Origin of the sequence: Nocardia otitidiscaviarum NBRC 14405, assembly GCF_000308635.1 — a bacterium.
Lineage (GTDB): Bacteria > Actinomycetota > Actinomycetes > Mycobacteriales > Mycobacteriaceae > Nocardia > Nocardia otitidiscaviarum.
The window spans coordinates 1-48,572 of the sequence record NZ_BAGD01000023.1; the positions used below are offsets into that span (position 1 = coordinate 1).

Genomic DNA, 48,572 nt, shown 5'->3' on the forward strand with positions numbered 1-48,572 from the left:
GGCGGATACCGAGGGGGTGAACCCGCTGCACCTGACCCTGTGGATGGCGGTGGTCCCGCCGCTGCCGATGTTCGCGCTCTCGGCGCTGACCGAGGGCCCCACCACGGGCTGGCGGGATTTGGCCGAATCCTGCACCGCGACCGGCTGGCCCGCCCTGGCGGCCCTGGCCTACATCGTCCTGCTCGGCACCATCGCGGGCTCGGGCCTGTGGACCCTGCTCATGAGCCGCTACCCGGCGGGCACCGTCGCCCCGCTGTCCCTGCTGGTGCCGGTGGTCGGCATCGCCGCCGCCTGGGCCTTCCTGCACGAAACCCCGACCGCCCTGTCCCTGCTGGGCGCGGCCGTCGTCATCATCGGAGCCTTCACCGCCACCTCCACCGGCCGCCCCGCACCCGCGCGGTTCGCACATTCGCTGGCTCTCGGAGAGAAGTCCCGCACCCCAACCGACCACAGGGCGGAATCCGCTGCCTAGGATCGGTCCCGGCTGGGAGGTAAGGGAATGGCAGGACAGCGCATGTCCGTGTCGCGGCGGTCGGTGCTGCGCGGCACGGTCGCGGCGGGCGCGGTGACCGCGGGGGCGGTGACGACCGGGCTGCGGTCCGCCCCCGCGCGGGCGGCGGCGGGCCGTCGGGTGGCGGTGCTGGGCGGCGGCGTGGCGGGAATGACCGCCGCGCACGAACTCGCCGAGCGCGGCTTCGAGGTCACCGTGTACGAGCGGCGGGCACTGGGCGGCAAGGCGCGCAGCATGCGGGTGCCGGGCAGCGGCCGGGGCGGTCGCCCCGATCTGTGGGGCGAGCACGGCTTCCGCTTCTTCCCCGGCTTCTACCACCACATTCCGGATACCATGCGGCGAATCCCGTTCGCGGGCAACGCCAATGGTGTGTGGGACAACCTGATCGCCGCACCCGAGGCGCGTTTCTCCCGTCGCGACAATGACGACGTGATCATGCCGCTGGGCAAGGCGGGCCGGGTCTGGGCGACACCGGAGGACTTCCGCGAGACGGTCAGCTCCGCCATCTCCACCACGGCGAAGATGCCCTATCAGGACGCCCTCTACTTCGCCAACCGGCTGCTGGTCTTCAACACCAGTTGCGACGCCCGCCGATATGGCCAGTGGGACAAGGTGTCCTGGCGCGACTACGTGGGCGCGCGCAACCGGTCGAGCGAATTCCGCATGCTCATGTCCCGCACCCTCACCACCCTGCTGGTGGCGGCACGGGACGATCTGGCCAGCACCCGCACCATCGGCAATATGGGCGAGCAGTTCCTCGGCAATCCGCTCGAGATCGGCAATGACGGTGCGCTGGACCGGATTCTGGACGGCCCCACCAATGAGGCGTGGATCGACCCGTGGGCGGCGCGGCTGCGTGAACTCGGCGTGCGCTTCGTCGCGGCGGAGGTGCGCGGACTCGAGGTGAGCGGCAACCGCATCGGCTCGGCCCGAGTGGTGACCGCCGCCGGCGCGGCCGAAACGGTGGCGGCCGACCACTTCGTGTGCGCCCTGCCCGTGGAGGCGGCGCGCACCCTGCTCACTCCCGAAATCCTGGCGCTGCGACCGGAATTGGCGGGCATGCACCAGCTGATGGTGGACTGGATGACCGGCCTGCAGTTCTTCCTGCGCCGACCGACCGCCATCGCGCGCGGCCACGTGGCCTACGTGGACTCCCCGTGGTCGTTGACCTCCATCTCCCAGGATCAGTTCTGGCCGCGCGTGCGACTGTCCGAGCACGGGGACGGCACCGTCGTCGACTGCCTGTCGGTGGACATCTCCGACTGGAACACCCCCGGACCGCTCTACGGCAAGACGGCCAAGGAGTGCACCCACGACGAGATCGTCCGCGAGGTGTGGGCGCAGCTGAAGGCCCACCTCAACGACCGCTCCGAACTGCTGCGCGACGAGGATCTGCACTCCTGGTTCCTCGACACCGGCATCACCTGGAATGCCGCCACCCGCCGCAACGAGAACGCCGACCCGCTGCTGATCAATACGGCCGGCTCGTGGGCGCTCCGCCCGGAGTGCCACGGTGCCATCGAAAATCTGTATCTGGCAGGCGATTACGTGCGGACGAACGTGGATCTCGCCACCATGGAGGGAGCGTCGGAGTCGGCGCGCACGGCGGTGAACGCCATCCTGGACGTCACGGGTGCCACCGCCCCGCGCTGTCGCCTGTTCACCCTGTACCGGGCGGCGGAGCTGGAGCCCTTCCGGCAGTTGGATGTCGCGCGCTACGCCAGCGGCCAGCCGAACCTCTTCGACGGCCCGGTCTGATTGTTCACAAACCCCTGGTGCCGCAGCCGGATCGAGGCGTTCAATCGAATCCATGAGCGAGATCACCGACCCCGAGGAACTGCGAGAACTGTTGGGCGCGGTGAATCCTCGCGCCGCCGCCAAGGAGCGCGTCCAACTGCACCCGCGCGACCGCGAGTGGATCGCGGCGTCCCCGTTCGTGGTGCTGGCGACCAGCGACGCCGCGGGCAATTGCGACGCCTCCCCGAAGGGTGACCCCGCCGGATTCGTTCGGGTCCTCGACGATCGGACCATCGCGATTCCGGAGCGTCCCGGCAACCGTCGCGCCGACGGCTACCTCAATATCCTGGACAACCCGCACATCGGCGTACTGTTCGTGATCCCCGGCCGCACCGAAACCCTGCGCGTCAACGGCCGCGCCCGCCTGGTCCGCGACGCCCCGTACTTCGACGACATGATCGTGCGCGGCCACCGCCCCATCCTCGCCGTGGAGGTCGACATCGACCAGATCTTCTTCCACTGCGGCAAGGCGTTCCTGCGCTCCAACCTCTGGCACCCCGACCGCTGGCCCGCCGACACCCTCCCCACCCAAGCCCACCTGGTCAAAGAACTACAACCAGACACCCCCCAATCCCTCGAGGAACTGACCCACTACTACTCCGAACCCAACTACGCCCAGTCCCTCTACAAGTCCTGACCCGCCGAGGGGGAACTGGTGGCGGGGGTCTCCCGCGCGATACCGCCACGGATTCCCCCTGACCGTTCGGTCTGTGCGAGAGGGATCACGCGGACCGCGTGTGGCGGGGTGCGGTGGCGGCAATAGACTCGCGGCGTGGCAGACATTTCGGTGCGCGGGCGGGTGGCGCTGCGGGCGGCGACCGCGGCCTCGTGGGCCTCGCAGAAGGCCGGGCGCGGTAAGGGGTCGATGATCGGCGGGCTGATCGCGCTGAAGATCGACCCGTCACTCATGACGCAGCTCGGCCGGGGACGGCGCACGGTGCTGGTGACCGGCACCAATGGCAAGTCCACCACCACCCGGATGACGGCGGCCGCGCTCGGTACCCTGGGCCGGGTCGCCACCCAGGCCGACGGCGCGAATATGGACGCCGGCATCGTGGCCGCGCTGACCGCGAATCGCACCGCGCCGCTGGCCGCGATCGAGGTGGACGAGCTGCATCTGCCCCATGTGTCCGATGCGCTGAATCCCTCGGCGGTGGTGCTGCTCAACCTCAGCCGCGACCAGCTGGACCGGGTCGGCGAGATCAATATGATCGAGCGCCGCCTGCGCGCGGGCATGGCCCGGCACCAGCACGCCGTGCTCATCGCCAACTGTGACGACGTGCTGGTCACCTCCATCGCCTACGACCACCCGAATGTGGTGTGGGTGGCGGCCGGCAGCGGCTGGCAGGTCGATGCCACCAGCTGCCCGCGCAGTGGCGAGCCCATTCTGTGGGAGGGCGACCACTGGTACAGCACCGGCACGGATTTCAAACGCCCGCAACCGGATTGGTGGGTGGACGAGCACACGCTGTACGGCCCGGACGGACTGGAGCTGCCGCTGAGCCTGGCGCTGCCCGGACGCGCCAACCGGGGTAATGCCGCGCAGGCGGTGGCGGCGGCCATCGCACTGGGGGCCGATCCGGCGCGGGCCGTCGCGGCGGCGGCGACCGTGAAGGAGATCGCGGGCCGCTACCGCACCGTTCAGGTCGGCGACCACGCGACCCGGCTGCTGCTGGCCAAGAACCCCGCCGGTTGGCAGGAGGCGCTGTCCATGATCGACCCCGCCGCCAAGGGTTTGGTGATCGCGGTCAACGGCCAGGTGCCCGACGGCGAGGACCTGTCCTGGCTGTGGGACGTGCGGTTCGAACACTTCGAGGGCACCCGGGTGGTGGCGGCGGGCGAGCGCGCCACCGACCTCGCGGTCCGCCTCACCTACGCCGGGGTACAGCACACCATCGTCGCGGACCCCGTGCGCGCCATCCGTTCCTGCCCCCCGGGCCAGGTGGAGGTGCTGGCCAACTACACGGCATTCCGCGACCTGAACCGCGATCTGGAGGAGAAGGCGGGGGTGCGCGCATGAGCGAGCGAAGCGATCGACCGGAAGACACGACCGAGCGGCCGAGGGATACCGCCGACCACGCCGGGCCCGCGGACACCGCTGGCTCGAGCGCTGCGGTGGCCCCGTCGGCGGGTACCGGTGAGTTTGCGGCCGCAGATGGTGCCGAGGTGGCGTCGTCGTCGGGCGTCGGTGAGCATGTGGTTGCCGCTGCCTCGTCGCAGGCGGCGGACATCACCGCGGAGCGGATCGCGGCCGCCGCCCGCGTGGAACAGGCTGCGGCGCAAGGGCAGCGGTCGAGTGAGTCCACGGTGCGCATCGGTCTGGTGCTGCCCGATGTCATGGGCACCTACGGTGACGGCGGCAATGCGGTGGTGCTGCGGCAGCGGTTGCGGATGCGCGGCTACGACGCCGAGATCGTCGAGATCTCGCTGAGCGAGCCGGTTCCCGACTCGCTCGACATCTACACCCTGGGCGGTGCGGAGGATTCCGCGCAGCGCCTGGCCACCCGCCACCTGCAGCGCTACCCTGGCCTACAGACCGCCGCCGGGCGCGGGGTGCCGGTGCTGGCCATCTGCGCGGCCATCCAGGTGCTCGGCCACTGGTACGAGACCTCCTCGGGCGAACGCGTGGACGGTGTCGGCCTCATCGACGTCACCACCTCCCCGCAGGCCGAGCGCGCCATCGGCGAGGTGGTCACCAACCCGATCCTCGCGGGTTTGAGCCAGCCCCTCACCGGCTTCGAGAACCACCGTGGCGGAACGAAACTCGGCGGCGCGGCCACCGGTCTGGCCCGCGTCACCCGCGGCGTCGGCAATGGCGTCGGCGACGGCCTGGAGGGCGTGGTGCAGGGCTCGGTCATCGGCACCTACATGCACGGTCCCGCCCTGGCCCGCAACCCGGAACTCGCCGACTACCTGCTCGCCAAGGCCCTCGGCGTCGACTCCCTCCCGCCTCTCGACCTCCCCGAGGTGGAGCAGCTGCGCCGCGAACGCCTGCGCGCCTGAGCGAACGCGCGGCCCGTGCGGGTCGGCCCGACTCCACATAGTGCTCGCGCGGATATTGCGAACGTGTTGAGGTGCGGGCGGCGGCCCGGTAGTGTCGCGCGCGGCCATTGGTTGATGAGGAGGTGGCCGGTTGCGGAGGCGCGCCGTCTTGAAGGCTGCCGGGGTGGCGGCTCTGCTGGCGGGCGTCGGGACGGGGGCCGCCACGCGCGGTGCCGGACCGGCGTCGGCGAATTTCCTGTGGCATGCGCTGTTCGAGGCATGGGTGCCGGAAATCTTTGCGCCGCTACCGGATCCGCCGGAGCACACCGAGGCCATCGTCATCGGCTCGGGGTTCGGCGCGTCGGTCACCGCCCTGCGGTTGGCCGAGGCCGGGGTGCGGAACACGGTGCTGGAGCGCGGATCACGGTGGCCCAACGACCCGTGGCGGGAGATCTTCACCGGTGACGATCTGCCGGACGGACGCGGGTTCTGGCATCGGAACACCTTCACCGGCGTGACCAAGGTGCCGATGTCGTTCGCAAGCTTCGGCGGTGTCCTCGATGTGACCGAGTACCCGGGTATCGACGTGTGGCGGGCCGCGGCGGTCGGCGGCGGCTCGGTGGTCTTCACCGGGGCCATGGTCGCGCCCGAGCGGCATCTGTTCGATGCCGTCTTCCGCGGCGTCGTGAACTACGACGAACTGGACCGCGTCTACTACCCGCGGGTGCGGCAGATGCTGCGGCTGAGCCCCATGCCCGCGGACGTGTACGGCTCCGCGCCGTTCACGCATTCACGCATCTGGGATCAGCAGGTGCGGGCGGCGGGCTACCAGCCCACGGCCAACGATTCCGCCTTCGACTGGAACATCATTCGCGGCGAGCTGGCGGGCACCACCCGCGCCTCCGCCATCGCCGCGCGCAGCAATCTCGGCAATTCCAACGGCGCGAAGTTCGACCTCAACCAGAACTACCTGCGCTACGCCGAGGCCACCGGCAATACCGGCATCTATCCCGGCCACCGGGTGGACGCCATCGCGCAGGACGGCGACCGGTACGCGGTCACGGTGACCAAGCTGGCCCCCACCGGGCAGGTGCTGTCCACCCGCACCCTCACCTGCGACCGCCTGTTCCTGGGCGCGGGTTCGGTGGGCACCTCCGAACTGCTGGTGCGCGCCCAGGCGACCGGTGCGCTGCCACACCTCAACGAGCACGTCGGCGACGGCTGGGGCACCAATGGCGACGCGGTGCTGGCGCGTGGCGCGAACGCCCTCACCGGGGTCGGCAACGGCGTCCCGAGCGCCAGCCGCATCCTGGACGAATCGGGTGTGCCGCTGACCCTGGAGAACTGGTACGTGCCGGGCATTCCGGTGGATACCGGGGCCATCGCGTCACTGGGGATGGTGCTGGACCCGACCCGCGCCCGTTTCGGCTACGACCGCGCCACCGACCGGGTCGGTCTGTCCTGGCCCGCACACGCCCAGGACCAGGTGCTGGCCGCCTGCCGTGCCGTCGACGACCGGATCGCCGAGCGCGGCCGCGCGATTGTGGACTACACGCCCATCGGCTACGACGCCCAGGCATTCTTCACCGCCCACCCGCTCGGCGGCGCGGTGCTGGGCCGCGCCACCGACGCCTACGGCCGCGTGCACGGCCACCCGGGCCTGTACGTGATGGACGGCGCGGCCCTGCCCGGCAGCACCGCCACGGCGAACCCGTCCCTGACGATCACCGCCGTCGCCGAACGCAATATCGAGGCCATCCTCCGCGCCGGACGGTAGCCGCCGGATCGCCCGGCCCGGTTCGGTTCCGCCCGCGGCACCGGCGCGGCAACTACTCTCGGCTTGGCTGTTTCGAGGTGGAAGGGGCCGTCGTGAGCCAGTTCAGCGGCGTGGAGGGTGAGTACCCGCGCAAACCGCCGGTGCTGTGGACAGATTTCGCCATGCTGGCACTGGCCGTCGTCTCGGTGGTGCTGGTCGGCTGGGTGACGTTCTTTCCGGTGGCGGACAACACCTATCGGACGATCGTGGTGGTGGACTGGATCATCTGCGGCGTCTTCGCGATCGAGTTCGTCTGGCGCTGGCGGCGCGAGGGCTGGCCGTGGTCGTTCCCGTTCGTCTACTGGTACGAGGTGCTGGGCATGATCCCGGTGACCAGCCCGTTCTTCCGCGGCTTCCGGCTGTTGCGGATCGTGGTGGTCGTGGTGCGCCTGGCGCGGGTGGCGGACCGGGCGTTCGGCGACCGGGTCACCGCCGCGGTGGTGAACCGCTCGGTCGGGACCATTGTCGAGACCATCAAGCGCCCGGTGACGGTGGCCGTCATGGACGAGGTCGCCCAGGTGCTGCGGACCGCCCATTTCACCCGCAATATCTCGGCGGCGCTGGAGGAGAATCGCGCCGAGCTGGATCAGATGATCCTGGAGACCATCCGCAAGGATCCGCAGTTGGGTCGCGTGCGCTATCTGCCCTTCCACGAGGAGATCATTCGCGGCATAGCCGACGCCAGCTTCCGCGTGGTGCTCGACGTGCTGGCCGACCCGCGCACCGACGAGCTGGTCGCCGATGTGTTGCGGGAGAATGTGGATCAGATGCGCGAAGCGGTGCGCGCGGGCGTGCGGGTGCCGGATTCGTTCGACCATCGGCCGCCGCCCGTCCCGGACCGCTCGGCCGTGCTCGAGCGCTGACCGGTCCGCCGACGGCTGCCTACCCCGCGTGGCCGTGTCGGATCTCGTCGCGGAACCGCGCGTGCCGCACCGTTTCCCAGACGATGAGCACGGCCAGCACGGCACACAGGATGCCGAGCGCCGCCAGGGCGGGCAGCGCGGCGGCGACGGGGATCAGCGCCAGCAGCGCCACCGCGGCCACCAGCCGCTGCGTGCTCACCTGACCCGTCGCGTACTGCTTGAAGCCCACGAGGGCGACCAGGTACAGCACCACGCCGCCGAACAGCCCGTACAGCGGAATGCCGTACAGCTTGTCCTCCAACGTGTGTCCGTCGGCCCCGCCCACGTAGTTCAGCACCTTCTTGAGGCCCACGGAGAGTCCGATGATGCCGACGATCATGGGGAAGTGCCAGTAGGTGTAGCAGGCTCGCGCGATCTTGATCCGCCGTGCCCCGTCGGCCCGGTGCATGGCCTGCTCGACCGTGAGTGCCGCGATATCGAAGTACGCCCACCACAGCAGCCCGGAGATGGCCAGTCCCAGCATGGATCCCAGCGCGATGGGCCAGGAGATGGGCAGCCCGGACACACCGATGCCGATGGACACGATGGATTCGCCGAGCGCCACGATGATGATGAGCCCGTGCCGTTCGGCGAAGTGCTTGACGGAGTTGAGTCGCCAGTCGGTGCCCGCGATCATCGTCCACAGCATGTCTCCGGCCACGGCGAGCATCCACAGCGCGATCTGCCAGGCGCCGTGCGTGAATGCCGCGAGTACCAGCAGTCCGCCGCCGATGGTCAGCGACCCCAGGCCCCAGCGCACCACCTGTCCGCGCAGTTGGGCGTCCTCGGAGCTGGCGACCATGAACACGACGATGTGCACCAGCCGCACCACCAGGTAGCCGATGGCGAACACCAGGGGTGCGTACCAGCCGCCCGGAAGGTCGTGGAATGCCTCGGGAATCGCGAGCGCCATGAGGAAGGTCGCCCCCATGGCCACGAATATGCCGAGGCGGGTCACGCCCTCGTCGGCTCGGACCACGTTCCCCAGCCAGGAGTACGCGACCCACAGCCACCACATGAGGGCCAGCACCACGAGTGCCCGCAACATGTTCACCGCGGTGGTCTCGTGGGCCGCGAGATCGGCGACCATGGTGAAGGCGAAGACCAGCACCAGGTCGAAGAACAGTTCCAGTTGAGTGACGGCGGAGCCCTCGGACACCGCTGTTGTCCGCGATCGGCGCGATTCGCTCATGAAGGACATCGTGGCAGGAATCGCCCGAAAGGCGTGGACCTCCGGCGGATTTCCGCCGCCGGCGTAATGGTCAGGCCAGTCCGGGTTCGAACGATCCGCCGTACAGCGGCCCGGCGTACCCGCGCGGCTCGTACGCGCCCTCGGGGTACGGTTCCGGCTCGGCCTCCGGCTCGATGCCCGCGTAATCCTCGATGTAGGCGATGAAGTTCTCCACCAGCGTCTCGCTCTCGCGATTGGCGGTGCGCTTGAGCAACATGCCGGGCACCGGAATCGGGAGGCGGATCTCGGAGTGGTACCAGACCTCGGTGCCGTCCTCGGTATCGGCGATCTCGAACCAGCCCTTGCCGCCCGCACCGGCGCTGGATTCGGTGACCTTCCACTCGATTCGATCCTGGGTGCAGGTGTATTCGACCACCTGCCGGTCGGGTCGGCCCATGAGATTGGCCGACACGTAGACCCGCTTGGGTCGCCCATAGCTGTCGCGAGTCGCGACACGCACATCCTGGTGGGAAGGCGACCAGTCGGGCAGTCGCTCGACCGTCAGCAGCGCCTCCATCACCTGTTCGGGATCGACGTCGACAACGAATCGGTGATCAGTCTTAGTACGCATTACAACCCTCCAGCTTCAGGGGCCGATTGTGACGAGCGTCGCTCTAGGAGTCAACCTACCGGTCCGATAGCTGGTACCGCCGGGAACTGGTACAGGATCGAATCCTGCTGTCCGGCAAGGGGATCGGGCTGGACCGAAGTATCTTCGAGAAACTTCGGAAGGGTGCGGTGAACCGCCCTCAGTCCGGGGCTTTCACTTCCCAGTCCGGGCCTGGGAACACCAGGCTCTCGTGGCCGTCGTCGAAGCGCACCACGTAGGGCGGCGCGCCGTCGTCGCCGCGCACCTCGACGATCTCGCCGGTGCGTTCCCGTAGCCCGACGGCATGGGTGTGGACAACAAGCTGGTCACCGACATTCGCTCGCATGATGTGCATTATCGGCCGTTCGTGATGCGCGTCACAAGGGGTCGGCGCCCGTCGAAAACCTGCTTGACACCACTTCGGGCGTAGTACTACATTCCTAATCACTACGAACGAAGTACAACAATCGAGGCGGTAAGAGTATGCGAAACCTGGTCTACTACGTGGGCGTCTCCCTGGACGGCTACATCGCCGGACCGGGCGGAGAGGTCGACTTCTACCCCCTCTCCGACGACATGACCGCGTGGATGACGGAGCAGTACCCGGAGTCGCTGCCCACCCACATCCGCGAACAGGTCGGACTGGCGGTGGACACGCCCAACCGGGAATGGGACACCGTGCTGATGGGCCGCGGCACCTACGACCCGGCCTACCTGCACGGCATTACGAACCCGTACGCCCATCTGAAGCAGTACGTCGTCTCGACGACGCTCGGCTCCGTGGACGAACCGAACGTGACCGTGGTCGACAGCGATCCGGTCGAACTCGTACGACGGTTGAAGCAGGAAGAGGGGAAGAAGATTTGGCTGTGCGGCGGCGGCACACTGGCGGGGCAGCTCATCGACGAGATCGACGAGCTGATCATCAAGAGCTATCCGGTGCTCGCGGGGACCGGCATCCCGGCGCTCACCGGCGCATTCACCCCGACCCGGTTCCGGCCCACGCGGCGGCGGGAATTCGACAACGGGGCGCAGGTCACCTGGTTCAGCCGGGCGTGACCCGTGGGGTCACGCCGGGTCGGCAAGGAAGGAGAGCCGTATCTTCCGGTTCGGGTTATCGACGTTGAGGTCCACGAACGCGATGGACTGCCAGGTGCCCAGCGTCATGACGCCGCCGAGCACCGGCACCGTGGCATAGGGCGGGATCAGCGCGGGCATGACGTGCGAGCGGCCGTGCCCGCGCGAGCCGTGGGCGTGCCGCCAGCGGTCGTCGGCGGGCAGCAGATCGCGCAGCGCGGCCAGCAGGTCGTCATCGCTGCCCGCGCCCAGTTCGATGATCGCGATACCGGCCGTGGCATGCGGTACGAAGACGTGCAGCAGCCCGTCGCCGCCGCCCGCCGCCTCGCGCAGGAACTCCTCGCACAGCCCGGTGATGTCGTGCACCACCTCGCTGTGCCCGGTCTTCACCTCGAGCACCGTGCTCTTCATCGTTCACCTCCCGAATTCGCTCCCCGCCATGGTCCCGCCGGGCAGCGCTCTCGCCAATAGAGGTTATGCATGAAACCGCGCCGCCCGTTCGCGACCGCGCCGGTGGCGGGTGGACACCGCCGCACCCGCGTCACCACCGAAGTCAATCTGTTCGTCATATTCGCGCGGCATTACATGGGTCACAGCCGGGAGGTGGGCGCAAAACCCCTGGACGCTCATCGGTAGGCTGGGTGCTCGATAGCAGCAGTTTGTCGATCTTGGAGGATTCCACCGTGGCTCTCGTCGTTCAGAAGTACGGAGGATCTTCGCTCGAATCGGCCGAGCGCATCCGTCGCGTCGCTGAGCGGATCGTCGAGACCAAGAAGCAGGGCCACGACGTGGTGGTCGTCTGCTCCGCCATGGGCGACACCACCGACGAGCTCCTCGATCTCGCCCAGCAGGTGGCCCCCGCGCCGCCCGCCCGCGAGATGGACATGCTCCTCACCGCCGGTGAGCGCATCTCCAACGCGCTGGTGGCCATGGCCATCCATTCACTCGGCGCCGAGGCCCGCTCCTTCACCGGCTCCCAGGCCGGTGTGGTCACCACCGGTGCGCACGGCAACGCGCGCATCATCGACGTGACGCCGGGTCGGCTCCGCGAGGCCCTCGACGAGGGTGTCATCGTGCTGGTGGCCGGATTCCAGGGTGTCTCCCAGGACAGCCGGGATGTGACCACGCTGGGTCGTGGCGGTTCCGACACCACCGCGGTCGCGCTGGCCGCCGCGCTCGAAGCCGATGTCTGCGAGATCTACACCGATGTGGACGGCGTGTTCACCTCGGACCCGCGCATCGTTCCCGATGCGCAGAAGCTCGAACAGGTCTCCTACGAGGAGATGCTGGAACTGGCCGCGACCGGGGCCAAGGTGCTCATGCTGCGGTGTGTGGAGTACGCGCGCCGCTACAACGTGCCCGTGCATGTGCGCTCGTCGTACACCGACAAGGTGGGCACCTACATTTACGGATCGATGGAGGACATCCCCTTGGAGAAAGCAATCCTCACTGGCGTCGCGCACGACCGCAGCGAGGCCAAGGTGACCGTCGTCGGCATTCCGGACGAGCCGGGTTACGCCGCCAAGGTGTTCCGCGCGGTCGCCGATGCCGAGATCAATATCGACATGGTGTTGCAGAACATCTCGAAGGTCGAGACCGGCAAGACCGACATCACCTTCACCCTGCCCAAGAGCGAGGGTCCGCGCGCCGTGGAGCTGCTGACCAAGCGGCAGGGCGAGATCAACTTCTCCCAGGTGGTGTACGACGACCACATCGGCAAGGTGTCCCTGGTCGGTGCGGGCATGAAGTCGCACCCGGGCGTCACCGCCACCTTCTGTGAGGCGCTCGCGGACGCGGGCATCAATATCGACCTCATCTCGACCTCCGAGATCCGCATCTCCGTGCTGGTCAAGGACACCGATCTGGACGAGGCCGTGCAGGTGCTGCACCGCGCCTTCGATCTGGGCGGCGACGAGGTGGCGGTCGTGCACGCCGGAACGGGGCGCTGAGCACAATGGGTGTACGCGTAGGTGTCGTCGGCGCGACCGGGCAGGTCGGCGCCGTCATGCGGAAGCTGCTGGAAGAGCGCGATTTCCCGGCCGACGAGGTGCGTTTCTTCGCGTCGTCGCGGTCGGCGGGCAAGACGCTGCCGTGGCGCGGTAGGGAGATCGTGATCGAGGACGCCGAGACGGCGGACCCGACCGGGCTGGACATCGCGCTGTTCTCGGCCGGTGCCACCATGTCCCGGGTGCAGGCCCCGCGCTTCGCGGCGGCCGGTGTCACGGTCATCGACAACTCCTCGGCCTGGCGCAAGGATCCCGAGGTGCCGCTGGTTGTCTCCGAGGTGAACCCGGAGCAGACCCGGAACCTGCCCAAGGGCATCATCGCCAACCCGAACTGCACCACCATGGCCGCCATGCCGGTGCTGAAGGTGCTGCACGACGAGGCCGGACTCCAGCGCCTCATCGTGTCCAGCTACCAGGCGGTGTCGGGCTCCGGCCTGGCCGGTGTGGAGGAGTTGGCCTCGCAGGTGCGCGCGGTCATCGACGACGCCGAGAAGCTGACCCACGACGGTTCCGCCGTGGAGTTCCCCGCGCCGAACAAGTACGTCGCGCCCATCGCCTTCGACGTGATCCCGCTGGCGGGTGCGCTGGTCGACGACGATTCCGGCGAGACCGACGAGGACCAGAAGCTGCGCAACGAGTCCCGCAAGATTCTGGGCCTGCCGGAGCTCGCGGTGAGCGGCACCTGTGTGCGTGTCCCGGTCTTCACCGGCCACTCGCTGTCCATCAATGCCGAGTTCGCGCAACCGCTCTCGGTCGAGCGCGCCACCAAGCTGCTGGAGAACGCCCCGGGCGTCAAGCTGGTGGACGTCCCCACCCCGCTGCAGGCGGCCGGTATAGACGAATCCCTGGTCGGTCGCATCCGCCAGGATCCGGGTGTCCCCGACGGCCGCGGTCTGGCCCTGTTCATCTCGGGTGACAACCTGCGCAAGGGCGCGGCGCTCAACACGATTCAGATCGCCGAGGTGCTGCTCGAGAACCGCTGACGCGGCGACTCACCGCACGCGGACGATCGCCCCCGATCCCGTTGGGATCGGGGGCGATCTCGTCTCTCACTCCGTCGCCAGTGGGCCGTGCCGGTCCAGGTGCAGGTAGGTGTAGACGGTGGTGATCAGGCAGACGATGGTCGCCAGCAACAGCAGCCCGAGGCCGTCGGTGATCATGTTCATGAGTCCGCCGATGAGCCCGCCGAGCAGGAATGACGACCAGATCAGGAAGTGGCCCAGCCAGGCGGCGGCGGTGGCCGCGCCCGCGAGGTGGCGTTCGAGCCCCTGCCCCATCTTCACCAGGGCTCCGGTGAAGTAGGTGATCGGCACCGACACCTCCCCGTTCTTCACGAACGAGGTGTTCAGCGCCCCGGTGCCGAAGGCCACGAACAGGATCGGCACCAACTCGATGTCCGGAGCTCCGGCGGGTGTCTCCGTGAAGAAGTCGATGACCGTGGCGACGGCGAGGCTCGCCGTGGTGAGCAGCGTCGGCCCGTGCGGATGCTGGGTCCAGAAGTGTCGCCGACACCAGGACGCCACGAATACTCCGGCCACGAAGCTGACGATGAGCAGGATGGCGGCCAGGGCCATGGAGCTGCGCCCGTCGAACCAGTTCACGATGGCGCGCTCGGAGTTGCCGGTCATGAAGGTGACGAAGTAGCCCTCGGTGTGCAGGAGTGCCGCCGCGCCGATGACACCGGCCATGGCGGCGAGCACCCAGGACAGCCGTGCTTCAGCGTCGAACATGCCCGCGTAGGGGCTGCTTTCCGTTTCCGGCACAGGTAGAGCTCCTTCCGGGAGGATGTGAGCGCTACCAGTCTTACCGACGCATCCTGAGAATCAGCTGTCGCCAGGCTGTATTGCTAGCCAGTTGCTATCAATCGATCCACGATTTGCTGCACATGGGGAATCGGAGAATTCAGTCATCTGGACGATGCTCGATGCGCCGGAGAGTTTCCTTTCGTGGTGCGCGCGGAGAGGATTCCCTCGCGCTCCAGGCGGGCGGTGATGTTCTGTACCGTCGGTCCCTCGCCGAAGCTGGAATATCTGGTTGCCGTCACCGCGCAGGCCGCGAACCACATTGCGGCACCACCGATTCCGACTCCGAGTAGGAAGAACCACAGTTCGCCGGGCATGGTCACCTCTTGACGTCCGTATCGTTCGTGTCGATCGACAGCTCCCACCCATGACGGTAAACACAGAAAAATTGCGGTGCAATAAGAAAAATCCATGTTCCATACTGTGCGCCGTAAGCTCGCCCGGTCTGCAATCCTTGTCGGCAGATCCGATCGGAAGGAGTGAGCATGGATTCGTTACGAAGGCGCTGCGGGATCTGCCGGGCGCACACATCGATCCTCTGGCGGTGATCGCCGGCAAAGCCCATCAGGTAGAAGGAGTTTGACCCGGTGGCCGAAAGTACCCTTGGGGCACGGGTAGCGGAGTTGCGCCGGCGTAGAGGGCTATCGCAGAAGGAGCTTGGCGCCGCCATCAGGCGGTCGGAAAGCTGGGTGTCGCAGGTAGAGCGGGATGTACTGCCGGTCGAGAGACTGTCGGTACTGCAACGGCTCGCCGATGTTCTCGGAGTCGCGGTCCGAGATCTGCGGCCGGAAGCGGCCGAACCGATGTCGACCGACCGTGCGGGCGGCGAACGCGTGGGTTCAGCGGTCTTCGAGCAGTTGCGACTCATGCTCACCGGCCATCCGGCGCTGGATCGGCTGTTCGACGACGAGACCGGTCGCGAGCCGGTCGAGGTGCCGCAGCTGGCCGAACGCGTCGATCTGGCTTGGCAGCTGGCACACGAGTCACGGCTCGTCGAAGTGGGCAGCAGCCTGCTGGAGCTCATTCCGGATCTGGAACAGGCGGCACGCGTCGCGGCGACGCGGCGGGAGGTGCTGGGCCTGCTGTCGCGCGCCTATCAGGCGGCGGCAACGGCATTCACCCGGCAGGAGGAGGTCGACGCCGCGTGGGTGGCGGCCGATCGAGCGCTGGCCGCGGCCGAACGCTCCGGCGACGCGCTCGGCGTGGTGGCCGGAACCTACCGCATGGCACAGGCATTCCTGCGGCTACAACGGTTCGAACAAGCCGAACAGGCCGCGCGGACCTGCGTGGCGGCACTGGAACCACTGGTGGACGACGATCGGCGGAGCACGCCGGAAGTCCTGTCGCTCTACGGATCTCTCCAGCTCATGCTGGCGGTGATCGCGGCGACGGAGGGCAACCGCGCACAGTCGCGGGCCGGGCTCGCCGCCGCACGCGGTGCCGCCCTGCGCATCGGAGACGACCGCAACGACTTCGACACCGAATTCGGGCCGACCAGTGTGGCCGTGCACGCGGTGGCGGTGGCCGTCGAACTCGGTGACGCCGGTGAGGCCCTCGATATCGCGCGGGCCGTGAACGCTTCCACGCTCACCCCGGAACGACAGGCGCGCTTCCTGGTGGATGTGGCGCGGGCGCACGCGCAGCGGCGGCAGGCGCATCAGGCGCTGGAAGCCCTGCTGACGGCCGAACGGCTGACGCCGGAGCTCGTACACACCCATCATCGGGCTCGGGAGGTGATGCGCGATCTGCTGCAGTTCGCGGGTCGCCGCCCGTCGGAGGAATTGCGGGAGTTGGCCGGGCGCGCCGCGGTGACACCCTAGTTGCCGGCTCCTAGTTACCGGCTCGGATGCCAGGAGTGCGTGGGTCGGGGCCGAGGCATGCCACGATCAGGCACCCCGGCGGTGCGTCGGCGAACGGCGGCGCGAGCGGAATGTCCAAGCAGGACAGCACATTGCAGCCCGGATAGGCGGCCGGTCCGAGACCGAGGACGGCGAGCGCGATATCGCCGTCGAAGTACCGGCGCGGGTCCAAGCGCAGGGGCGGCTCGACGTAGCGGCCCGGGTCGGGTATCGGGCTGTCCCGGAATGCCCGCAGCAGCCGTCGGAAGAATTCGTGCGGCACTTCCATGCCGTATTGCAGAATCCCGGTGACCCCACGGTCGGTATGGGTGCCGAAGACGCCGGTCCACACCACCATGAGATCCAGGCTGGGCACGATGTACACATGCTGTAGTCCGAGTCCGGACATGGAATACACGTCATCCGGGAGGAATTCCGGATTCTCCGCGCAACCCGGACCGAGCCAGAACAGATAGCCGTAACAGGAACTGGTCGCCGACGGTGTGATCGCCTGTCGCAGGTACGCTTCCGACACGATGCGCCGCCCGCCCCAGTCGCCGCCCGCGGCCACCAGCATGCCGATGCGGGCCAGATCGTTCGGCGGAATCATGAGATGCGCGTATCCGTAGGTGTTTCCGGAACGGTCGCGCGCCCAGTAATAGTCGGTCGGCGGAATGCCGAGCGGATCGAAGAATTCCCGCTGGGCGAAGCGCTGCAATGGTTCGCCGACCGCCCGTTCGATCACATAGGCCAGCAGGTCGACATTGCGCTGGCTGTAGACGAACCGGGTGCCCGGCTCGTAGTCGAACGGGACGCCGAGCGCCTGCACCGCGCTGTTGGGGTCGATCGGGATGACGCCGCTGAACCCCTCGGTGATGACGCCGATGCGCAGCCCGGAGGATTCGGTGAGCAGGTGCTCCACCGTGAGCGAGCGGTGCTTCGCGCTGCCGAGTCCGGGCGGCAGGTAGCGGTCGATGGGCGCACCGATATCGAGTCTGCCCCGATCCCAGGCGATTCCGGCGAGCAGTGCGACCACGCTCTTGGTGATGCTCCAGACGTTCCAGGGGGTGTTGCCGGTCTGTGCGTTGGTGGGGCCCTCGCCGATCAGGCAGTTGTGCCGGAAGACCTGTACGTTGAGCCGATTGCGGGTGGCGGCGAAGGCGAGGGCGTCGGCGAGCAGGGCGGAGTCCAGGCCGGTGGATTCCGGTCGGGCGCGCTCGAATTCGCGTCCCGACGGCGTGGCGCACGTGGTGCTCGCCCGCGGGCCGGGGTCGGCTTCCGCCCGCACGGTGCCGCCGACCAGCGATCCCGCCGTCAGTAGGAGTGCCGTGACCGTTGCGAGCCCCCTGCGCACCATGTGCACAGGCTATCTGTCAAGGCCCCTGGGCAGCGGTAGAAATACCGGTCACCGCCGGGCGAATCGGCGAATCGCGTACACCCCCGCGCCCGCCGCCAGCACGGCCGCGCCGGTGAGCACCGAACTCGTCGGCAGCGACAGCCCGACCACCGCGCAGCCGATCGCGCCCACCACCGGAACCGCCCGGGGCGGACGGTTTTCCGCGGCCGTGAGGGTGGCGGCCGAGACATTGGCGATCAGGTAGTAGACCAGGACCGCGAACGAGGAGAACCCGATGGCGGCCCGGATGTCGAAGCTCACCGCCACCACCGCCACCACCGCGCCGACGGCCAGCTCGGCCCGGTGCGGCACCCCGTAGCGCGGATGCACCGCCGCCAGCACCCCCGGCAACTGCCGGTCGCGGGCCATGGCCAGGGTGGTCCGGGAGACGCCGAGCACCAGCGCGAGCAGCGAACCGGCCGCCGCGACCACCGCGCCCACCCGCACCACCGGGGCGAGCGCCGGCACGCCCGCCGCGTCGACGGCGCGCGCCAGCGGATCGGCGTAGGCCGCCAGTCCTTTCGACCCGAGCACCAGCAGCACCGCCATCGCGACGAGCGCGTACACCGCGAGTGCCAACCCGAGCGCGATGCCGATGGCGCGCGGAATGGTTCGCCGCGGATCCCGCACCTCCTCACCGAGGGTGGCGATGCGCGCGTATCCCGCGAAGGCGAAGAACAGCAGACCCGCGGCCTCGAGCACGCCGCGCACCCCGATCTCGCCGTCGGCTCGGGCCGCTCCGCCGTGCTCGCCGAACAGGCACACCGCGACCACGGTGGCCAGCACCACCAGTACCGCCGCCACGATGAGCCGGGTCGCCAGCGCCGACTTCCGCACGCCCACATAGTTGATCGCGGTGATCACGGCCACGGCCGCCACGGCCACCACCCGCGCGTGCTCCGGCCACGCGTAGGCGCCGACCGTCAGTGCCATGGCCGCACAGGACGCCGTCTTGCCGACCACGAATCCCCACCCGGCCAGATACCCCCAGAACGGTCCCAACCGCTCCCGGCCGTACACATACGTACCGCCCGACACCGGATACAGCGCCGCCAGCCGCGCCGACGACGTGGCGTTGCAGTACGCGACCACCCCCGCCACCCCGAGTGCGAGCAGCAGCCACGACCCCGCCGCCGCGGCCGCCGGGGCGAGCGCCGCGAAGATCCCCGCCCCCACCATCGATCCGAGCCCGATCACCACCGAATCGCTCAACCCGAGCCGCCGATGCAGTGCATCGTCCTGAGTCGCCATGCCCACATCGTCGCCGCCCCGGCCCCTACGCGCGACCCGACCCGCACGGCACCGGGTCCTCGGAAGAGGGTCCCTCGGAAAGAGCGAAGCGCCGCCAGTCGGGGGGATTCCTGGCGGCGCGGCTCTCGCAGCATGACTGCGAAGGGTGTCGACGTCCCACAAGCGCCTCTCGGCGAGTGGTCGCTCGAAGCGACGAAGGGTGCGGCCCGGGGCTGTCCGGACGCCGACAGTGGTTTACAACCGCGGGGGTGCGGGATGTATTCCGGGGCCGGGGATGTGATTCGCGCGACCCCGGCGGGGCCTTGCCGACCGCTCGGCGTGTCGGCGTATCTAGGCTGAGGCAACGTCTACCTGCGTAGATCATTTTTCTGGAGTGATTCCAGAAAATTTTCTTGACTTATTCCAGATTAGAGGGAGACTGGGTTCATGCACACCGGGTACGACGCGCGGGAGCGATTGCGCGAAGTCGGCCTGCGGGTTACCGCCCCGCGGGTCGCGGTGTTGGACGCGGTGGTCGCGGCGCCGCATTCGGATGCGGACTCCGTGGCCGCCACGGTGCGGGAACGGCTCGGGTCGGTGTCCACGCAGGCTGTGTACGACGTGCTCAGGGCCTGTGTGGGAGCCGGGCTGCTGCGGCGGATCGAACCGGCGGGTTCATCGGCGCTGTACGAGGCCCGCACCGGGGACAACCACCACCATCTGGTGTGCAGGAGTTGCGGCACGGTCGTGGATGTCGACTGTGCCGCGGGCGCGGCCCCCTGTTTGGAACCAGCCCGGACCCACGGCTTCTCGATCGATGAGGCCGAGGTCGTCTTCTGGGGGCTGTGCCCGGCCTGTCGTCCGTAAGATGCCTCGCAGCCCGAGGCAGTACAGCCGAGGAGACGTCGAATGACCAAGCCGACCACCACCAATACCGGTATCCCGGTCGTCAGCGACAACGAATCGCTCACCGCCGGCACGCAGGGCCCGATCCTGCTGCACGACCACTATCTGATCGAGAAGCTGGCCCAGTTCAACCGCGAGCGGGTGCCGGAGCGGATCGTGCATGCCAAGGGCGCGGGCGCGTTCGGTGAACTGGTGGTCACCGGTGATGTCAGCCGATACACCAAGGCCAAGCTGTTCCAGCCGGGTGCGCGCACCGAGTCGCTGGTGCGGTTCTCCACCGTCGCCGGTGAGCAGGGCAGCCCCGACACCTGGCGCGATCCGCGTGGTTTCGCGGTGAAGTTCTACACCGAGGACGGCAACTACGACATCGTCGGCAACAACACGCCGATATTCTTCATCAAGGATCCGATCAAGTTCCCCGACTTCATCCGCTCGCAGAAGCGCCTGCCGGGCAGCGGACTGCGCGACCACAACATGCAGTGGGACTTCTGGACCCTGCGCCCCGAGACCGCGCACCAGGTGACCTGGCTGATGGGCGACCGCGGCATTCCGAAGACCTACCGCCACATGGACGGTTTCGGTTCGCACACCTACCAGTGGGTCAACGCCCAGGGTGAGCGTTTCTGGGTGAAGTACCACTTCAAAACCGACCAGGGCATCGAATTCCTGACCCAGGCCGAGGCCGACCGCATCGCGGGGGAGGACGCCGACTTCCACCGCCGCGACCTGTGGGAAGCCATCGAGCGCGGCGAGTTCCCGAGCTGGACGGTGAAGGTCCAGGTCATGCCGGTCGACGAGGCCGAGGGCTACCGCTTCAACCCGTTCGACCTGACCAAGGTGTGGTCGCAAAAGGACTACCCGCTCATCGAGGTCGGCAAGTGGACGCTCAACCGCAATCCGGGCAACTTCCACGTCGAGATCGAGCAGTCCGCCTTCGAACCGTCGAATGTCGTTCCGGGCATCGGCTTCTCGCCGGACAAGATGCTGCTGGGCCGCGTCTTCGCCTACGCCGACGCGCACCGCTACCGCATCGGCGCCAACTACGCGCAGCTGCCGCCCAACCGGGCCAAGGCCGCCGAGGTGAACTCCTACTCCAAGGAGGGCCCGATGCGCTACGACTACAACCCGGCGGATGTGCCGGTGTACGCGCCGAATTCGTTCGGCGGCCCGCACGCCGATCCGGAGCGGGCCGGTGACGAGGGCCTGTGGAACTTCGATCCGACCATGGTGCGCGCGGGTTACATCCAGCACGCCGAGGACGGCGACTTCACGCAGGCGGGCACGCTGGTCCGCGAGGTGCTCGACGACGCCGCGCGAGATCGCCTGGTGGCCAATGTGGTCGGGCACGTGCTGGGCGGTGTGCGGGAGCCGGTGCTGAGCCGGGTGTTCGAGTACTGGAAGAACGTGGACAGCGATCTCGGCAAGCGCATCGAGGAGGGCGTGCGCGCCGGGCTCAACGGCCACTGAGTGAAATTCGCGCTGCCTCCGACTCTTTCGGTCGGGGGCAGTCGTGTGTCGGCTGCGTGGCCCCCGGTCACCGTGCGCGGCGTGCCTCGAGTCCGTCGATGAGCAGTTCGAGTTCGGTGTCGAAGAATTCGTCGCGGCTGCGCGCCGAATCCAGCTCGCGGTGTCGGGCGTAGCTGCGGTGCAGGCGCGGGTACGGTTCGCTCATTCGCTGCGAAGCGGTCATGATCTGCTCCATCCACTCCTGTTCGCCGAGGCCGCTGCGGTTGACCGTGGTGATCATGGCGGTCTCGGTGGTGGTGGCCCCGATCAGATACGCGAAGATGGCGTTGGTGGCGCGGTCGGAGGTGGTCGCGTCGAATCCGGCCACCTCGAGAATGCCGAGCATGCCGTCGGTCATCCGCATCACATTCGGGCCGAGGTAGACCAGCCCGGCGGTGCTCAGCACGGCGGGCATCCACACGTGCCGCAGCATGGTGGCGCGCATGCTCCGGCCGAACTCCATCAGGTCGGTGCGCCAGTTCTCCGCCACCAGCCGCTCGGGTAGGCGTATCTCGCCGAATACCTCGTCCACGACGAGTTCGAGCAGTTCCTCCTTGTTCGCCACATGGGTGTAGAGCGAGGTGGCCCCGGCATTGAGCCGGGTGCCGAGTTTGCGCATGCTGAGCGCCTCCAGGCCCTCGCTGTCCAGCAGTGCGATGGCCTCCGCGACGATCTGTTCCCTGTTCAGTGCCGGGGTGTCGCGCCGCGTGCGCTGGGGACGCGTCCATACCGTCGCAAACTGCTCAGCCTTCGCTGTCATGGCCTCTCCTCTTCTGTCCGCGGCCAGCATAACCGCTGTTAGAACGCTGTTCGATGCACCGAACAATGTTCTCGCTTGCGAACACTGTTCGGGTGGCCGTACAGTGTTCGAAGATGCCGAACAGTGTACGGCAAACTGGATCGAAGAGGGATTCGACATGAGTGATATCGCGGGCGCGGCGGTGAGCACCGAAGCGCCACAACGTAATCCGAAGCGCTGGTGGATTCTGGTGGTGCTCTGCCTGAGTTCCCTGGTGTTGGTGATCGACAATATGGTGCTGAACGTCGCCATCCCGCAGATCTCCACCGAACTCGGCGCGACGTCCCAGGACATCCAGTGGATCATCGACGCCTACATCCTGGTGTTCGCCGGACTGCTGCTCACCTCGGGCAGCCTCTCGGACCGGTTCGGCCGGCGGCTCGTCATGGTGGTGGGCCTGGTGGTCTTCGGCGTGGCCTCGATGCTGGCCGCCTATGCCGACACCCCGCAGCTGCTGATCGCGGGCCGGGTGCTGATGGGCGTCGGCGGTGCGCTCATCATGCCGAGCACGCTGTCCATCCTGATCACGGTGTTCGACGAGCAGGAGCGGCCCAAGGCCATCGCGTCCTGGAGTGCCGTGGCCATGATCGGCATGGTCGGCGGTCCGATCGTGGGCGGTGTGCTGCTGGAGCACTTCTGGTGGGGCTCGGTCTTCGTGCTGAACGTGCCGATCGCGATCGTCGCCATCGCCGCGGCCCTGCTGCTCATGCCGGAGTCGAAGGGGCCGTGGACCAAGCCGGACCTGTCGGGCATGGTGCTGTCGATAGTCGGCACCACCGCGCTGGTGTGGACGATCATCGAATGGCCGACCGCGGGAATCGACGGCACCTGGGGCGCACTGCTGATCGCGGTGGCCGGTCTGGCGGCGTTCGTGGTCCGGGAACTGCGGGCGGAGCACCCGATGGTGCCGTTGCAGCTGTTCCGCAACCGGGTGTTCACCGGCTCCAGCTTCTCGCTGGTGCTCGTCACCTTCGCCAATGGCGGCCTGCTGCTGGTGCTCACCCAGTACCTGCAGTTCGTGCTGGACTACTCGCCGATGCGCACCGCGCTCGCCTTCACCCCGTTCGCCCTGACGGCGCTGGTGTTCAACGGCATCGGCGCGGGCCTGGTGCAGAAGGCCGGGGTGCGCCCGGTGATGTTGGTCGGAATGGCGGTGCTGGCGGGCGGTTTCGTCATGCTGTCGCTGCTCACCACCGATTCCGGATTCTGGAAGCCCGCCCTGGCCATGAGCTTGGTCGGCGCGGGTGCCGGTCTGGCCATGCCCGCCGCCATCGGCGCGCTGATGAGTGCGATCCCGCCGGAACGGGCCGGTGTCGGCTCTGCGCTCAACGACACCATCCAGCAGACCGGCGGCGCGCTGGGCGTGGCGGTGCTGGGCGCGGTGCTGGCCGGCACCTACACCGAGGAGATGCCCGCCACGGCCCCGGCCGCCGCCCGCGAAAGCATCGCCCCGGCCCTGACCAGCGGCGACGGCATGCTGATCACGGCCGCCAAGGACGCCTTCACCACTGCCATGTCGGCCACCTTCCTGGGCGGCGCGGCCAGCGTCCTGGCCGCGACGGTCATCGCCTTCTTCCTGATGCGGGGTGCGAAAGCGCCTGGGGGAGAGGGAGTACCGGTCGAACAGGATGCGCCGGGCGGCGGAGACGACGATCTGGTGACCTCCGGGTAGCGCCGAACGCCAACCGAATACGCTTGCGCCCCGGCGGCTTCGCCGGGGCGGAGCGCTGTCATCGACCCTCTCGTTCTCCGCCGACCAGCCGCAGCACGCTGCGGCGCAGGGCCCGCTCCGCCGCGGGCTGGCCCATTCGCCCGGCCGTGACCTCTGCCCCGGCCGCGTGGCTCAGCGCGACAATGGCCGCGGCGAGCCATTCCGGCGTTGCGGCGCTGTCGAATTCGCCCTGCCGCTGACCGCGACGGAGCAGCGGCAGCAGGTGGTCGAGGACGGGATTGTGGAGTTCCCGGCTCTCCTCGGGTGCGGTGGGGGCGATGAGTTGCAGCGTCGGATGCGCCTCGAAGGCGCGCCAGCCGACATCGAGAATGCGCAACAGCGCGTCGACGGCGCTGCCGCTGTCGAGATCGGCGGCGGCCATGGCGGCGACCGTCGCGGCGGTGGTCCGTTCGACCACGGCCGTGAGCAGTTCCTCCCGCGAGGAGAAGTGCGCGTAGATGGTTTGGCGGGTGACGCCCGCCGCCGCGGCTACCGCGGCGAGTCCCGCATCGGGCCGCTCGGCGAGCAGCCGGGTGGCGGCGTCGAGAATCGCCGTGCGGCTGCGTTCCGCATCGGCGCGTCGGCGTGGTCCCGGACTCATGGAATTCTTACACCCTTGTCAAAGTTTCGACCGCGCTCTAACCTTTACAGCGTTGTCAGAATTCTATGGCAGGAGAGCCATGAACATCGACTCGCCATCCGATCCCGCGCAGTTCATCAGGGATTTCTTCACCTCCTTCACCGACGCGGCGATGAGCGACCGTGACCCGGCGGAGGTCGTCGACCGCTTCCACAGCCGGGATATCGTGCAGGTGGCCGACGGTCTGCGCATCGACCGCGACCGCCTGATCGCCCACCTGCGCCCCATACGAAAGACGCTGGCCGAGTATCGCTTCGACGTCCACGAGGCCATGGCCGATGGCGGCCGCATCGCCGCCCGCATGACGATCCACGCGCGACGGCGCAATGGTGACGAGATCACCACCGACGTGCACTTCTTCGGGGAGTTCACCCCGGACGGCCGCATGCGCCACGCCCACCAGCTCACCCGCACCGTCACCGCCGCTTGATCACCGGGAACCCCCATGCGTATCCATATCCTCCGTGCCGCATCCCTGCTCGCCACCGGGTTGCTCGCCGGTGCCTTCGGCTATGGACTGGCGAATATCGCGCCCACCTTCCATCGCGTCCCGCTGCAGCTGCGGCTCGAGTTCCACACCGAGCTCATGCGGGCCAACAGCATCAGCATGCAGCTCACCATGGCGACGGCGGCACTGAGCTGTACCGCTCTCGCCGTGGCGGCCCGGGGCCGAACCCGGGTGCTGGCCGGGGCGGCGGCGGTGCTGGTCGTGGCCTCCTTCGCCATTACCCGACTGGGCAACGTCCCCATCAATCACAAGATCAACGCGTGGGTGACCGACGGTGCCCCCGCTGATTACGCGGCGATCCTGTCGCGCTGGGACCTCTTCCACGGCCTGCGCACCGGTACGGCGATCGCGGCCTTCGTGTTGATGATCGTGCTCGCACTGTGGCAGCACCGGTCAGGGCAGCAGCTCCTCGATGCGGGTGGTGCAGAAGCCGGTGATGTCCGTGTCCGGGGGTAGTCGGACGCGGTCGGCCATGCGGAGCAGTGGAATCGAGAGCAGGACGGCGGCGAGGACCTCGTTGTAGCGGAGGTTTCGGACCGGCATGCCGGTGGCGGCTTCGTAGTGGGCGATGGTCTCCGCGCGGGTGGGGGTGCCGGGCAGGGGGGTGTGGCCCTCGAAGACGCTGCTGGCCCAGTCCAGGAACAGCAGCCAGGCCAGATCGTATTCGTGGTCGCCGAGGTGGGCGGTCTCCCAGTCGAGGACGCCGGTCACGCGATAGTCCTTGTCGTAGAGGATGTTCGACATGCGGGCGTCACCCCAGCACAGCACCACGTGCTCGGGGTCGTAGCGGTGGGCGCGCAGCCAGGCGATGGCGCGGCGGTAGGTGGCGGGTGGGTCGCCGGTGGCCCAGGCGAGGGCGGCTTCGAGGTAGTTGACGAGCTGGTCCACCGGTCCGGACCCGAATCGGGGCATGGCCAGGAAGTCCAGTCCCAGTGCCCGCCAGTCCAATCGGTGTATCGCCGCGATGGTGTCCACGCAGCCCCACCACATTCGCGTCCGGTTCTCCGGACTCGCGGCATAGTAGTTGCCCGCCACGTGATACGACGGATAGTCGCCGGGCGCTTCCCCGTCGAGACGGTCCATGACGAAATACGGGCTGCCCAGTGCGGTGTCCGAGCGGTCCAGCCACCGGACGGTGGCGACGGGCAGGTCGGTGTCGGCCAGGCGCTCCATGACGAGCACCTGGCGCAGCAGGTCGTAATCCGGGAACAGTGACAGCTCCGGTGGACGTCGGAAAACCAAGGGGACGCACCCGTTCTCGTCGACCACCTCGAACAGGTAGGTCTCGGTGGCGAATCCGCGCGGACTGGGTGCCCACTGGCGGATGCGTGCGGTCGCGCTCACCGGCAGGCGCTGTCGCAGAATGGGTTCCAGGGCGGCCGGTAGCCGCTCCCCGGGCAGGCGTGCGGTCGACACGGTTCTCCTACCCCGCGAATCCGTAGCGGGCATGACGACCCATGCAGACCATTTCCACCAGGCCGTGTCCGACCTCGCCGCCGTGCTCGACCCGGCAGAAGGTCTCACTCAGCATGCTCACCCGGCGCAGCTCGTCGGTATCGGACAGGTCGACGGTGAAGCCGTCGCTGTAGTACGGCCCGCGCCAGAGCCCGGAGGCGTAACCGCGGTAGCTGTCGTACCCGGCCAGGCCGGGCCAGAAGTCCTTCAGCGCGGTGACCGCGAATTCTCGGGTTCGCCCATCCGCGCCGTGGGCGCGGAAGGTGCCCTCGCGCAGGATTCGGAAGTCCTCCCGGAACCGCAGATCGTGCTCCACTGCCACGATCGGAATCGGCGCGGCCGTGGAGTCGATACGCGGGACGACGGTGCCCTCGAAATGCCACCGCTGTCCGTCCGCGGTCTCGCGATGCGCGAAATGCACCAGCTCGTCGGCGAATTCGAAGATGCCCATGAAATACAGCACCCCGTCCGGGACCTCGGGGGGCTGCATGCCCTCGCCCTCCGCCAGGCTGCCGCCGCCTCCGCCGTGCCGGGTGCCCCAGGAGTGGTCGCGCCCGAACCACCAGGTGTCCGGATCCAGTTCCAGGCGTTCGCCCTCCACCTCGAGCCAGCCGGAGACGCGCCCGTTCTGGTAGTACCGCCGTGCGTCCTCACGCACTCGCCCACGGGACCGGAAGAACGCGGGTTCCTGTTCGTAGGCCGGGAATTCGGCATCGAAGTCCAGGCGCAACCGCATTCCGTGCGCATTGTCGTCGAGGCTGGCGTGCACCGTGCGCAGCGGTTCGCCGATCTCGTAGCGGTAGGGGCCGACCTGCCAGGAGCCGAGACCGTCGTAGCGTCCCGCGATCTCGCGGGACATGCGCACCACGTGGGTTTTGCCGCCGTCCAGGGTGACCATGGCGTAGGCGTCGGTGACATTGCGGTTGGGATAGCGCGCCATACCGGTCATGACGGTGGCGGTACCGCCGGTGTCGAAGCCGTACAGCACGATTCGCTCGGTCCAGCGCAGATCGCTCTGCAGGACGTGGTCGAAGGTGGTGGGCAGCTGGTGGCAGAGCAGTTCGTCCTGGGGAGTCAGCATGGGAGTGCCTCTCGTGCGGCCTGGCGTGCGAGCGCCGCTATTAGAATACGATGCATAGCGTATTTCAATCGGGCTGCGCCGATAGGCTGAATCGGACGAATACTCGACATGAGGGAGGGTTCACGTGACCGCACCCGCAGGCACCCGCACCGGGCCGGGGCGGCCCCGAGACCCGCAACTGGACGCCCAAGTACTGGCCGCGGCGCAGGAACTGCTGGTCACCGAGGGGTACGAGGCCACAACCATCGCGGCCGTCGCGCGCCGGGCGGGGGTGGTGACGACCTCCATCTACCGGCGCTGGCCGAGTCGGCGCGCGCTCATCGAGGATGCGGTCTTCGCGCTGGACCCCGGCAATCATCCGGTGCCCACGGGCGACCTGCGCGCGGATCTGCTGGCCTGGACGCGGCTGTGCCACGGCGCGGCGGCGCATCCGGCGGCCCGCTCGGCCATCCCCGGCCTGCTCGCCGCCTACCACGACGACCGGGAGAGCTACCGGCGGATTCTCGATCGCGGAGAGCAGCCGACCCGGCGGGCGCTGCGGGAACTGCTGACGGGCGCGGCGGCCGCGGGGCAGGCGTCAGCCGGATGCGATGTGGACGCGATCTTCGAACTCCTGCGCGGTGCGACGCTGATTCGCGCGCTGACGCACGGCGAAGAGGGCGCGGACGCGTTCTGCGAGCAGATGGCGGACGCGCTGGTCGCTGTGGCGCGCACGCCTCAGCGCAGCAACCCGAACCAATAGATCAGGGTGGCCAGAATGAAGACGACCACGGTTTCCATATCGCTCCCAATCTGCTTGCCGCACTTGTTTCCATGATGCCTCCAGGCACCGGCGGCCGGCCAGGCCATCCATGAAACAAGATCGCACGGCGACCGGATCGTGATACACGAAAGAGCCCGCCGGACCTGATCGGCCCGGCGGGCTCTACCCTCCGCCCGCGAAACCCGACACCCCTCGTGGTCGAGTAGCGCGGCCCCACCCCGACCCGCCGCCATCGCTCCTCCCCGAGACGATGTGGGCGGGTGCTACCCCCCGCAGGATCCGCCGGGCTCGGCACCTCCCCGTGCTCGAGCCCGGCGGCTCCCGCCGTGCCCGTCCGGCCCGCCGCCTCCCCGCGGCCGAGCCCTTCGAGCGTCCCCCCCGTCCGATGGTCCGCGCTCCCGGACGCGAGACCACCGGTGTTCCGGCCACCGCCGCCGGACCCGACACCCCTCGTGGACGGGTCCGATCGACGGTGGTGGTTCGTGTCGCCCGGGCACGACCCGACACCCCTCGTGGACGGGTCGCGCCCCGGCTGCCACCCCCGATGGTGGTTTTCCGGGTGACACCGGCTGTTCCGGTGTCGAGACATACGATGTCGCGCCCGGCTTGGCGCGCCCTTAACAAGACCTTGCAACCTGAAACTCGCAGGCCAACAGTCGTTTTCGGCGCTACGGGCGCGGTGCTCGGCGCGAGCGCCCGGCAGCTGCCAGCGAGATGTAGCTGTTGGATAGCGGGCCGGGGAGGTTCCGCGCCCGGAAGGCCACGGTCAAGACAAGTGCGGCGAGCGTCAGATTCCTCGCGTTCATGGCAAATATGTAGCAGAAACGCAGGTAGATGCAATCGGGACACGCAGAGTCGGCGTGGCGGGCAAAACGCCGATATCGGCGGGTCGCGGCGTGTCGTCATTCTCTGCCCGGCGTGTGTCGATTGGTAGCGAGTTGGTAGCGCGATGGCGCAACCGGATTGGGTATGGTGCGCGGCGAATTCGCTCGGAGAACTTCCTATTTCAGCATCGGCGGCATTTCACATGCCGCCGATGCGCTTTCGTATGCGCACTCGAGGAGGAGCTGTTGAACTTGTGGCGATCGCGGTGGTGGCACCCCGTGCTGCCGCTCGCCGTCCCGGTCCTGGCCGTCGCGGCCGGATCCGCACCGGCGCAGGCCGAGGTGATCACCGACTACCCCGTGGTCATCGATGTCAGCGCCACCCCGGGCGGCCTGTGCGACGGCCCGCTCCAGGGCACCACATCGGTCTGGTACCCGCCCGGCATCCCACTCCGGGCCGATATCGAGTGGCGGATGCGCGCCGGCGACCGGCTGCTGCGCAGCGGTACGGCGCGCGTGGACGGCGAGGTGTTGACCATTCCCTTCGAGATCGCCCGGCACGAGATTCCGGGCTCCGGCCCGCTGCGGGTGGATGCCCGTGCCCATCTCCCCGGCGGCGCCGTCACCGAGTTCGGCACCCCGTGGTCGCTGTACCCGGCGCGGGAATGCGATGCGCTGCACGTGGTCTCGGTCGGCGACGCGGTCATGTGGGGGCAAGTGCTCGACCTGGAACACAAGTTTGCCCACCTGACCGCCGACACCCTGGGCTCGCGGACCGGCCGCGCCGTGGAACTGCACGACTACTCGGTGTCCGGCGCGGTTCTCGACGCCCCGACCGTGCCCGCGGGCAATGACGACGCGGGTTGCCTCGAACAGCATTACGCGCGAGAGGTGTACGGCACTGTCGCCATGGAGTCGGTGCCGCTGGACGAACGCCTGCCGGATGTGTTCTGCCAGTTGGAACGTGCCGCCTCGGAGGCGGAGGCGGGCGGCTACCGGGTGGACCTGGTGCTGGTGAACGGCTGCGTCAACGACCTCGACCCCTTCTTCGGCATTCCGCTCGGCGTCACCCCGGGCAGCGCCGACCTGGTGAGTGCCGTGCGGCGCGAATGCGGTGGGGAGGGCGCGGATCCGGTGAATCCGGCCGCGGACGTGCCCTACTACAGCGGGGCCAAACTCGGCTACGGCGGCCGTGGCATGCGCACCGCCCTGGAACGTGCGCACGGCCTGCCGGGTGCGCCGAAAGTGCTGGTGTCCAACTACTTCCACGGTTTCGATGCCGAGCTGCTGCCGGACGGTCTGCCCCGCTGGTCGGAGTTCGTGCGATTATCCGCGGCCACCTTCGCGCAGGCCGCGCACGAGGCCAATGCCGCCGCCGGAGTCGATTTCGCGGTGGCCGCGGACGGACTGGTGGCGCGCGACGGCGTACCCGGCGCGACGAGCCGACTATGGCTGAATCCCTTCGGCGACGAGTCGGTCACGCTGCGGGCCTTGACCTGTCCCGAGACCGATCACGAGGCCCCGCAGTGCCGGATCCCCGTACTGGGGCGGCCCGATGTGGACGGGGCGCGGCGCTACGCCGAGGCGTTCCTGTTGCATCCCCGGATGCGGGAGTGGTTCGGCGGGGGTGGGCCGACGGGCGAGGGCTTCACGCTCTCCCACGAGTCCGGGCCGGTCGGGCAGACGGTGCATTTCGACGCCACGGCGGCGGGCAGCGCCGTCCGCGAGTACGACTGGTACTTCGGGGACGGCATCCACGTCACCACCACCGCGCCGACGGTCGCGCACACCTACACCGGGCGCGGACCCCATCGGGCGCGGTTGGTGGTGACCGACGTGGAGGGCAACCGCACCCTGTACGAGGCGGGCGCGAGCATCACGATCGGCTGACGGCCCCGCCCCGCAGCGCGGCCGCCAGTTCGGCGATGGCGGCATCGGTGACCGGATAGCCCGGGAAGTAGCAGCACACCCGGGAGATGGTGTCCCCGAACCGCTCTCGAATGGTGGCCGCGCACGCGGCGGGGGTACCGCTGACGGCGATGGCGTCGACGAGGTCGCCGTCGATGCGCGCGGCCATCTCCGGCCAGCGCCCCTGTTTGGACAGCGCATTGAGTTCGGGCTGCAACCCGGCCCGCCCCTCCACCTCGAGGACCGGTCGATAGGCCGGGGTGGAACCGTAGAACGCCAGCAGATTCCGCACCGCCCGCCGCGCGACCTCGATCTCCGCGTCCGTGGTGCCCATGGCCACGATGGGGCTTCGGCAATGATCTCGAACGGGCGCTCGGACCCGTCGAGGCCCGCCGCCACGGCGGGCAGTGTCCGCTCCCGGTAGTGCCGAGCGCTGTTGAACGGCATGACGAGCAGCCCGTCGGCCACCTGCGCGGCCATCGCCACTGATCCCACGCACCCCTCCCGGGACCGAAGAGGGTGCAACCGGTCCCGGAAGGGGTGGGGTGGTACCGCTCCGGCAGGGAAGCACAACAGCGCGGTACCGAGTCTCGCGGTGCTACATATCGGCGGTGATGAACTCCGCGGCCTTCTCGCCGATCATGTAGCTGGGCGCGTTGGTATTGCCGCCGGTGATGCTGGGCATGATGGAGGCGTCGGCGACGCGCAGGCCCTCGATGCCGTGCACCTTCAGCGTCGGGTCCACCACCGCGCGTTCGTCCACACCCATGCGGCAGGTGCCGACCGGGTGATAGATGGAGTGGATGCGGTTGGGCAGCTCCGCCCGCAGCGCGCTCTCGTCCATGAGGTCGGGGCCGGGGGCGAGTTCCTCGATGACGTCTCCGGCGATGGCCTTGTGCGCCATGATCTCCCGGATGATGCGGATGCCCTCGACGAGGAATTCGGTATCGCGGGAGTCGGTGAGGTAGCCCGGGTCGATGAGCGGCGAGGCGTACGGATCGGCCGAGGCCAAGCGCAGTTCACCACGGCTCTTCGGGTAGATGAGGCTGGGGAAGATGGTCAGGCCCGGCCGCCGGTCCACCATGTGCAGTTTGTCCTCGTCCTGGTTGGGGATCGGGTAGGACCACGGCAGGGTGTGGATCTGCATATCCGGGTAGTCGCCCTCGGCGAATTTGGTCTTGACGAAGCCGACCGCCTCGAACACCGTGCGGCCCATCCACGAACTGCCGGGCCGCCGCAGCTCGCGCAGGATGCCGCGGGCGAAATAGGTGGGGATGCCGCGGTGGATGGCCTTCTTGGAGATGTAGGTCATGGGCACGAACAGGTGGTCGTGCAGGTTCTGTCCGACCGGCAGGTCCGCGTGCACGTCGATGCCCAGATCGCGCAGGTGCCCGGCCGGGCCGATGCCGGAGAGCATGAGGATCTGCGGCGAGCCGACCACGCCGCCGGAGACCACGACCTCCTTGGCGGCCCGGATGATCCGCCGCGCGCCCTTCTTGTCGGCGACCTCGACACCGGTGGCGCGGCCGTTCTCGATGACCACGCGGGTGACGTGCGCGTGCGTGACCACGGTCAGGTTCGTGTTCGGCCGGTCGGTGATGAAGCCGCGGGAGGAGCTGTAGCGCAGACCGTTTCGCACGCTCTGCTGGAAGATGGAGATGCCTTCCTGCGATGCCCCGTTGTAGTCGTCGATGATCGGCGCGCCGAGGGTCTCGGAGGCGGCGATCATGAACTCCTGGGTGATCGGGGTGAGGTCCTGCTGCCGGGTGACCTCGATGGGGCCGCCCGCACCGCGCACGTCGGACGCGCCCTCCTCCCAGTTCTCCAGCCGCTTGTAGGCGGGCAGCACCTCGTCGTAGCTCCAGCCGGTGTTGCCCTCGGCGGCCCAGGAGTCGTAATTGGCGCGGTTGCCGCGCACGAAGAGCATGCCGTTCACGGAGCTGGAGCCGCCGAGCACCTTGCCGCGCGTCATGGGGATCTTGCGCTCGTTGGCGTGCTTCTGTGGGACCGAGTACTGCTTCCACACCACGCGTTGCTTCAGCTGCGGCACGGTGTGCACCATGGTGATCATGCCGGGGCTGGTGACCAGCCGGGTGTTGTCCTTGCGCCCCGCCTCCAACAGGATCACGCTCGCCCCGGCCTCGGCGAGGCGGCCTGCGACCACCGCACCGGCGCTGCCCGCGCCTACGACGACGTAATCGGCTTCGGTTGCGGCGTCCGCGGAGCGCGGAGAAGCGGTCATGTTCGTTACCTCATCCTCGAGTGTGCCTCTGATCACTGTAGAACAAGTTCTAGTCTCAGCACACCCGGCGGGACTTGTCCAGATCTATAGATCAACTTACGCGCAGGCAGTGCGCACGGATCTCACTCAGTGGGATGCATTTCCAGGATATGACAGGCGAAGAACGGGTTTCATGGTCGGTGCTGGTGGGTAACTGGATGAGCCCTCGTGCCCGACGGTGAAATCGATGGCCGCGACCCCTGGTCCGCGACGGGGTCACATGGTTGAATCTGCTGTAGAACGTGTTCCAATTTCGCATCGTGGCGCCGACAGGCCGCAGGAGGAACAATGACTGTTCCGTCGATACCGACCGGATTCGATTTCACCGATCCCGCACTCTGGGCGGACCGAAGTCCGGTCGAAGAATTCGCCGCGCTCCGGCGCACCGCACCGGTCTGGTGGAATGCGCAGACTCCCGAACAGGCAGCCCCGTTCGAGGACGGCGGCTACTGGGTGATCAGTCGCCTGGAGGACGTGAAGGAGATTTCCCGCCACCCCGATCTGTTCTCCTCGAACGAGAAGGGCGCGATCATCCGCATACCGGGCGACAGCACGCCCGAGCAGCTGGATCTGACCCGTAACGCGCTGCTGGTCAATATGGATCCGCCGAAACACACCAAGATCAGACGAATAATCTCCAAGGGATTCACCCCGCGCGCCGTGGAGGGATTGCGCGCCGCGCTCACCGAGCGCGCTCACCGAATCGTGGCCGCCGCCAAGGAAACCGGCGGCGGAGATTTCGTCGAACAGGTCGCCTGCGAACTCCCACTGCAAGCCATCGCCGAATTGCTCGGCGTACCGCAGGACGACCGGCACAAGCTCTTCACCTGGACCAATGAGACGCTGAACTACGACGATCCGGAGTACGGCGGCGACTCCAACGCCGCATCCGCCGAGATCCTGGGCTATGCCTGGAATATGGCCGAACAGCGGCGGGCCTGCCCGGTCGACGATATCGTGAGCCAGCTGGTGAACGCCGATGTCGACGGCGAGGCGCTGGGTTCGGACGAGTTCGGATTCTTCGTGATTCTGCTGGCCGTGGCGGGCAACGAGACCACGCGCAATGCCATCACCCACGGCATGAAAGCCTTCGTCGACAATCCCGATCAGTGGGAGCTGTACCGGGAGCGGCGGCCGCGCACCGCGCCCGACGAGATCGTGCGCTGGGCGACGCCCGTGACCGCTTTCCAACGCACCGCAACCCGTGATACCGACATCGGCGGACAGCGCATTCGGGCGGGCGATCGCGTCGGATTGTTCTACAGCTCCGCCAACTTCGACGAGGACGCCTTCGACGAGCCCTTCCGATTCGATGTGCTGCGTGATCCCAATCCGCATGTCGGCTTCGGTGGCACCGGAACGCATTTCTGTGTCGGCGCGAATCTGGCGCGGCTCGAAATCGATCTCATGTTCAATGCCATCGCCGACGCCATGCCGAATCTGAGCGAGGTCGAGCCGCCGCAGCGACTGCGGTCCGGATGGATCAACGGCATCAAGCACTGGCCGGTTCGCTACGCGTAGTCCGGCCGTCGGGTAACGGCCACGAACTCGTTCTAGGATCGGGCCCATGACCGACCTACGCGAGATTCCGCTGCGCACCCTGTCCGACGAACCCACCACCCTGGCCGAACTGGCCGGGGACAAGGTGGTGCTGCTGGTGAACGTGGCCTCCAAGTGCGGCCTGACCCCGCAGTACGCGGGCCTGGTGGAGTTGCAGCAGACCTACGGTCCGCGCGGCTTCACCGTGGTCGGCGCACCCTGCAATCAGTTCATGGGGCAGGAGCCCGGCAGCGCCGAGGAGATCCAGACCTTCTGCGCCACGAACTACGGCGTGGACTTCCCGCTGCTGGAGAAGGTGGAGGTCAACGGCGAGGGCCGCCACCCGCTGTACGCGGAGCTGACCGAGACCCCCGATGCCGAGGGTGCGGCCGGGGATATCCAGTGGAACTTCGAGAAGTTCCTGATCGGGCGCGACGGCAAGGTGCTGAGCCGTATTCGCCCGCGCACCGAGCCGACCGACGCCGCCGTCACCGGCGCGATCGAGGCCGCGCTCTGACATCCGCGACATGCGAACATGCCGGGGCGGCGGGGGAGTTCCCCCGCCGCCCCGGCGTCCAGCTCAGGGCCGCTGTCGGCGGCGGTAGCGCACGGTGCAGGGCTGTTCCAGCTGCACCACCATCTTGGAGTGGTCGTTGCGGTAGCTGTCCGAGGGTTGTGCGAGTTCGAATTCCCAGTCCCGCAACAGGATGGAGAAGATCGCCTTCAGCTGCATGAGCGCGAACGCCGCGCCCACGCAGCGGTGGCGGCCCGCGCCGAAGGGGATCCAGGTCCAGCGATTGGCCAGATCCTCCTGGTTCGGGTCGAGATAGCGGTTCGGATCGAAGCGGTCCGGTTCCGGGAAGTCCTCCGGAATGCGGTTGGAGACAGCGGGTGTCGCGGCCACCAGGTCACCGGGTGCGATGCCGTGGCCGCACACCTCGAATTCGTCCCGGGCCACCCGCATCAGGATGATGAGCGGTGGATGCAGCCGCAGCGTCTCCTTCAGTGCCGCCTCCAAGCGCGGAATCTGGCGCAGCGCATGGAAACTCACGTCCTGGCCGTCGGCGTAGAGGGTGTCCAGCTCGGTCACCACGCTGTCGAGCACCGCGGGATTGCGGAGCAGTTCGATGATCGTCCACGCCGCCGTGCCCGAGGTGGTGTGGTGCCCGGCGAACATCATGGAGATGAAGATGCCGGTGATCTCGCTGGCCGAGAAGCGCGGCTGCCCCTGCTCGTCGCGCACCGACACCAGCACGTCGAGCATGTCCCGGTCCGCCTTGCCCTCCGGCGGATTCGCCATTCGCCCGGCCATGATGTGGCGCACCAGTTTCACCAGCTGGTGGCGGGCCTCGTCGCGGCGGCGGAAGCTGTCGATGGGCGCGTAGGGGTCCACATAGCAGTAGGCGTCGGTGCCCTGCTCCAGTTCGTGGTAGAGCCGGGCGAAGCGGGCGTCGAGTTCCTCGCGGAACTTCACGCCGATCAGGCAGGCCGAGGAGGTGTAGATGGTCAACTCGGCGAAGAACTCGAGCAGGTCGATCTCGCCCTCGTCGCCCCAGCGCGCGACCATGCGGTCCACCTCGCGGGCGATGGTGCTGGCGTGTCCGCGCATCTGCTCGGCGCGCAGGGCCGAGTTGTGCAGCATCTCCTTGCGCCGCTCCGGCGGGGCGTCGAACACCACGCCCTCGCCGAAGATGGGCTTCATGAACGGATAGGCGGCGGCCTGGTCGAGTTCGTCGTCCGAGGCACGGAAGAAGAACTCGTTGGCCTGCGCGCCGGACAGCAGGATCACGTCCTTGTCGGCGAGCCGGAAGGAGCCGATATCACCGCATTCGGTGCGCACCCGGCGCATGAGGGCGATGGGATCGGTGCGGAACTCCTCGAGATGGCCGTGTTCGTGTTCGCCGCCGGAGACCTGTCGCGGTCGCACCAGGGTCATCGGAAACCTCCCAACGGTACCGGTGTTGGACACCTGTCTGGACGGTACTACGGAAGGTGTTGCGCGGCAAGGGATCCCATCGAATTCGGTGTCATTTCGAAAAATTTCCGCGCGGGATTCAGTGCGGCAGCACGAGCCGTGCCGACTTTTCCAACTGGTCGGCGATTTCGATATAGGACGCATAACCCATTCCGGCACGCACCAGGGCACCGGCGTACAGCGATTCCAGCGTCTCCACGATTTCCGGATCCGCATCCGCGCCCAGGGCGGCCACGAGCCGATTGCGGATCTCGGTGCCGATGCGCAGGCGCAGATGCGCCACATCGGGATCGGTGCCGAGCAGGGCGCTGGTCACCGCGCCCGCCAGCGCCGGTTCGTCGGCCACCAGCATGGCGATCTGGCGCAGCACCGCGATCACGCGCGCGGTGCTGTCGACATCGGTCTCGACCGGCGGTTCGGTGGCGGCGAGCCGCCGCCAGAACAGCTCCGCGACCAGGTGTTCCTTGGAGGAGAAGTAGGTGTAGGCGGTGGCGGTGCCGACCCCGGCGGCGGCGGCCACCATGCGCACCGTGAGACCCGCGAAACCCTCGCGCGCGAGCACCTCCATCGCCGCCCGGGTGAGCTTGTCGACGGTGTCGGCCTGCTTCTCGGTGAGGCGGCGGCGGGTGGCCTCCATGCTCACCACCGGACGGGCGGAAAGGGAATCAGACACGTGTCTGGATGCTACTATGGGTCGGCTCCCCGAGCAACTCGCACGATGTTCGCGAGGTATCAATACGGGTGCCCCGGAACTGTTTTGGATGAGGCAGGCAAGGATTTCATGACACAGGCCGCCGCGGGGATTTCCGCCGCCACCGCCGAATTGTTCGCACTCGCCGAACAGGCCACCGGATTCATGCCGCCGGCGGAGGGCCGCGCCCTCTACACCGCCGCGCGCGACCACGCCGGTGACGGTGTCATCGTCGAAATCGGCACCTACTGCGGAAAATCCGCGATCTATCTCGGCGCGGCCGCCCGCGAAACCGGGGCGACCGTCTACACCGTCGATCACCATCGCGGCTCCGAGGAGCATCAGCCCGGCTGGGAGTACCACGACACCACCCTCGTCGACCCGGAGACCGGCGTCTTCGACACCGTGACCGCGTTCCGCCGCACCATGGTGCGCGCCGGACTCACCGACACCGTGGTCGGCATCCTCGGCTCCTCCACCGCCGCCGCCCGCATCTGGCGCACCCCCGTGCGCCTGCTGTTCATCGACGGCGGCCACACCGAGGAGGCCGCGCAGCGCGACTACGACAACTGGGCGCACTGGGTGGCGGGCGGCGGCCTGCTCGCCATTCACGACGTCTTCCCCGACCCCGCCGACGGCGGCCAGGCCCCCTTCCACATCTACCGCCGCGCCCTGGACTCCGGAAAGTTCCGCGAACTCTCGGTGACCGGCTCCCTGCGCATCCTCCAGCGCACCGCCGCCTGCAACTAGAGCCGTCGGCTGTCGGTTCCCGCGCGTAGCCTCGGGGACGTGGAGGAATCGGCATCCTCGCCCGCCTATCAGGAGCGGCCGTCGGCGGCGGTCGCGGGGGCCGTGGTGTGGACACGGACCCTGCGGTCCGCGGTCGAAGCGCCGGTGCTGCCGGACGGTTGCATGGATCTGCTGTGGATGGACGGCGCGTTGCGGGTGGCTGGACCGGATACCCGGGCACGGGCGGTAGCGCTCCCGGCCGGGACGCGGATCGCCGGTATCCGATTCCCGCCGGGTACGGCTCCGGCGCTGCTGGGGGTGCCCGCGCACGAACTGCGCAATGCCGGTGTCGAAATCGACGCACTGTGGTCGCCCGCCGAGGCACGCCGGGCGAGCGAGCTGGTGGGGGAGTCCGCGAACCCGGTGGCCGGTGTGGAGGCGGTGGCCGCCGCGCGGGCCGCGGTCACCGAACCCGCCGATTCGGTGGTGCGTTGGATCGCGGAGCAGCTCGCGGCGGGCCGCTCGGTGGCGGAGACGGCGACGGCGACCGGGTTCGGCGCACGCCGACTACATCGGCTGTCGCTGGCGAGCTTCGGTTACGGTCCCAAAACCCTGGCCCGGGTGCTGCGGCTGCAACACGGCCTGGCGCTGTCCCGCGCGGGTGTGCCGTTCGCTGAGGTGGCGGCCCGCGCGGGCTACGCCGACCAGGCGCACTTCGCGCGTGAGGTGCGCGACCTCACGGGAATGCCCCTGCGCCGACTGCTGACGGTGCAGGGGGCCGATCAGGCGTCCAACGCGGCGTAGAGGTCCACGCCATTGCCGTCGGGATCGTGCACCACCGCGTAGCGCTGTCCCCAGGGTGCGTCGAAGGGTTTCATTTCGGCGTGGTGGCCCGCTGCGACCAGTTCCTCGAAGAGGCGGTCGACGTCGGCGGGTGAATCGCAGTGGAAGGCCAGGCCGATGCGGCCGTCGCCCTGCGGCGGTCGCCAGTTCGGATGGAAGGAGGCGATGACCGCCTCGGCGTCCAGGGTCAGGCGGAAGCCGCCCGGCAACTCGGCCTCCACATGGCCTTCCCCGAGGACGGGGCCGAATTCGAGTCCGAGTCGGCGGTAGAAGGTGAGGCTGGCGTCCAGATCGGAGGCGACCAGGCCGATGACATCGAGTCGAGGTGCTTTCTTGGTCATACCCCGACGCTAGAACCCCCTACGGCCCGACATCTTGAAGAAATCGGACACCCCGCCTATTCGCCGTCCGGGCTCCACACGATGCGCCCGCCCTGGAAGTCCTGGGCCTTCCCGCCCTGGTAGTCGTACTCGTCACCGGTGGGCAGCCCGTAGCGACCGTTCTCGCCGCCCGCGGCGACCCACTGATCTCGGATCGCGCCCCACACGATGTGTGTGCCGGTGGCCTTGGACCAGTACACCGCTCCGCCCTCGAACAGGTTGTAGCGGCCGTTGCCCTTGTTGGTCTGGGCCTCGTCGCTGATGGGGAAGCCGAGCGGGCTGTTCTCCCAGCCGACCGCGCCCCACTTGTCGCGGATCACGCCCCCGACGTAGTGCGCGGCGGTGCCGACCGACCAGTAGACGGATCCGCCCTGGAAGTGGTTGTAGCGGCCGGGCTTTCCGAGCGTCGACTCCTCGTTCGTCACCGGATATCCGAGTGTCCCGCGCTCCGATCCCAGCTGCCGCCACTTGTCCCGGATGAACCCGGCCACCGCGTGCGCGCCCACCGCCTCGGTCCAGTAGATCGACGCGTTGTGCGCGAAATCCTGGTACTTGCCGCCCCCGGCCGCATCCGACTCCGGCCCGACCGGGTCGCCCAGCGCCTCGGGACCGCCCAGCGCGTCGTAGGTGATCTCGATGGCCCCGCCCACCTCGAACGCTCCGACCGGCCGCGCCCCGGCACTGTTCGTGCCCAGCGCCAGCACGCCGGCAGCCGCCACCGCCAGCGCGAGCGCGTTCCGGGCACGCGGGGACGACTTGCTCTCGCGACGAATCGAACTCAACGCACTACCTCGGATTCCGGCTGGACGGTTACGCCGCCATCCTCCAAGGCCCGGCCGTTCGCGGCAAGACGGCAGAGCCGTCGTCCATCGACATCACACCCGCAAGCCGGCGCGGTCGTCCTTCCGGCGGGCTTCGGACCGCGAACGCCGGTCGACCCGACCGGCCGAGAGAACGGCATGGAACGCGTCCGTCAGCCGCGGATATCCGCGCATTCACAGGTGAGGTGAGTCGTCACCGGCGCCTCGGGCAGCAGGTCGCGGAAGATGCCGTTGGCCGGGGTGGCGCGGCTCAGCGCGTCGGCGGCGAGGATCATGGCGGCCCCGGTCCAGGTGGTGCGCTCCTCGGGCCAGCGTTTGCCGTCGGCGAAGACCAGACCGGTCCAGTAGGAGCCGTCGGATTCCCGCAGGTGCTGCATATTCGTGAACAGGCGCAGGGCGCGCTCGCGCTCGCCGAGGGCGTCCAGGGCCAACACCAGCTCGCAGGTTTCCGCCCCCGTCACCCACGGCCGGTCGGCGACGCACCGAATGCCCAGCTCGCCGACCACGAAGTCGTCCCAGTGCGCGCGGATGCGCCGCCGGCCCGCATCGCCGCGGATCGCGCCGCCGAGGATGGGGTAGTACCAGTCCATGGAGTAGCGGCTCTTGTCCAGGAAGGCTTCCGGGTGCTCGCGCAGCGCGTGCCCCAGCCGCATGGCCGCGACCTCCCACTCGGGCTGCGGGTCGCCGACCCGCTCGGCCAGCGCCAGGGCGCAGCGCAGGCTGTGGAAGATACTGGAGCAGCCGGTCAGCAGCGCCTCGCCGGAGCTTCCGGCAGGGCCGAGCGACCAGTGGATCTCCCCGTAGCGCCCGTGCTGGAGACCGATCACGAAATCCATGGCGCGGCGCACCGTCGGCCACATCTCGTCGGCGAAGGCGCGGTCGCCGGTGCGGGTGAGGTGATGCAGCACCCCGGTGGCGATGTAGGCGCAGAAGTTGGTGTCCGCGTCGGCGTTCTCCACCGTGCCCCGGCGGAACTGCATGGGCCAGGAGCCGTCCGGCCGCTGGGTGGCGGCCGACCAGGCGTAGGCTGCCCGCGCGTGCTCGTACAGTCCGGCCACGGTGAGCGCCATGGCCGATTCGAGGTGATCCCACGGATCGGTGTGCCCGCCGTCGAACCAGGGGATGGCACCGTCGGATTCCTGTGCGGCGGCGATGGATTCGGCGGTGTGCAGCAGCTCGGCCGTGGTGAGCACCCCGGGCACGCCGGGTAGGTCAGTAACCGCCAAGGCGCACCGCCGGTTTCGTGAAGTACAGCGCCACGCTCTTGCCGATGAGCGGATCGAGCAGCCGTTCCGCCACCCGGGTGAGCGGCGGCGCGGACATCATGTCCCACACCAGCATTCGGTGATACGCCGATACCAGCGGATGTTTGTCCGCGGACACGCCCACCGCGCATTTCAGCCACCAGTACGGCGCGTGCAGGGCGTGCGCGTACTCGGTGCGCACATGCCGCACCCCGCGCGAGCAGATCTTCTCCCGCAGCTCGTCGGCCTTGTAGATGCGCACGTGGCCGCCCTCATTGGCGTGGTACTCGTCCGACAGCGCCCAGCAGATGCGCTCCGGCAGCCACCGCGGCACCGTGACCGCAAGCGCCCCACCGGGTTTGAGCACCCGCACCAGTTCGTTGACGGCCTGGCCGTCGCGCGGGATGTGCTCCAGGATCTCCGAGGCGATCACCACGTCGAATTCGCCGTCGCCGTAGGGCAGATCGAGGGCGTCGCCGCGCACGGTCTCGGCCTTGGCGTAGTCGGGGCTCTCCCCGGCCTCGGCCATGGCCTCGAACATCACCTGCACATCGGCGAGATCCGCCACGTTCTGATCGAAGGCCACCACGTCCGCGCCGCGCCGATACGCCTCGAAGGAGTGCCGTCCGGCCCCGCAGCCCACGTCGATGACCCGGACGCCGGGTCCGATGCGCAGGCGGTCGAAGTCGACGGTCAGCATGTGCGTGCCTCCTGGGTAGGCGCGCCGAGCGGCGCGATGGCGGGGCGGATGAGATGCCGGGCGATGGCCCGCTCGTAGACGGTGACCGTCTGCGCGGCGACGGCCGCCCAACTGAAGACGGTCAGCGCGCGGCGGCGTCCGGCCGCGCCCAGGTGGTGTCGCCGGTCCGGGTCGGCCAGCAGCGCGCCCAGCACGCGGGTCAGTTCGCCCACATTGCCGGGCTCGACCAGTTCCGCGCAGTCGCCCACCACTTCCGGCAGCGCCCCGGCCCGGCTGGCGACCAGCGGCGTGCCACTGGCCATGGCCTCCACGGCGGGCAGCGAGAACCCTTCGTACAGGGAGGGAATGCAGGCGATCTCGGCCGAGCTGAGCAGCCGCGCCAGTTCCTCGTCGGCGAGTCCGCTGACGGCGGTGACGATGTCGGCGAGGCCGAGTTCGGCGATGAGCTTCTCGGTGGGTCCGTTGGGTTCCAGCTTGGCCACCAGCCGCAGTTCCAGGTCATGGGAGTTGCGCAGGCGCGCGATGGCTTTCAGCAGGTGACCGATGCCCTTGAGCGGCTTGTCGGCACTGGCGACCGCCACGATGCGGCCGGGTACCCGGGGCAGCGGATGCGGCCGGAACAGGTCGGTGTCCACGCCCAGCGGCACGGTGCGCAGCTGCTGGGGCGCCACCCCGAAGTCGGCGCGGATATCGGCCGCCGACGAGGAGGACACGGTGATCAGGTCGGGTAGCTGGCGCGCCACCCGCATCTGCATCCCCAGGAACCCGTACCACCTGCGCACCAGCGGTTTGCGCCGCCACGGGGCCGCCGCCAGATCCACCGCCCGGTCCCGGGTGATGGGGTGGTGGATGGTCGCCACCAGCGGCAGATGCCGGGCGATGTCGAGCAGTCCGGTGCCGAGGCACTGATTGTCGTGCACCACGTCGAAATCCCCGGCGCGGGCGCGCAGCAGCTTCGCGACCCGCAGGCTGAAGGTGCGCGGCTCCGGGAATCCGGCGGTCCACATGGTGCCCAGTTCCAGCAGGTCCACGCCATCGCGGAGTTCGCCGGGACGCGGGGTGCGGAAGGGGTCGGACTCGCGGTACAGGTCCAGGCTCGGCACCTCGGTGAGCCGCACCCGGGGGTCGAGCAGTTCTGGATACGGCTGTCCGGAGAACACCTCCACCCGATGCCCCAGTTCGGCCAATCCCTGGCTGAGGTATCGGACGTAGATGCCCTGCCCGCCACAGTGTGTCTTGCTGCGATACGACAGCAGGGCTACGCGCACGTCGGTGTGCCTTTCCGTGATGAAGCGTGGTGAAGCGAAAAGCGGGCTGGGTGAGTCGAACTCAGTCGTGCAGCCCGAGCGGTGCGAGTTTGCTCGCCAACCGGTCGAGGTAGGCGAAGACCTCGTCGTCGGATTTGTCCGGCAGGCCGTAGAGCACGTCGGTGACCCCGGCGTCGGCCCAGCGGGCCAGCCGCTCCGGGTCCGGTTTGAAGTCGAGCGCCACCACGCGGGGTGTGCCGGTGCGTCCGGCCTCCTGCCAGTACTTCATGAGCAGTGCCGTGGACGCCTGCACATCCGATTCGGTCGGGGTGGTGATCCAGCCGTCCCCGGTCCGGGCGATCCACCGGAAGGTCTTCTCGGTGCCGCCCGCGCCGATCAGCACCGGCACGTGCTGCTGCACCGGTTTGGGCCAGGCCCAGCTGGGGCCGAAGGAGACGAACTCGCCGGAGTAGCTGGCCTCCTCCTGGGTCCACAGTGCCCGCATGGCCTCCACGTATTCGCGCAGCACCGTGCGTCGCTTGTTGCCGGGTACCCCGTGGTCGGCGAGTTCGTCGGTGTTCCAGCCGAATCCGGCCCCGAGCGTGACTCGACCGCCGGACAGGTGGTCGAGGGTGGCGATGGTCTTGGCCAGGGTGATGCAGTCGCTCTCGGTGGGCAGCGCCACCGCCGTGGACAGTTCGATGCGCGAGGTCACCGCCGCCGCGGTGGCCAGCGCCACCCAGGGGTCGAGGGTGCGCGTGTACCGGTCGTCCGGCAGTTCGGCACTGCCCGTGAGCGGGTGCGCCGCTTCACGTTTCACCGGAATGTGGGTGTGCTCGGGCACGAAGAAGGAGCGGAAGCCGCGCTCCTCGGCGGCCTTCGCGGCGGTCGCGGGCGCGATGCCGCGGTCGCTGGTGAACTCGACGATGCCGAATCGCATGCGCGTCAGTACCTCTCAGTTGCTCTTGGCGGCGGTCACACCCGCGCGCCGACCGTAGAAGCTGCCGTCGCCGAGCGAGCAACCGCTGGCGTACCCGCCCGCGCAGATGCCCGAGGTGACCCGCCCGGCCGCGAACAGTCCGGGAATCGGTTCGCCGTCCACGTGCAGCACGCGTGAGTCCAGGTCGGTGCGCAGGCCGCCGAGGGTGAAACCGCCGGTGTAGCCGCGCAGGTCGTACGCACCCAGCGGGGTGCCGATGGGCTTGACCCATTCCGGCTTCTTGTGCAGGAACGGGTCCTCGCCCTTGGCGGCGTGGTGGTTGTACAGGTCGATGGTGGCCTGCAGCGCGTTCTCCGGCAGGCCCATCTCGGTCTCGAGTTCGGCCACCGTCTCGGCCACCCAGGTGGGGGCGATGCGCAGGAACGACATGGAGGACTTTGTCTCGAAGGCCGCCTCCAGGGCGGCCTCGTCGATGACCAGATACGCCTGGTTGTGCTGCTCCTGCAATACAGCCTGGCCCATCCGGCCCGGATAGGTGTCCTCGGTGATGAAGCGCTGGCCCTGTCCGTTCACCAGAATGCCGCGCACGATGACCTGCGGGTCGGCGATGAAGGCGACCTCGGTGGCGTCCATGTGCGCGAGATCCGCGCCGAGCGCCTGGGCCACCCGGATGCCGATGCCGTCGTGCTCCTCCACCGTCGCGGCGGGACGGCCGAAGATCTTGGGCGCGAACTGTTCCACCATCTGGTGCGCGTAGGCGAAGCTGCCCGTGGCCAGCACCACGCCGCGTTCGGCGCGCACGTGCACCGGCTTTCCGTAGCGGGTGGCCGCCACCCCGACCACCCGGCCGGAGTCGTCTACGATCAGTCGTCGCAGCCGCACGTCGTATTCGTGGCGGACACCGAGCTTTTCGGCGGTGTCGGCTAGCGGCTTCATGAGCATGTAGCCGCCGCCCTTCTCACCCAGCTTCTTGTCCGGGGTCAGGGGCAGGTGCCCGCGCGGTGCCGGGTCGGCAATGGTGTTGAACGGCGCGGCGTTCTCCCCGCCGGAATACATCAGGCCCTGATCGGCGGGCGGCTCGTAGCCCGGCTCGCCCCAGAACTCCTCTTTGAACGGCACGCCCTGGGCGACCAGCCAGTTGTAGTGTTCGACGCTGCCCTGGCAGTAGTCGTGGATCTTGGCCTTGTCCACTCCGGGGCCGAGGGCGGCGGTGAGGAACTTCTCCATGTTCTCGGGGGTGTCGGAGAAGCCGAGCGCCTGTTGCAGCGGGGTGCCGCCGCCCAGGTAGATGAAGCCGCCGGACATGGCGGCGGCCCCGCCCCAGCCGCCGGTGCGCTCGAGCACCAGGGTGTCGGCGCCCGCGCGGGCGGCTTCGATGGCGGCACAGGCGCCGGCCACGCCGAAGCCGACGACGACCACGTCGGCCGTGTGATCCCAGGTCGGCACCTCGCTCGCCCGGAGCGGTCGCACGGTGGTTGTCTCGGCCATGGTGTTCGAATTCCTCACTGCTGAAACGCCGATTACTTCTTCTGCTCTTGCGCGATGACCTTCCCGACCTTCTGGTCGAGCGTGGTGCCCGCGGGCCAGCCCACGTAGTGGCACAGGAACAGCGCGATCTCACGCAGCTGCTCCGCGTCCAGCTCCTCGTTGCGCAGGGCCGCGCCGAGCTGGATCTCGGCGATATCGAACAGGCCCTGGGCGGTGAGCGCGCCGAGCAGCAGCAGCCGCCGGTCACGAATCGACAGGCCGGGGCGCGACCAGATATCGGCGAAGAGGTGATCGGCGGTGACCGCGAAGTGCGCGCCGGGCCCGTCCTGGAACTCCCAGCCGTACACCTCGGACATCTTCTTCAGGCCGCGCTGCCGACGCTCGTCCGGTGCTGTGCTCACTGCTGCTCCTTCTTCGCGACCGTGCCGGGACCGACGCCGAGTCCGGTGCCCAATTCTTCGAAAGCCTGTGCGGCCAGCGGTAATTCGACGCCGAGCCGGGATCCGAGCGCCAGTGCGAGCGCGAGATCCTTCTCGCCGAGATCGCGGACATGGCTCAGGATGGGGAACCAGAAGTCGTCGGCGGCCACCGGTGCGGTGGTGTCTCGCAACATGATGGAGCCGGGACCGCCGGTGTATGAGTCGGAATGGCGCACCACCTTGCCCAGTTCGGTGATGTCCAGCCCCGCGGCCTCGGCCAGGCGCTGCGCCTCCGACGCCGCGGTGAAGGCGATGAAGTGCAATAGATTGCGGGCCAGCTTCATCCGTGTCCCCGCGCCTACCGCGCCCGCGTGCACGATGAGCGAGGCCCAGCGCCCGAACGGTTCACGCACCGTGGCGAAGGCGGACTCGCTGCCGCCCACCATGACCGCCAGCGCCCCGTTCTCGGCCGCCGGAGCGCCGCCGCTCACCGGGGCGTCCACGAATTCCACCCCGTGCTCGGCGCAGTCGGCCGCCACGGCGACGGCCGTATCGTCGGAGATGGTGGAGTGCACCGCGACGACGGTCCCCGGCTTCGCGGTGCGCAGGATGCCGTCCGGACCGGTGACGACCGCGCGGACCTGCGCGTCGTCGAGCACCGCCACCGACACCACGCCGCAGCGCTCGCCCACCTCGGCGGCGCTCACCGCGCCTTCGGCGCCCGCGCTGGCGAACGGCTCCACCACCTCGGGCCGCATATCGCACACCACCAGTCCGCCCGGCCACTCCAGCAGCCGCCGCGCCATGGGCGCGCCCATATTGCCCAGGCCGATGAATCCGACCGCGGTCTCGCTCACGATCGGAACACCTGTCCGCCGTCGACATTCAGGATCTGACCGGTCACCCAGGCGGCGTCGTCGGACAGCAGGTACAGGCAGGCCCCGACCAGATCCTCCGGGGTGCCGAGGCGTTTGATCGCCAACTGCTGCCGCACCATGGAGTCGACGATATTGCCCGGCACCACATTTCGCGTGGCCTCGGTGTCGATCGGGCCGGGCGCGATGGCGTTGACGCGGATCTTGGAGCCGCCCAGCTCGTGTGCCAGCTGCTGGGTGAGGCCGTTGATGCCGACCTTGGCCAGGCCGTAGAAGCCGGAGTAGGTCCAGGCGGCCGTGGAGGACTGGTTGACGATGGACCCGCCGCCGTGCTCCGACATGGGCTGCCAGACCGCGCGGGTCATATTCAGCGCACCGTCGAGGTTCACGCTCATGAACTTCTTGTAGTAATCCCACGGCACGGTGAGCAGCAGGTCGAGCTTCATATCGCCGTAGATGGCGGCATTGTTCACCAGGTGGTCGACGCCCCCGAATTCGGCGACGGTGAATTCCACCGCGGCGGCGGCGGATTCGGGGTCGGAGACGTCCACCCGCCGGAACACCGCCGTGCCGCCCTCGGCGGCGATCTCCTTGGCGGTCGCCTCGCCGCGCTCGCTGTTCAGGTCGGCGACGACGACTTTCGCGCCCTCGGTGGCGAGCGCACGCGCGTACGCCGCGCCGATGCCCTGTGCGGCACCGGTGACGATTGCGGATCTTCCCGTGAAGCGGGCCATGGTCGAACTCCTTCAGCAGCCGGTCGCGATCAATTTGGTCTCGGTGTATTCCTCGAATCCGGCGACGCCCATCTCGCGTCCGATCCCGGACTGCTTGTATCCGCCGAAGGGCGCGTCGGCGGAGTACCAGATGCCGCCGTTCACGCTCAGCGTCCCGGTGCGCACGCCCTCCACCACGCGCCGCACCCGCTCGGGGTCGCTGCCCCACACCGAGCCGGACAGGCCGTAGGGGGAGTCGTTGGCCAACCGCACGGCGTCGTCGTCGCCGTCGTGCGGAATGACCACCAGCACCGGTCCGAAGATCTCCTCCTGCGCCACCGTGGCCGAATTCGGCAGGCCCGCGATGAGGGTGGGTTCGATGTAGTAGCCGGTCGCCGCGTCGGCGGGG

The 48,572-nt window shown here is 68.6% G+C and carries 49 protein-coding genes; 22 read left to right on the forward strand and 27 right to left on the reverse strand.

Annotation, left to right across the window (positions count from 1 at the left end; all coding sequences use genetic code 11):
* The 7 genes from ON31_RS02010 to ON31_RS02040 all read left to right on the forward strand — a co-directional run.
* Nucleotides 1-472, forward strand: a 472-nt coding sequence (locus ON31_RS02010; protein ID WP_039808728.1) for an EamA family transporter, incomplete at its 5' end; no start/stop codon positions are given.
* Between the two features lie 27 nt (nucleotides 473-499).
* A complete protein-coding gene (locus ON31_RS02015; protein ID WP_039808730.1) occupies nucleotides 500-2,269 on the forward strand; it encodes a hydroxysqualene dehydroxylase in 1,770 nt (589 codons plus the stop codon).
* Nucleotides 2,270-2,321: 52 nt separating this feature from the next.
* Complete coding sequence (locus ON31_RS02020; protein ID WP_029932823.1) at nucleotides 2,322-2,945, forward strand: pyridoxamine 5'-phosphate oxidase family protein; 624 nt, start codon at nucleotides 2,322-2,324, stop codon at nucleotides 2,943-2,945.
* A 135-nt stretch (nucleotides 2,946-3,080) separates the two neighbouring features.
* Nucleotides 3,081-4,328 (forward strand): Mur ligase family protein, encoded by a 1,248-nt coding sequence (locus ON31_RS02025; protein WP_039808732.1) that lies wholly within the window; start codon nucleotides 3,081-3,083, stop codon nucleotides 4,326-4,328.
* A 242-nt stretch (nucleotides 4,329-4,570) separates the two neighbouring features.
* Nucleotides 4,571-5,311 carry a type 1 glutamine amidotransferase gene (locus tag ON31_RS02030; RefSeq protein WP_255221953.1) on the forward strand — a complete coding sequence of 247 codons (741 nt, stop codon included), beginning with the start codon at nucleotides 4,571-4,573 and terminating at the stop codon, nucleotides 5,309-5,311.
* Between the two features lie 130 nt (nucleotides 5,312-5,441).
* The gene (locus ON31_RS02035) at nucleotides 5,442-7,067 is read left to right on the forward strand and encodes a GMC oxidoreductase (RefSeq protein WP_039808734.1); all 1,626 of its coding nucleotides are present in this window, start codon (nucleotides 5,442-5,444) and stop codon (nucleotides 7,065-7,067) included.
* 92 nt (nucleotides 7,068-7,159) lie between these two features.
* Nucleotides 7,160-7,969 carry an ion transporter gene (locus ON31_RS02040; RefSeq protein ID WP_255221951.1) on the forward strand — a complete coding sequence of 270 codons (810 nt, stop codon included), beginning with the start codon at nucleotides 7,160-7,162 and terminating at the stop codon, nucleotides 7,967-7,969.
* Nucleotides 7,970-7,988: 19 nt separating this feature from the next.
* On the opposite strand, the gene ON31_RS02045 is transcribed toward ON31_RS02040, so the two are convergent.
* The 3 genes from ON31_RS02045 to ON31_RS02055 form a co-directional block, all read right to left on the reverse strand.
* On the reverse strand, nucleotides 7,989-9,200 hold the full coding sequence (locus ON31_RS02045) for a low temperature requirement protein A (protein ID WP_039808793.1): 1,212 nt from the start codon (nucleotides 9,198-9,200) through the stop codon (nucleotides 7,989-7,991).
* A gap of 70 nt (nucleotides 9,201-9,270) precedes the next feature.
* Entirely contained in the window at nucleotides 9,271-9,810 is a 540-nt protein-coding gene (locus tag ON31_RS02050; protein WP_081592163.1) for an SRPBCC family protein, read from the reverse strand.
* 178 nt (nucleotides 9,811-9,988) lie between these two features.
* The gene (locus ON31_RS02055) at nucleotides 9,989-10,174 is read right to left on the reverse strand and encodes a DUF1918 domain-containing protein (protein ID WP_039808796.1); all 186 of its coding nucleotides are present in this window, start codon (nucleotides 10,172-10,174) and stop codon (nucleotides 9,989-9,991) included.
* Between the two features lie 137 nt (nucleotides 10,175-10,311).
* Between ON31_RS02055 and ON31_RS02060 the strand changes: the two genes are divergently transcribed.
* Nucleotides 10,312-10,887, forward strand: coding sequence for a dihydrofolate reductase family protein (locus tag ON31_RS02060; protein ID WP_039808735.1), 576 nt, complete (start codon nucleotides 10,312-10,314; stop codon nucleotides 10,885-10,887).
* Nucleotides 10,888-10,896: 9 nt separating this feature from the next.
* On the opposite strand, the gene ON31_RS02065 is transcribed toward ON31_RS02060, so the two are convergent.
* Complete coding sequence (locus tag ON31_RS02065; protein WP_029932814.1) at nucleotides 10,897-11,316, reverse strand: secondary thiamine-phosphate synthase enzyme YjbQ; 420 nt, start codon at nucleotides 11,314-11,316, stop codon at nucleotides 10,897-10,899.
* 272 nt (nucleotides 11,317-11,588) lie between these two features.
* Here ON31_RS02065 and ON31_RS02070 point away from each other — a divergent pair, with 272 nt between their 5' ends.
* Both ON31_RS02070 and ON31_RS02075 read left to right on the forward strand, forming a co-directional pair.
* Complete coding sequence (locus tag ON31_RS02070; protein ID WP_029932813.1) at nucleotides 11,589-12,854, forward strand: aspartate kinase; 1,266 nt, start codon at nucleotides 11,589-11,591, stop codon at nucleotides 12,852-12,854.
* A 5-nt stretch (nucleotides 12,855-12,859) separates the two neighbouring features.
* Nucleotides 12,860-13,894 carry an aspartate-semialdehyde dehydrogenase gene (locus ON31_RS02075; RefSeq protein ID WP_039808737.1) on the forward strand — a complete coding sequence of 345 codons (1,035 nt, stop codon included), beginning with the start codon at nucleotides 12,860-12,862 and terminating at the stop codon, nucleotides 13,892-13,894.
* 66 nt (nucleotides 13,895-13,960) lie between these two features.
* Here ON31_RS02075 and ON31_RS02080 read toward each other — a convergent pair whose 3' ends face one another.
* A complete protein-coding gene (locus ON31_RS02080) occupies nucleotides 13,961-14,641 on the reverse strand; it encodes a YoaK family protein (protein WP_029932811.1) in 681 nt (226 codons plus the stop codon).
* Between the two features lie 176 nt (nucleotides 14,642-14,817).
* Nucleotides 14,818-15,126, reverse strand: coding sequence for a hypothetical protein (locus tag ON31_RS02085; protein WP_147287022.1), 309 nt, complete (start codon nucleotides 15,124-15,126; stop codon nucleotides 14,818-14,820).
* Nucleotides 15,127-15,300: 174 nt separating this feature from the next.
* Between ON31_RS02085 and ON31_RS02090 the strand changes: the two genes are divergently transcribed.
* The gene (locus ON31_RS02090; RefSeq protein WP_029932809.1) at nucleotides 15,301-16,533 is read left to right on the forward strand and encodes a helix-turn-helix domain-containing protein; all 1,233 of its coding nucleotides are present in this window, start codon (nucleotides 15,301-15,303) and stop codon (nucleotides 16,531-16,533) included.
* A gap of 10 nt (nucleotides 16,534-16,543) precedes the next feature.
* Here ON31_RS02090 and ON31_RS02095 read toward each other — a convergent pair whose 3' ends face one another.
* Both ON31_RS02095 and ON31_RS02100 read right to left on the reverse strand, forming a co-directional pair.
* Nucleotides 16,544-17,908 (reverse strand): serine hydrolase domain-containing protein, encoded by a 1,365-nt coding sequence (locus tag ON31_RS02095; RefSeq protein WP_039808740.1) that lies wholly within the window; start codon nucleotides 17,906-17,908, stop codon nucleotides 16,544-16,546.
* A 48-nt stretch (nucleotides 17,909-17,956) separates the two neighbouring features.
* On the reverse strand, nucleotides 17,957-19,198 hold the full coding sequence (locus ON31_RS02100; RefSeq protein ID WP_039808742.1) for an APC family permease: 1,242 nt from the start codon (nucleotides 19,196-19,198) through the stop codon (nucleotides 17,957-17,959).
* 426 nt (nucleotides 19,199-19,624) lie between these two features.
* On the opposite strand from ON31_RS02100, the gene ON31_RS02105 reads away from it, so the two are divergent.
* Complete coding sequence (locus tag ON31_RS02105) at nucleotides 19,625-20,044, forward strand: Fur family transcriptional regulator (protein ID WP_039808744.1); 420 nt, start codon at nucleotides 19,625-19,627, stop codon at nucleotides 20,042-20,044.
* A gap of 42 nt (nucleotides 20,045-20,086) precedes the next feature.
* The gene (locus ON31_RS02110) at nucleotides 20,087-21,550 is read left to right on the forward strand and encodes a catalase (protein ID WP_039808746.1); all 1,464 of its coding nucleotides are present in this window, start codon (nucleotides 20,087-20,089) and stop codon (nucleotides 21,548-21,550) included.
* 67 nt (nucleotides 21,551-21,617) lie between these two features.
* On the opposite strand, the gene ON31_RS02115 is transcribed toward ON31_RS02110, so the two are convergent.
* Complete coding sequence (locus ON31_RS02115; protein ID WP_039808748.1) at nucleotides 21,618-22,349, reverse strand: TetR/AcrR family transcriptional regulator C-terminal domain-containing protein; 732 nt, start codon at nucleotides 22,347-22,349, stop codon at nucleotides 21,618-21,620.
* 157 nt (nucleotides 22,350-22,506) lie between these two features.
* Between ON31_RS02115 and ON31_RS02120 the strand changes: the two genes are divergently transcribed.
* Nucleotides 22,507-24,060 carry an MFS transporter gene (locus tag ON31_RS02120; protein WP_051036687.1) on the forward strand — a complete coding sequence of 518 codons (1,554 nt, stop codon included), beginning with the start codon at nucleotides 22,507-22,509 and terminating at the stop codon, nucleotides 24,058-24,060.
* A 58-nt stretch (nucleotides 24,061-24,118) separates the two neighbouring features.
* On the opposite strand, the gene ON31_RS02125 is transcribed toward ON31_RS02120, so the two are convergent.
* Nucleotides 24,119-24,700, reverse strand: a complete 582-nt coding sequence (locus tag ON31_RS02125) for a TetR/AcrR family transcriptional regulator (protein ID WP_039808750.1) — start codon at nucleotides 24,698-24,700, stop codon at nucleotides 24,119-24,121.
* 79 nt (nucleotides 24,701-24,779) lie between these two features.
* Between ON31_RS02125 and ON31_RS02130 the strand changes: the two genes are divergently transcribed.
* Both ON31_RS02130 and ON31_RS02135 read left to right on the forward strand, forming a co-directional pair.
* Complete coding sequence (locus ON31_RS02130) at nucleotides 24,780-25,169, forward strand: nuclear transport factor 2 family protein (protein ID WP_039808752.1); 390 nt, start codon at nucleotides 24,780-24,782, stop codon at nucleotides 25,167-25,169.
* 15 nt (nucleotides 25,170-25,184) lie between these two features.
* Nucleotides 25,185-25,703: an anthrone oxygenase family protein gene (locus tag ON31_RS02135; protein WP_051036689.1), complete on the forward strand. Its 519-nt coding sequence runs from the start codon at nucleotides 25,185-25,187 to the stop codon at nucleotides 25,701-25,703.
* Here ON31_RS02135 and ON31_RS02140 read toward each other — a convergent pair.
* Nucleotides 25,641-26,663, reverse strand: coding sequence for a phosphotransferase family protein (locus tag ON31_RS02140; protein ID WP_039808754.1), 1,023 nt, complete (start codon nucleotides 26,661-26,663; stop codon nucleotides 25,641-25,643). The two genes, ON31_RS02135 and ON31_RS02140, sit on opposite strands and share 63 nt — an antisense overlap.
* A gap of 7 nt (nucleotides 26,664-26,670) precedes the next feature.
* A complete protein-coding gene (locus ON31_RS02145; protein ID WP_039808756.1) occupies nucleotides 26,671-27,783 on the reverse strand; it encodes an Rv3169 family protein in 1,113 nt (370 codons plus the stop codon).
* 124 nt (nucleotides 27,784-27,907) lie between these two features.
* On the opposite strand from ON31_RS02145, the gene ON31_RS02150 reads away from it, so the two are divergent.
* Both ON31_RS02150 and ON31_RS02160 read left to right on the forward strand, forming a co-directional pair.
* Complete coding sequence (locus ON31_RS02150) at nucleotides 27,908-28,525, forward strand: TetR/AcrR family transcriptional regulator (protein ID WP_039808758.1); 618 nt, start codon at nucleotides 27,908-27,910, stop codon at nucleotides 28,523-28,525.
* Nucleotides 28,526-29,616: 1,091 nt separating this feature from the next.
* On the forward strand, nucleotides 29,617-31,260 hold the full coding sequence (locus tag ON31_RS02160; protein WP_147287023.1) for a PKD domain-containing protein: 1,644 nt from the start codon (nucleotides 29,617-29,619) through the stop codon (nucleotides 31,258-31,260).
* Here ON31_RS02160 and ON31_RS34400 read toward each other — a convergent pair.
* On the reverse strand, nucleotides 31,247-31,612 hold the full coding sequence (locus ON31_RS34400) for an LLM class flavin-dependent oxidoreductase (RefSeq protein WP_051036693.1): 366 nt from the start codon (nucleotides 31,610-31,612) through the stop codon (nucleotides 31,247-31,249). The two genes, ON31_RS02160 and ON31_RS34400, sit on opposite strands and share 14 nt — an antisense overlap.
* Before the next feature lie 264 nt (nucleotides 31,613-31,876).
* Nucleotides 31,877-33,520 (reverse strand): GMC family oxidoreductase, encoded by a 1,644-nt coding sequence (locus ON31_RS02170; protein ID WP_039808762.1) that lies wholly within the window; start codon nucleotides 33,518-33,520, stop codon nucleotides 31,877-31,879.
* Nucleotides 33,521-33,847: 327 nt separating this feature from the next.
* Here ON31_RS02170 and ON31_RS02175 point away from each other — a divergent pair, with 327 nt between their 5' ends.
* Together ON31_RS02175 and ON31_RS02180 are read left to right on the forward strand one after the other, a co-directional pair.
* Nucleotides 33,848-35,080, forward strand: coding sequence for a cytochrome P450 (locus tag ON31_RS02175; RefSeq protein ID WP_039808764.1), 1,233 nt, complete (start codon nucleotides 33,848-33,850; stop codon nucleotides 35,078-35,080).
* 46 nt (nucleotides 35,081-35,126) lie between these two features.
* Entirely contained in the window at nucleotides 35,127-35,615 is a 489-nt protein-coding gene (locus ON31_RS02180) for a glutathione peroxidase (protein WP_029932795.1), read from the forward strand.
* Between the two features lie 63 nt (nucleotides 35,616-35,678).
* On the opposite strand, the gene cyp51 is transcribed toward ON31_RS02180, so the two are convergent.
* Both cyp51 and ON31_RS02190 read right to left on the reverse strand, forming a co-directional pair.
* Entirely contained in the window at nucleotides 35,679-37,034 is a 1,356-nt protein-coding gene (gene cyp51, locus ON31_RS02185) for a lanosterol 14-alpha demethylase (RefSeq protein WP_039808766.1), read from the reverse strand.
* Nucleotides 37,035-37,152: 118 nt separating this feature from the next.
* The gene (locus tag ON31_RS02190; protein ID WP_029932793.1) at nucleotides 37,153-37,716 is read right to left on the reverse strand and encodes a TetR/AcrR family transcriptional regulator; all 564 of its coding nucleotides are present in this window, start codon (nucleotides 37,714-37,716) and stop codon (nucleotides 37,153-37,155) included.
* A gap of 138 nt (nucleotides 37,717-37,854) precedes the next feature.
* Here ON31_RS02190 and ON31_RS02195 point away from each other — a divergent pair, with 138 nt between their 5' ends.
* Together ON31_RS02195 and ON31_RS02200 are read left to right on the forward strand one after the other, a co-directional pair.
* Complete coding sequence (locus ON31_RS02195) at nucleotides 37,855-38,514, forward strand: class I SAM-dependent methyltransferase (protein WP_029932792.1); 660 nt, start codon at nucleotides 37,855-37,857, stop codon at nucleotides 38,512-38,514.
* Between the two features lie 39 nt (nucleotides 38,515-38,553).
* Nucleotides 38,554-39,297: a helix-turn-helix domain-containing protein gene (locus ON31_RS02200; protein WP_039808768.1), complete on the forward strand. Its 744-nt coding sequence runs from the start codon at nucleotides 38,554-38,556 to the stop codon at nucleotides 39,295-39,297.
* On the opposite strand, the gene ON31_RS02205 is transcribed toward ON31_RS02200, so the two are convergent.
* The 11 genes from ON31_RS02205 to ON31_RS02255 form a co-directional block, all read right to left on the reverse strand.
* On the reverse strand, nucleotides 39,276-39,677 hold the full coding sequence (locus tag ON31_RS02205) for a VOC family protein (RefSeq protein ID WP_039808771.1): 402 nt from the start codon (nucleotides 39,675-39,677) through the stop codon (nucleotides 39,276-39,278). The two genes, ON31_RS02200 and ON31_RS02205, sit on opposite strands and share 22 nt — an antisense overlap.
* 56 nt (nucleotides 39,678-39,733) lie before the next feature.
* On the reverse strand, nucleotides 39,734-40,498 hold the full coding sequence (locus tag ON31_RS02210) for an LGFP repeat-containing protein (RefSeq protein WP_255221952.1): 765 nt from the start codon (nucleotides 40,496-40,498) through the stop codon (nucleotides 39,734-39,736).
* Nucleotides 40,499-40,689: 191 nt separating this feature from the next.
* Nucleotides 40,690-41,763 (reverse strand): glucosidase family protein, encoded by a 1,074-nt coding sequence (locus ON31_RS02215; protein ID WP_081592164.1) that lies wholly within the window; start codon nucleotides 41,761-41,763, stop codon nucleotides 40,690-40,692.
* On the reverse strand, nucleotides 41,750-42,481 hold the full coding sequence (locus ON31_RS02220; RefSeq protein WP_039808775.1) for a class I SAM-dependent methyltransferase: 732 nt from the start codon (nucleotides 42,479-42,481) through the stop codon (nucleotides 41,750-41,752). The genes ON31_RS02215 and ON31_RS02220 overlap by 14 nt, the downstream gene beginning before the upstream one ends.
* Nucleotides 42,475-43,749 carry a glycosyltransferase family 4 protein gene (locus tag ON31_RS02225; protein ID WP_039808777.1) on the reverse strand — a complete coding sequence of 425 codons (1,275 nt, stop codon included), beginning with the start codon at nucleotides 43,747-43,749 and terminating at the stop codon, nucleotides 42,475-42,477. Before ON31_RS02225 ends, ON31_RS02220 begins: the two co-directional genes overlap by 7 nt.
* A 61-nt stretch (nucleotides 43,750-43,810) precedes the next feature.
* A complete protein-coding gene (locus tag ON31_RS02230; RefSeq protein ID WP_039808779.1) occupies nucleotides 43,811-44,668 on the reverse strand; it encodes an LLM class F420-dependent oxidoreductase in 858 nt (285 codons plus the stop codon).
* 15 nt (nucleotides 44,669-44,683) lie between these two features.
* Complete coding sequence (locus ON31_RS02235) at nucleotides 44,684-46,156, reverse strand: FAD-dependent oxidoreductase (RefSeq protein WP_039808781.1); 1,473 nt, start codon at nucleotides 46,154-46,156, stop codon at nucleotides 44,684-44,686.
* A 32-nt stretch (nucleotides 46,157-46,188) separates the two neighbouring features.
* Nucleotides 46,189-46,512 carry a carboxymuconolactone decarboxylase family protein gene (locus ON31_RS02240; protein ID WP_051036701.1) on the reverse strand — a complete coding sequence of 108 codons (324 nt, stop codon included), beginning with the start codon at nucleotides 46,510-46,512 and terminating at the stop codon, nucleotides 46,189-46,191.
* Between the two features lie 41 nt (nucleotides 46,513-46,553).
* On the reverse strand, nucleotides 46,554-47,393 hold the full coding sequence (locus ON31_RS02245) for an NAD(P)-dependent oxidoreductase (RefSeq protein WP_051036703.1): 840 nt from the start codon (nucleotides 47,391-47,393) through the stop codon (nucleotides 46,554-46,556).
* A 35-nt stretch (nucleotides 47,394-47,428) separates the two neighbouring features.
* A complete protein-coding gene (locus ON31_RS02250; protein ID WP_039808785.1) occupies nucleotides 47,429-48,184 on the reverse strand; it encodes an SDR family oxidoreductase in 756 nt (251 codons plus the stop codon).
* 12 nt (nucleotides 48,185-48,196) lie between these two features.
* The coding region (locus ON31_RS02255) for an aldehyde dehydrogenase family protein (RefSeq protein WP_039808787.1) at nucleotides 48,197-48,572 on the reverse strand (376 nt) is incomplete at its 5' end.

What these genes read in the sequence shown, in the direction of transcription:
- ON31_RS02205 (WP_039808771.1), bottom strand. Translation starts at nt 39,677, where the DNA reads ATGACCAAGAAAGCACCTCGACTCGATGTCATCGGCCTGGTCGCCTCC.
- ON31_RS02125 (WP_039808750.1), bottom strand. Translation starts at nt 24,700, where the DNA reads ATGAGTCCGGGACCACGCCGACGCGCCGATGCGGAACGCAGCCGCACG.
- ON31_RS02195 (WP_029932792.1), top strand. Translation starts at nt 37,855, where the DNA reads ATGACACAGGCCGCCGCGGGGATTTCCGCCGCCACCGCCGAATTGTTC.
- ON31_RS02135 (WP_051036689.1), top strand. Translation starts at nt 25,185, where the DNA reads ATGCGTATCCATATCCTCCGTGCCGCATCCCTGCTCGCCACCGGGTTG.
- ON31_RS34400 (WP_051036693.1), bottom strand. Translation starts at nt 31,612, where the DNA reads ATGGGCACCACGGACGCGGAGATCGAGGTCGCGCGGCGGGCGGTGCGG.
- ON31_RS02065 (WP_029932814.1), bottom strand. Translation starts at nt 11,316, where the DNA reads ATGAAGAGCACGGTGCTCGAGGTGAAGACCGGGCACAGCGAGGTGGTG.
- ON31_RS02015 (WP_039808730.1), top strand. Translation starts at nt 500, where the DNA reads ATGGCAGGACAGCGCATGTCCGTGTCGCGGCGGTCGGTGCTGCGCGGC.
- ON31_RS02170 (WP_039808762.1), bottom strand. Translation starts at nt 33,520, where the DNA reads ATGACCGCTTCTCCGCGCTCCGCGGACGCCGCAACCGAAGCCGATTAC.
- ON31_RS02060 (WP_039808735.1), top strand. Translation starts at nt 10,312, where the DNA reads ATGCGAAACCTGGTCTACTACGTGGGCGTCTCCCTGGACGGCTACATC.
- ON31_RS02055 (WP_039808796.1), bottom strand. Translation starts at nt 10,174, where the DNA reads ATGCGAGCGAATGTCGGTGACCAGCTTGTTGTCCACACCCATGCCGTC.
- ON31_RS02240 (WP_051036701.1), bottom strand. Translation starts at nt 46,512, where the DNA reads ATGTCCGAGGTGTACGGCTGGGAGTTCCAGGACGGGCCCGGCGCGCAC.
- ON31_RS02180 (WP_029932795.1), top strand. Translation starts at nt 35,127, where the DNA reads ATGACCGACCTACGCGAGATTCCGCTGCGCACCCTGTCCGACGAACCC.
- ON31_RS02145 (WP_039808756.1), bottom strand. Translation starts at nt 27,783, where the DNA reads ATGCTGACTCCCCAGGACGAACTGCTCTGCCACCAGCTGCCCACCACC.
- ON31_RS02075 (WP_039808737.1), top strand. Translation starts at nt 12,860, where the DNA reads ATGGGTGTACGCGTAGGTGTCGTCGGCGCGACCGGGCAGGTCGGCGCC.
- ON31_RS02120 (WP_051036687.1), top strand. Translation starts at nt 22,507, where the DNA reads ATGAGTGATATCGCGGGCGCGGCGGTGAGCACCGAAGCGCCACAACGT.
- ON31_RS02110 (WP_039808746.1), top strand. Translation starts at nt 20,087, where the DNA reads ATGACCAAGCCGACCACCACCAATACCGGTATCCCGGTCGTCAGCGAC.
- ON31_RS02130 (WP_039808752.1), top strand. Translation starts at nt 24,780, where the DNA reads ATGAACATCGACTCGCCATCCGATCCCGCGCAGTTCATCAGGGATTTC.
- ON31_RS02245 (WP_051036703.1), bottom strand. Translation starts at nt 47,393, where the DNA reads ATGGGCGCGCCCATGGCGCGGCGGCTGCTGGAGTGGCCGGGCGGACTG.
- ON31_RS02235 (WP_039808781.1), bottom strand. Translation starts at nt 46,156, where the DNA reads ATGGCCGAGACAACCACCGTGCGACCGCTCCGGGCGAGCGAGGTGCCG.
- ON31_RS02105 (WP_039808744.1), top strand. Translation starts at nt 19,625, where the DNA reads ATGCACACCGGGTACGACGCGCGGGAGCGATTGCGCGAAGTCGGCCTG.
- ON31_RS02050 (WP_081592163.1), bottom strand. Translation starts at nt 9,810, where the DNA reads ATGCGTACTAAGACTGATCACCGATTCGTTGTCGACGTCGATCCCGAA.
- ON31_RS02085 (WP_147287022.1), bottom strand. Translation starts at nt 15,126, where the DNA reads ATGGATTTTTCTTATTGCACCGCAATTTTTCTGTGTTTACCGTCATGG.
- ON31_RS02020 (WP_029932823.1), top strand. Translation starts at nt 2,322, where the DNA reads ATGAGCGAGATCACCGACCCCGAGGAACTGCGAGAACTGTTGGGCGCG.
- ON31_RS02250 (WP_039808785.1), bottom strand. Translation starts at nt 48,184, where the DNA reads ATGGCCCGCTTCACGGGAAGATCCGCAATCGTCACCGGTGCCGCACAG.
- ON31_RS02095 (WP_039808740.1), bottom strand. Translation starts at nt 17,908, where the DNA reads ATGGTGCGCAGGGGGCTCGCAACGGTCACGGCACTCCTACTGACGGCG.
- ON31_RS02100 (WP_039808742.1), bottom strand. Translation starts at nt 19,198, where the DNA reads ATGGCGACTCAGGACGATGCACTGCATCGGCGGCTCGGGTTGAGCGAT.
- ON31_RS02220 (WP_039808775.1), bottom strand. Translation starts at nt 42,481, where the DNA reads ATGCTGACCGTCGACTTCGACCGCCTGCGCATCGGACCCGGCGTCCGG.
- ON31_RS02080 (WP_029932811.1), bottom strand. Translation starts at nt 14,641, where the DNA reads ATGTTCGACGCTGAAGCACGGCTGTCCTGGGTGCTCGCCGCCATGGCC.
- ON31_RS02045 (WP_039808793.1), bottom strand. Translation starts at nt 9,200, where the DNA reads ATGAGCGAATCGCGCCGATCGCGGACAACAGCGGTGTCCGAGGGCTCC.
- ON31_RS02115 (WP_039808748.1), bottom strand. Translation starts at nt 22,349, where the DNA reads ATGACAGCGAAGGCTGAGCAGTTTGCGACGGTATGGACGCGTCCCCAG.
- ON31_RS02175 (WP_039808764.1), top strand. Translation starts at nt 33,848, where the DNA reads ATGACTGTTCCGTCGATACCGACCGGATTCGATTTCACCGATCCCGCA.
- cyp51 (WP_039808766.1), bottom strand. Translation starts at nt 37,034, where the DNA reads ATGACCCTGGTGCGACCGCGACAGGTCTCCGGCGGCGAACACGAACAC.
- ON31_RS02230 (WP_039808779.1), bottom strand. Translation starts at nt 44,668, where the DNA reads ATGCGATTCGGCATCGTCGAGTTCACCAGCGACCGCGGCATCGCGCCC.